At 57.5% G+C, this 50,542-nt stretch carries 35 protein-coding genes and 5 pseudogenes; 17 read left to right on the top strand and 23 right to left on the bottom strand.

The genetic code is table 11. The features are described from left to right. Positions 1 to 358 (top strand): transposase (locus tag CO670_RS26035; protein ID WP_141502397.1); only part of this gene is annotated, 358 nt, incomplete at its 5' end. Positions 359 to 448: 90 nt separating this feature from the next. Here the strand turns inward: CO670_RS26035 and CO670_RS26030 are convergent. Then, positions 449 to 1,558 (bottom strand): hypothetical protein, encoded by a 1,110-nt coding sequence (locus tag CO670_RS26030; RefSeq protein WP_018247131.1) that lies wholly within the window; start codon positions 1,556 to 1,558, stop codon positions 449 to 451. A 430-nt stretch (positions 1,559 to 1,988) separates the two neighbouring features. Here CO670_RS26030 and CO670_RS26025 point away from each other — a divergent pair, with 430 nt between their 5' ends. Then, on the top strand, positions 1,989 to 2,216 hold the full coding sequence (locus CO670_RS26025; protein ID WP_004680466.1) for an XRE family transcriptional regulator: 228 nt from the start codon (positions 1,989 to 1,991) through the stop codon (positions 2,214 to 2,216). A gap of 79 nt (positions 2,217 to 2,295) precedes the next feature. On the opposite strand, the gene CO670_RS26020 is transcribed toward CO670_RS26025, so the two are convergent. Genes CO670_RS26020 through CO670_RS26010 form a run of 3 tightly spaced genes read right to left on the bottom strand, consistent with a single transcriptional unit; the run spans position 2,296 to position 7,755 of the window. Next, positions 2,296 to 5,550 (bottom strand): error-prone DNA polymerase, encoded by a 3,255-nt coding sequence (locus CO670_RS26020; RefSeq protein WP_097592885.1) that lies wholly within the window; start codon positions 5,548 to 5,550, stop codon positions 2,296 to 2,298. Next, positions 5,547 to 7,058, bottom strand: coding sequence for a DNA polymerase Y family protein (locus CO670_RS26015; RefSeq protein ID WP_004680468.1), 1,512 nt, complete (start codon positions 7,056 to 7,058; stop codon positions 5,547 to 5,549). Before CO670_RS26015 ends, CO670_RS26020 begins: the two co-directional genes overlap by 4 nt. Beyond that, on the bottom strand, positions 6,979 to 7,755 hold the full coding sequence (locus CO670_RS26010) for an ImuA family protein (protein WP_004680469.1): 777 nt from the start codon (positions 7,753 to 7,755) through the stop codon (positions 6,979 to 6,981). The genes CO670_RS26015 and CO670_RS26010 overlap by 80 nt, the downstream gene beginning before the upstream one ends. A 282-nt stretch (positions 7,756 to 8,037) precedes the next feature. On the opposite strand from CO670_RS26010, the gene ligD reads away from it, so the two are divergent. Together ligD and CO670_RS26000 are read left to right on the top strand one after the other, a co-directional pair. After that, positions 8,038 to 9,105, top strand: coding sequence for a non-homologous end-joining DNA ligase (gene ligD / locus CO670_RS26005; protein WP_018247130.1), 1,068 nt, complete (start codon positions 8,038 to 8,040; stop codon positions 9,103 to 9,105). A 60-nt stretch (positions 9,106 to 9,165) separates the two neighbouring features. Further along, a complete protein-coding gene (locus CO670_RS26000) occupies positions 9,166 to 9,939 on the top strand; it encodes an SOS response-associated peptidase (protein ID WP_010031308.1) in 774 nt (257 codons plus the stop codon). A gap of 295 nt (positions 9,940 to 10,234) precedes the next feature. Here the strand turns inward: CO670_RS26000 and CO670_RS25995 are convergent, their stop codons facing one another. Further along, positions 10,235 to 10,558 carry a hypothetical protein gene (locus CO670_RS25995; RefSeq protein WP_097592884.1) on the bottom strand — a complete coding sequence of 108 codons (324 nt, stop codon included), beginning with the start codon at positions 10,556 to 10,558 and terminating at the stop codon, positions 10,235 to 10,237. A gap of 195 nt (positions 10,559 to 10,753) precedes the next feature. Here CO670_RS25995 and CO670_RS25985 point away from each other — a divergent pair, with 195 nt between their 5' ends. The 5 genes and pseudogenes from CO670_RS25985 to CO670_RS25960 all read left to right on the top strand — a co-directional run. Further along, positions 10,754 to 11,590, top strand: coding sequence for a plasmid pRiA4b ORF-3 family protein (locus tag CO670_RS25985; protein ID WP_245426011.1), 837 nt, complete (start codon positions 10,754 to 10,756; stop codon positions 11,588 to 11,590). 297 nt (positions 11,591 to 11,887) lie between these two features. Then, positions 11,888 to 14,428, top strand: coding sequence for a hypothetical protein (locus tag CO670_RS32705; RefSeq protein WP_141502394.1), 2,541 nt, complete (start codon positions 11,888 to 11,890; stop codon positions 14,426 to 14,428). 8 nt (positions 14,429 to 14,436) lie between these two features. Next, positions 14,437 to 15,453, top strand: coding sequence for an MBL fold metallo-hydrolase (locus CO670_RS25970; protein ID WP_176539026.1), 1,017 nt, complete (start codon positions 14,437 to 14,439; stop codon positions 15,451 to 15,453). Positions 15,454 to 15,753: 300 nt separating this feature from the next. After that, on the top strand, positions 15,754 to 16,269 hold the full coding sequence (locus tag CO670_RS25965) for an HAD hydrolase-like protein (protein ID WP_097592879.1): 516 nt from the start codon (positions 15,754 to 15,756) through the stop codon (positions 16,267 to 16,269). A 57-nt stretch (positions 16,270 to 16,326) separates the two neighbouring features. Further along, positions 16,327 to 17,196, top strand: a pseudogene (locus CO670_RS25960) (hypothetical protein); the annotation flags it as partial. A gap of 128 nt (positions 17,197 to 17,324) precedes the next feature. Here CO670_RS25960 and CO670_RS25955 read toward each other — a convergent pair. From CO670_RS25955 to CO670_RS25930, 6 genes are all read right to left on the bottom strand, one after another. Continuing rightward, positions 17,325 to 19,517 carry a hypothetical protein gene (locus tag CO670_RS25955; RefSeq protein ID WP_245426007.1) on the bottom strand — a complete coding sequence of 731 codons (2,193 nt, stop codon included), beginning with the start codon at positions 19,515 to 19,517 and terminating at the stop codon, positions 17,325 to 17,327. A 28-nt stretch (positions 19,518 to 19,545) separates the two neighbouring features. Beyond that, the gene (locus CO670_RS25950; RefSeq protein WP_097592876.1) at positions 19,546 to 23,880 is read right to left on the bottom strand and encodes a DEAD/DEAH box helicase family protein; all 4,335 of its coding nucleotides are present in this window, start codon (positions 23,878 to 23,880) and stop codon (positions 19,546 to 19,548) included. Then, a complete protein-coding gene (locus tag CO670_RS25945) occupies positions 23,877 to 26,633 on the bottom strand; it encodes a hypothetical protein (protein ID WP_097592875.1) in 2,757 nt (918 codons plus the stop codon). The genes CO670_RS25950 and CO670_RS25945 overlap by 4 nt, the downstream gene beginning before the upstream one ends. Further along, positions 26,633 to 28,207 carry an N-6 DNA methylase gene (locus CO670_RS25940; protein WP_176539025.1) on the bottom strand — a complete coding sequence of 525 codons (1,575 nt, stop codon included), beginning with the start codon at positions 28,205 to 28,207 and terminating at the stop codon, positions 26,633 to 26,635. The genes CO670_RS25945 and CO670_RS25940 overlap by 1 nt, the downstream gene beginning before the upstream one ends. Positions 28,208 to 28,590: 383 nt before the next feature. After that, complete coding sequence (locus CO670_RS25935) at positions 28,591 to 30,798, bottom strand: S8 family peptidase (RefSeq protein ID WP_245426004.1); 2,208 nt, start codon at positions 30,796 to 30,798, stop codon at positions 28,591 to 28,593. A 52-nt stretch (positions 30,799 to 30,850) separates the two neighbouring features. After that, positions 30,851 to 31,975, bottom strand: a complete 1,125-nt coding sequence (locus tag CO670_RS25930) for an ATP-binding protein (RefSeq protein ID WP_097592888.1) — start codon at positions 31,973 to 31,975, stop codon at positions 30,851 to 30,853. Positions 31,976 to 32,091: 116 nt separating this feature from the next. Here CO670_RS25930 and CO670_RS25925 point away from each other — a divergent pair, with 116 nt between their 5' ends. From CO670_RS25925 to CO670_RS25915, 3 genes are read left to right on the top strand one after another with little or no spacing between them, the layout of a single operon-like run. Further along, the gene (locus CO670_RS25925; RefSeq protein ID WP_020918827.1) at positions 32,092 to 32,316 is read left to right on the top strand and encodes a DUF2188 domain-containing protein; all 225 of its coding nucleotides are present in this window, start codon (positions 32,092 to 32,094) and stop codon (positions 32,314 to 32,316) included. 51 nt (positions 32,317 to 32,367) lie between these two features. Then, positions 32,368 to 32,628: a hypothetical protein gene (locus CO670_RS25920; protein WP_020918826.1), complete on the top strand. Its 261-nt coding sequence runs from the start codon at positions 32,368 to 32,370 to the stop codon at positions 32,626 to 32,628. A 17-nt stretch (positions 32,629 to 32,645) separates the two neighbouring features. Further along, the gene (locus tag CO670_RS25915; protein ID WP_097592874.1) at positions 32,646 to 32,903 is read left to right on the top strand and encodes a hypothetical protein; all 258 of its coding nucleotides are present in this window, start codon (positions 32,646 to 32,648) and stop codon (positions 32,901 to 32,903) included. Between the two features lie 96 nt (positions 32,904 to 32,999). Here the strand turns inward: CO670_RS25915 and CO670_RS25910 are convergent, their stop codons facing one another. Continuing rightward, entirely contained in the window at positions 33,000 to 34,148 is a 1,149-nt protein-coding gene (locus CO670_RS25910) for an RHE_PE00001 family protein (protein ID WP_176539024.1), read from the bottom strand. Positions 34,149 to 34,665: 517 nt separating this feature from the next. Here CO670_RS25910 and CO670_RS25905 point away from each other — a divergent pair. Continuing rightward, on the top strand, positions 34,666 to 35,583 hold the full coding sequence (locus CO670_RS25905) for a recombinase family protein (protein WP_065092722.1): 918 nt from the start codon (positions 34,666 to 34,668) through the stop codon (positions 35,581 to 35,583). An 856-nt stretch (positions 35,584 to 36,439) separates the two neighbouring features. Here the strand turns inward: CO670_RS25905 and CO670_RS25900 are convergent. After that, a pseudogene (locus tag CO670_RS25900) lies at positions 36,440 to 37,209 on the bottom strand (integrase core domain-containing protein); the annotation flags it as partial. Between the two features lie 319 nt (positions 37,210 to 37,528). Here CO670_RS25900 and CO670_RS33475 point away from each other — a divergent pair. Both CO670_RS33475 and CO670_RS25890 read left to right on the top strand, forming a co-directional pair. Then, positions 37,529 to 37,657: pseudogene (locus CO670_RS33475) on the top strand (transposase); the annotation flags it as partial. A 503-nt stretch (positions 37,658 to 38,160) separates the two neighbouring features. After that, a pseudogene (locus tag CO670_RS25890) lies at positions 38,161 to 38,364 on the top strand (DDE-type integrase/transposase/recombinase); the annotation flags it as partial. Positions 38,365 to 38,833: 469 nt separating this feature from the next. Here CO670_RS25890 and repC read toward each other — a convergent pair. The 3 genes from repC to repA all read right to left on the bottom strand — a co-directional run bounded on the left by repC (position 38,834) and on the right by repA (position 42,434). Then, positions 38,834 to 40,042: a plasmid replication protein RepC gene (repC, locus tag CO670_RS25880; RefSeq protein WP_064842837.1), complete on the bottom strand. Its 1,209-nt coding sequence runs from the start codon at positions 40,040 to 40,042 to the stop codon at positions 38,834 to 38,836. Positions 40,043 to 40,197: 155 nt separating this feature from the next. Then, positions 40,198 to 41,223, bottom strand: coding sequence for a plasmid partitioning protein RepB (gene repB, locus CO670_RS25875; protein WP_004672729.1), 1,026 nt, complete (start codon positions 41,221 to 41,223; stop codon positions 40,198 to 40,200). Continuing rightward, complete coding sequence (gene repA, locus CO670_RS25870) at positions 41,220 to 42,434, bottom strand: plasmid partitioning protein RepA (RefSeq protein WP_008534005.1); 1,215 nt, start codon at positions 42,432 to 42,434, stop codon at positions 41,220 to 41,222. Before repA ends, repB begins: the two co-directional genes overlap by 4 nt. 428 nt (positions 42,435 to 42,862) lie before the next feature. Between repA and CO670_RS25865 the strand changes: the two are divergent. Continuing rightward, positions 42,863 to 43,481, top strand: a pseudogene (locus CO670_RS25865) (acyl-homoserine-lactone synthase). Between the two features lie 353 nt (positions 43,482 to 43,834). Next, positions 43,835 to 44,926 carry a medium chain dehydrogenase/reductase family protein gene (locus CO670_RS33680; protein WP_335723781.1) on the top strand — a complete coding sequence of 364 codons (1,092 nt, stop codon included), beginning with the start codon at positions 43,835 to 43,837 and terminating at the stop codon, positions 44,924 to 44,926. Between the two features lie 6 nt (positions 44,927 to 44,932). Here the strand turns inward: CO670_RS33680 and prs are convergent, their stop codons facing one another. The 7 genes from prs to CO670_RS25825 form a co-directional block, all read right to left on the bottom strand. Beyond that, positions 44,933 to 45,874: a ribose-phosphate diphosphokinase gene (prs, locus tag CO670_RS25855; RefSeq protein WP_081278605.1), complete on the bottom strand. Its 942-nt coding sequence runs from the start codon at positions 45,872 to 45,874 to the stop codon at positions 44,933 to 44,935. 2 nt (positions 45,875 to 45,876) lie between these two features. After that, positions 45,877 to 46,992, bottom strand: a complete 1,116-nt coding sequence (locus tag CO670_RS25850) for a nucleotidyltransferase family protein (protein WP_064842832.1) — start codon at positions 46,990 to 46,992, stop codon at positions 45,877 to 45,879. Between the two features lie 29 nt (positions 46,993 to 47,021). Continuing rightward, the gene (locus CO670_RS25845; RefSeq protein ID WP_016737353.1) at positions 47,022 to 47,351 is read right to left on the bottom strand and encodes a hypothetical protein; all 330 of its coding nucleotides are present in this window, start codon (positions 47,349 to 47,351) and stop codon (positions 47,022 to 47,024) included. Positions 47,352 to 47,356: 5 nt separating this feature from the next. Further along, on the bottom strand, positions 47,357 to 47,851 hold the full coding sequence (locus CO670_RS25840; protein WP_004672713.1) for a hypothetical protein: 495 nt from the start codon (positions 47,849 to 47,851) through the stop codon (positions 47,357 to 47,359). A gap of 80 nt (positions 47,852 to 47,931) precedes the next feature. After that, positions 47,932 to 49,200, bottom strand: a complete 1,269-nt coding sequence (locus CO670_RS25835) for a radical SAM protein (RefSeq protein ID WP_097592873.1) — start codon at positions 49,198 to 49,200, stop codon at positions 47,932 to 47,934. A 31-nt stretch (positions 49,201 to 49,231) separates the two neighbouring features. After that, positions 49,232 to 49,786 (bottom strand): adenine phosphoribosyltransferase, encoded by a 555-nt coding sequence (locus CO670_RS25830; RefSeq protein WP_004672710.1) that lies wholly within the window; start codon positions 49,784 to 49,786, stop codon positions 49,232 to 49,234. A 286-nt stretch (positions 49,787 to 50,072) separates the two neighbouring features. After that, positions 50,073 to 50,542: phasin (locus CO670_RS25825; protein ID WP_245426001.1), on the bottom strand; the 470-nt coding region annotated here is incomplete at its 5' end.

Here is a 50,542-nt window from a genome sequence, read left to right as displayed (position 1 = left end):
ACTCCGATGTTTACGCGGCTTTCACCGGAGGGATACGGACCGCGACGGAGCGGGCCCGGTGCTGCAAGCCTCGCGGCGGCCATTTCCATTTGTCGGCAAGGTCTTCGCCGATGCAGGCTACCAAGGCCCGCGCGTGGCCGAAGCCACGTCCATTGCAGTCGAAATTGTCAGGCGAAAGCCCGATCAGATCGGCTTCGCCGTGCAGCCGAGGCGATGGGTGGTCGAGCGCTTCTTCGCCTGGATCAGCCGTAACCGCAGGCTATGGAAGGACGCCGAGGCGACCATCGAATCCGCCACCGCTTTCCTCTACGCGGCAGCCGTCATGATCCTCGTCAGACGCATCGCACGCCAATCATGACCAGTTTCGGCACGGACTCTTAGTGGCACGGTTTTTTACCTGCTCAGTGCCGACCATAGCTCTGTCGAGGTTTTTAGACGCAAATGCTCGTCACCCTTGAGATCTCCATGATCTCTTTGAAAAGTACCCGATTGCCCTATCGTCCAAGAGGTCAGCTTCAATATTGAAAGCCGCCGCCACGATGTCGTCCATTTCCTTGGCTCGATCAACCGTTGCGTAACGCGCTTCGAGCCTTTGCTGTTGCAGGTCTATGGTGTCCTTCCAATAGCGGGTGCCTTTTATATCTGCGTGTGTGTCAACGAAGCGGGCAAGGGGTCCCCCGGCCCCCCAGCCAACGAAACCTGGACATGCGCGGCAGAACTCGTAGAGTTTTTCGTCACGAGTCGCGATCCACACATCGTGCTCGATCACTCCAAACATGAACTGCTCTCGTGAATTATTCACGATATCAGCGGCGGAGATCAGTTTTAGGTCATTAGCACCGTTCAGCGCGATACGGTGTAGCTCTTGGACCCGGGTCAAGCCTTTGGCGCCGCCCTTCTTCAGTTTCGTGAAATTGTTCACAGTGGCCGACTTCCGCGTCCTCACAACGTCAGTCATACCCTTTTCAGGAGCGAATACGTATCGCGCGATCGACAATTCCTTCAGGCTGATGAGGTTAAGGACTTCCTCGCAGTAGTCGATGTAGAGCGTGAATTTTTCAAACCCGTCCAACGCTTCCAGGCGATAAATAATGTTTAAGGCCAGCAGTGACGCATAAGAGCAGGCGATGGTCGTCTGACGCTCCGGTGATAGTGCACTGAAGGCCTCGGGCTCAAAACTTTCGCCGGCGAAAGGAACCTTCACTGAGTTAGGGTCATCCCGGAACTTGGGCAGGTAGTCTCTGCAAAACCTTTCGAACGCAGCCTCGACCGGAGCCCGTCGCCCCGGCGGAAGCTCCTGGTAGGCAGCAGCAGGCGATATGAAAACGCCGTATTTTGACGTCGTCTCGATCAACCTTGCCAGATCGACAATGCCTGCGTCTTTCAAGTCCTTATGCCGCTGCGATCCGTTATACGCGATTTCAATCGTCAGCAGGATGTTGGTGTCCACCATCACATTTGTCTGCCTTCGGTTCCGGTAATTCTCGCGGATTAAGCCTTTGTTGATCTTAATTATTTCGGGAGAGCTGGAAGAGGATTTGAAAGTGTGTACGGTCATATTCTCTGTTTCTGCATTGAGCGTCTATTCATTTGCCCGGTCGCCATACATTCGCCACCGCCAATACACCTAAGTAACAACCTTACGTTACTAATTCTCTAGGTTCTTGGCGACGAGACGAGCTTCGCTCGCAGGTCCGGACTAATCATCACAGTGCCTGAACACTGCGCGACGTTCTCAGCGAGAGCGTCGCATTGCGGGAGCCTAAATTCTCATTCCGTTCGCCCTTAGCGTATGCTTCGCACGCCTCTTGTTCCCCCAATAAACGACGAGTTTGGTGAGTGGTACACGACGCTGATCGAGGCCGTTCAGGACGATATTGTAAGGGCAGTCGGGGCTTCTAGAAGCCAAACGGCAGCAACTTCCTTTCCCTCCCCTTCTCATCCGACACCTTGCACAACAGAATGGCCCAGAAGGCCGTGCCCGCAAGATGAAGCGACAAAGACAATTCTCGAAGACTTGGCGCTACACGAGCTGCGCGTGGCCCGAAAAAACTCAGCAGGATCTGGCACGCGCACTCTATGTGAAGCAGCCGGCTGTCGCAAAGCTGGAGCAGCGTGGCGATATCTATGTCAGCAGCCTGCGACGCTATATGGAGGCTTTGGGCGGCACGTTCGAGATCACCGCGAAATTCCCCGACGCCTCGGTCAACATCTAGATTTTCAGCGAAGTGGCCACTGAGAAGTAACATCGCTTTGAACCAATAGCGCCTCCGACCAGACATTTACCCAGATCGCTCAATGAAAATTCCGGCTCTTCACCTTCAGCGTATCGATATGAAGATCGGGTGTGAACATGTCCCGCGGAACGACCGGCTTTAGCCGATCACGTGAATCCGGCCCACCCCCATGGGCAAACTCGTCGCCTCTCCCGGTCGGCAGCCTGAACTCCGTATCTCGATCGGCAAGGCCAACCAGATCGGCTGAGAGATCGAAGAGTTGCTGGGCGACGAGATGGACCACCTCCCCTTCTCGCTGGATCCGCCCGTTGATCGCCATCATTGAGGATCCCAGTACGATACGCCGACGCTTCTCGAATAGCGACGGCCACACAACGACGTTGGCCGGACCCGTCTCGTCCTCGATGGTGATGAACATCACACCCTTGGCCGATCCCGGCTTCTGCCGCACCAGCACGAGTCCAGCGGTGTAAACCCATCGGCCATCCCGAGCATTCATCGCCTCGGCACAGGTGATGATATTGCGTACCGACAGGCCCTTGCGCAGAAAGGCGACCGGATGCTGGCGCAAAGTCAGCCCGATGTGGCTGTAGTCCTCGATCACGTTGTGGCCGTCGTTCATCTGCCGAAGTGCCACCTCCGGCTCCTGTTGCTCGGCAATTGCTGTTGCCTCACGTTCGGCGGCGGCGGCAAACAGGGGTAACGGCTCGTCGCGCAGCGCCTTGATCGCCCAAAGCGCATCGCGTCGTTCGAGTTTCAGCGATGGCAGAAAGGCGTCGGCCTCCGCGAGTTGAACAAGCGCTTCGGTCGGCACGCTAGACCGGCGCCACATGTCATCGACTGAGGCGAACGGGTTGTTCATGCGCGCTGCAACGATCCGTGCGGCGTCCGCGACAGCCAGCCCTTTCACCTGCCGAAACCCGAGGCGCACAGCATGACGATCGCTGCCTCCAATCCTTTCCAGCGTGCAGTCCCATCGCGAGCGGTTGGCGCAGACCGGCCGCACCTCGACGCCATGCTTGATCGCGTCCCCGACGATCTGGGCCGGAGCATAAAATCCCATTGGCTGGCTGTTGAGAAGGGCTGCACAAAAGACGTCGGGGCAATGGCACTTGATGTAGTTCGAAGCGTAGGCAATCAACGCAAAGGAGGCCGCATGACTTTCCGGAAAGCCGTATGAGCCAAAGCCCTCCAACTGCGAAAAGGTCTTTTCGGCGAACTCGGCCGAATATCCGTTCTTGACCATGCCTGACACCAGCTTGTCCTTGAAGCGCGAGACGCCGCCGGTGAACTTGAAGGTCGCCATGGATTTGCGCAGCTGGTCGGCCTCACCACCGGTAAAGCCGGCACAGACCATGGCGACGCGCATCGCTGACTCTTGAAACAGCGGCACGCCAAGTGTCTTGCCGAGCACCGCCTCCAACTCGGGTGTCGGATACTCGACGGGCTCCTTGCCTTCGCGACGACGGAGATAGGGATGCACCATGTCGCCCTGGATTGGGCCCGGCCGCACGATCGCCACCTGAACAACGAGATCGTAGAACGTGCGCGGTTTTAACCGCGGCAGCATCGCCATCTGCGCACGGCTTTCGATCTGGAAGGTGCCGAGCGTGTCAGCCTTGCGGATCATTGCATAGGTCGCCGCATCCTCTTGGCTGATTTTCGAGAGATCAAGATCCTGCCCTTTGTGCTCGCGGATGAGATCAAAAGCCTTGGCCATGCAGGTGAGCATCCCGAGCGCCAAGACATCCACCTTCATGAACTTCAGAGCCTCGACATCGTCCTTGTCCCATTCGATGATCTGCCGGTCTTTCATCGTCGCCGGCTCGATCGGTACAAGATCGTCCAGCCGGTCATGGGTGAGGACAAAGCCGCCGGGGTGCTGGCCGAGATGACGCGGCGCGCCCATCAGCTGCTGTGCCAGTTTCAGGGTGAGCGCTAAGCGCCGGTCGTCCGGGTTGAGATTGAGTTCCCTGATGTTTCGGTCGGGAATTTCTTCCGACCAGGACCACATGCCTGACGACAGCGCCTTGATGACATCTTCAGGCAGGCCAAGCGCCTTGCCGACATCGCGGATTGCGCCCTTGGCCCGGTATCGGGTGACGGTCGCACAAAGTGCCGCCTTCTCCTTGGTATAAGTCTTGTAGATCCACTGGATGACCTCCTCGCGCCGTTCGTGCTCGAAGTCGACATCGATATCCGGCGGCTCGTCGCGTTCCTGGCTGACGAAACGCTCGAAGAGGAGATCATTGGTCGAGGGGTCGATCGATGTGATGCCGAGAATATAGCAGACGGCGCTGTTGGCCGCCGATCCCCTGCCCTGACAGAGAATGCCCTGGCTTCTGGCAAAGCGCACGATCGAAAACACCGTCAGGAAGTACGGCGCGTATTTCATGGTGCGGATGAGATCGAGCTCGTGGCGTACGGTCTTCAACACGTCCGGCGGCAGACCTTCCGGGTACCGGTCCGGCGCACATTCCCAGACATAATGCTCGAGAGACGCCTGGGCGTCCTTGCCCGGAACGATGGCTTCCTCCGGGTACTGGTAGGTCAGCTCCTCAAGCGAGAACTTGCAGCGATGCACGATTTCCAGGGTTCGCGCGAGTGCTTGCGCGTAGCGCGGAAACAGGCGTGCCATTTCCTCCGGTGGCTTGAGGTAGCGGTCGGCGTGGCGTTCGCGCTCGAAACCGACATCGTCGATCGTGGTGTTGTGCCGGATACAGGTAACGATGTCCTGCAATTGCCGCCGGCCCGGCTCATGAAACAGCACATCATTGGTGACGACGGTTCTGACCTTGAACCGAGCCGCCATGTTGGAAATCTCATGCAGCCGCAACTGGTCGTTCGGTCGCCGACGCAGACAGAGAGAGACGTAAGCGCGATCACCAAACAGCTCAGCCATTTTTCGAAGCTGGATCGCGCAAAGATCATCCGGCAGATCCGGCACCAAAATGCCGATCATCCCCTCGGAGTAAGCGACGATATCGTCCCAGTGCAGGATGCAGTTGTTCTTGCCGCCGCGCGATTTGCCCAGCGTGATGAGGCGCGTCAGGCGCGAATAGGCGGATCGGTCCATCGGATAGACCAGCACAGACATCCCATCCGCGAGATCGAGCCGACAGCCGACGACCAGGCGCAGACCCGTGGCGCGAGATGCTTCCAGGGCGCGGACGATCCCGGCCAGCGAATTGCGATCGACGACGCCGAGTGCTTCGATGCCGAGCTGTTTCGCCGTCTCGAACAATTCCTGTGCAGAGGAGGCGCCGCGCAGAAAGGAAAAGTGGGTCGTGACCTGCAGCTCGGCGTAGCTCATGCGAAGATCCCGTGGCAGAACCAGCGATGGGACCCGGTCTCGGGATCCACTCCGTCGCCGGAGCGGAACACCCACAGGCGCTCGCCTGCCTCGTCCTCGATGAGAAAGTAGTCCCGCACCGCCTCCATCTCGGCGTCACGCTGCCACCACTCCCCGAAGATGCGTTCCGGGCCGTCGGCGCGTTTGACCTTACGGCGCTTGCCGCGCCAGACGATGGAAACAGGCGGCCGGTCCGGCATCAGCGCAATCGCCTCGATCAGTTCGGGTCGTGGCAAAAGCCGGACTGGACGGCGCCAATGGCTCACCCAGGCAACAGGGATCGGTTCAGCAACGGGACTGATCCGCCGGACGGAACGTTCCGGCACATCGGATGCAACCGGCGCGACGCGATAGACCCGCTGGCCCCGATTTCCATAGATATCGATGAGCGGTGTCACATCGGTGATGTCATCCTCGACCAGAGCAGAGACTTTCTGCGCCTCCTCCAATGGCTCTACCATGACGGCGACAAGGGTGAGCCTCTCGATCCCGAAACCCGGCTCGATCTTTTCCGTCCGGTCCCGAAACAGTTTCGTCAGCCAGGCAACGTCGCGGGCAGGTTTGGCAGTGCCTGCGCGAATGGCTTGTCTGGTGCCGTCGACCTTCTCGACGATCAGGTCGGCGCGGCGCACCCCAAGGCCGCGCTTCTGAAGCTCATCGACCAGTTGGACGACGAGGCGGCCGACATATTTGTTGATCGTTTCGGCAGCGCCAATTGGTTCAGCGAAGGCTTTCGAGACTTCGACCAGCTCAGGCGTCCGGATTGGCTTGATCGGCTCGGCGATGCGACAGAGCATCTGGTCGAGACGGCGCCCAACCTCCGGCCCAAAGCGCAACGTCAGCGGCGCGCGCGGGGTATTGGCAAGCTCCCCGATCGTCTGAAATCCGAGAATGCGGAGATCGCTGACAATCGTTGCCGGCAGGCGCAGGAGCGATATAGGCAGCTTTTCGACGGCCCGCACTGTCTCACCCGGCGGAATGACAATCGTCTCGCGCTTGATTGCGCGGGCGCAGGCATGGGCTGCACCCCAGCTGTCGGCGACCGCCACGCGGGCAGTCAGCTTCCTGCCCAGAAACTGGTTGGCGATCTTTGTCACCATTGGCAGCTCGCCGCCCTGCAGGTGGTCGGCGCCTTCGGTGTCCATCACGATGCCGTCGATCCCGTCAATCGCGACGATCGGCGAATAGATTGTTAGTGCCCACAGTGTGATGCGTTCGAGGGCTACCCGATCGGCTTCGATATCCGCGTCGACCATCATCAGGCCATGAAACAGCGACTGCGCCTTTGCCGCCGGCATGCCGACATGCACGCCTGCCACCCGGGCAGCCGGGTCGGCAGCCGAAACCCATCGCTTCGACCCGCTTCTTGCGATCACGGCAATTGGCTGTTCAGGCGAAATGGAGGGATCCGCCCGCCGAATACGATCCGTCGGCAGATCCGGAAGATAGATCGAGACGACCCTTGTCATCACACGCCCTCACGAGAAACTCAGCACACTCACCCGCTTTCACGCGCATCAATTCAAGAAACCATTGAGGCCTGCCCACCCCCGGTACCGGCAGCTCTTCCGATGGCATCACACTGACCCGCCATCTGGTTGTTGACGCCGTCGGCTGGCCAAAATCATTCGCCTCGGTCTGCCGTCGCCATCGCCGGACGGCAAGAGCCATCGTCCCGGTTCGCTCGGCGGCTAGCTGCAATCGGCGGGAACTGACCATCGGCAGGCGGACAAGTTCGCCGACGACCGCTCCGAGACCGCCGAACGACAGTCCCTCCTCCATATTGGCCAGAACATCCTCTTCCCTGTCGGACTCGACAAAAATCACCCGGTCGGGATGGAGGCCCACCTGGGCAAGCGCCGGAAAGAATAGATCCGGTCGGGTCAAACACCAAACGACGGGGCCTTTGGTTCGCGCGGCAATGCCGGCCACACAGAGTGCCGCCGCCGCGCCATCAACAGTACCGGAACCGCCGCCCGCGAACTCATGCAGCGCTCCATGGGCGAGACCACCGCCCGGCAGGACCGCATCGATCTCCGACAGACCGAAGGGCAGACAGCCGGCACGTCTGGCCTGCGCACCCTCCATTGATGCGATGCGCTCGCGCAGATTGGCGATCACATCGGAAACCTCCTCAGGGGCCCTCGTGGCACGGGCAGCATTCATCGTTCACGGCTCCCTTCAAGGTCGCGTTGGCGGGATCGACATCATGTCGGGCGGGCGATATGTTCACTATCTGTTCTTGTGCCAGCAAAGAGTCAAGACACATTGAGCGTAGGAATATTCGCCTAGCATTAGCGATCTTGAAGATTGCGAACGGAATCAATCGCGTAAGGCCGAAAAGAATTTTTGGCGCAGTTTCCGGGCGTTTGGGCCCTGCCGGTGGATAGCGGGGAAAGAAGTCAGTTCGTCGCAATGTTCTTAAGCTTTTTGTGCTGCACTTCAGCCATGACAAAGCCTCCCAGGTCAAACCCACCTAGAACAAAGCCGCTTCTTCGTGACGGCGAAGCTCCGATCCGCTCGAAGCCACGCAGGAAACGCAATCCGGCACAGCCACAGCTGCTTTTCGATCCCATGCCCGATCGGGTTGAGCCAGCGCTGGCTGAGCTGAAGGCACATCCGCCAAAAGGTGATCAGTGGAGCTGGGAGCTGAAATGGGACGGCTATCGCCTGGCGGTCCATATCGAGCCGCAAGGTGTGCGCATCCTTACACGTGGTGGCCATGATTGGACGCATCGCTTTCCTGATATAGCAGAGGCCGCTCGGGCGCTCGGGCCGGCGACGATGATCATCGATGGCGAGGCGGTGGTGCTTGACCAAGAAGGGCGACCGGATTTTGAGCTGCTGCAGCAATCGCTCGGCGCTTCTGGAAAGGCCGCTGGCAACCGCGCCTCGGACGCCATTCTCTACGCCTTCGATCTAATTTATCTCGACGGCCATGATCTGCGCGGGATCGAATACCGCTCGCGCCGGCATCTTCTTGAGGATACGCTCACCGAGAAAGATGGCGCCATCCGTCTTTCGGAGACGTTCGACGCGGATCCCGCTGTCCTGCTTGAGAACGTTTGCCGCCTTGGTCTCGAAGGCATCGTCGGCAAGAACCTCGATCAGCCCTATCGCTCCGGCCGCACCGGCGACTGGGTGAAGGTCAAATGCGTTGAGAGCGAAGCCTTCATGATCGTCGGCTATGAGCCATCCACGGCGTCGCTTGGCGGCTTCGGGTCTCTCGTGCTTGCCGCCTACCGCGACCATGATCTTGTTCATGTTGGGAGCGTCGGCACGGGCTTCAAGCAAGCCGAGATGGATAGGCTGCGCAAGACGCTCGACAATCTGCGCTGGAAGCAAAAGCAGCCACCTGTGTCCTTCGCCGGGAAAGCTGACATCGTCTGGGTCGCGCCGACCTTGATCGCCGAGATCGAGTTTCGGGCCTGGACCGGAGACGGCAAACTGCGGCATCCATCCTACAAGGGCTTGCGGGAACGTCAGGACAATGCCGACGTCTTCACGCTCGACTAGCGAAATCGGTATCGTCCGTTAGATTGTCTTCCACGACCTTGCGAACGTGGATGGCGTTGGATGTGCAATCTCTACCGGATGGAAGACAAGGACTGGGTCGCGAAGTGGGCCCAGGATGCCGAAAGCCTGATCAATCTGATGCCGGCCTATCAGATGAACCCCGACCAGATGGGGCCGGTCGTCCGCAACACGGCTGACGGAAGAAAGCAGCTCGTGCATGCGCGCTGGGGCCTGCCATCGCCGATTTTCGTGCAAAAGAAGGCTGCGGAAGCTCGGGCGGAGAAACTGAGAGCCAAGGGTCAGGCAGTCGAAATGGACGAGCTCATCCGCATGGAACCGGACCGGGGCGTGACCAATGTCCGCAAGCTTAACCTTCCCCACTGGACACGATGGTTTGGCATCGAGCATCGATGCCTGGTCCCGGTCACAAGCTTTGCCGAACCGGATCCGGCAAGCCAGGAAACCGGCGGCAAGGTACCCAATACCTGGTTTGCCCGCGATGAGGCGAAATCGCTGATGTTCTTTGCGGGCATTCATGTGCCGCAGTGGAAAAGCGTGCGGAAGGTCAGGGACGGCCTGACCACTGACGACCTCTATGGGTTTCTCACCACGGATCCCAACGATCTCGTCAAGCCCATCCACGAGAAGGCCATGCCGGTACTGTTGCTGACAAAGGAAGAAACCGACATCTGGATGCGGGCGCCTTGGGACGAGGCAAAGCACCTCGCTCGACCACTACAGAATGATGCGCTCATCATTTCTTCACGCGAACCATACGGATCTACGATCGTGTCGAAATCCGGAGAGCCGGTGGAACAGGGTAGTCTGCTTTGACGCCTGATCTCAGACCACGAATCTGTCGTAAAACGAAAAAGCCTGCAGCGGGAGGAGGTGCGGCAGGCTTTTCGAAAGAATTGAACAACGGCTGGGAGGAGGAGTGCCGCTGTTCCGTCAGACGTCCCTTGGGAGGAGGGGTGGGTCGCCTGAAACACGAAGCCCTGCGGGAGGAGGTGCATTGCTTCGATGCCCTGAGGATACCAGAGGCTTCTTTGATCGCCAGCATTCAGATCGCAATGCAGCCATGCGTATGCTGCATTGCAACATAAATCTTTTGCTTATTTTTCGGCCACTATGATGAAGGCACAGCTTTCTGCGTACTCGGCTCAAAGCCGAGAACGAACTCGATCACCTTGGTGGATGACATTTCGCACGGCTTCAGCAGCGAGCCTGATGCAGCCAATCGATAGAAGTTGAAGCTGATGATATCTGTTCCGCCAAGCTCCTCGCCATAGAGCCAAGTCCGCTTTCCGTCCTCCGACCGCTTGACGGTCACGCCCCATGCTCGACCACCGAAATTCCCGTGAATATAGCCGTCAGATAGTCTGGCAAGCGCGGCTTCAAATGAGGCAGAAACAGCAGACGCTTCTTTGCTGGAGGTCAGGGCGCCAGCCATTCGTCACAAATCCCACAGCCATCGTCATCCATGCTCGATGCCGGGCGCAACTTTCGACAGCAGGGACAGATTGCTGCGTCCGGAGTGCAGGTGTCTTCCCGTTCCGGCGGAAGAATTTCGATGCACACCTTCGACACCATATCGGCCGCGCTTTGATCCATGGCGATGCTCCAATTCAGGCCCATACCAGAGATAGTGAGCATCGACGCCTGCACAAGCCGGCAGGTTGCTGCCAGGAGCGTGCCGATCCCAGCCATATCGTCGAGCGACCTTCTTGACGATCTCCTTGCGACCTTGTTCATTCCTGTCATGTTCAAGCCCGCAAACGCCGTGCAGATCAAAGTTTCCATCGACGAGATCCAGCCGCAAGTCTGGCGTCGGTTAGTCCTGCCCATCGACTGGAATCTTCAGCACCTGCATCTCGGAATTCAGGCTGCCTTCAACTGGTGGAACTATCATCTCTACGAGTTTCGGATTGGTGGTCTACGCTATGGTGATATCGAGGTCCTCACAGAGGACGCGACCGACGACGATCCTCGCGTCTTCGATCAGACAGAGGTTCGCTTGCTGGACTTTGAAGAAGGTTCTGTCTTCAGCTATAACTATGATTTCGGGGATGGCTGGCGGCACACCGTTGCGGTCGAGGAATTCCTGACACTCGCGCCTTCGCCAAAACAGGGAAGCTGCATTGCTGGCGAAAGGGCGCGGCCACCCGAAGATGTTGGCGGCGTTTCCGGCTATGAGCGCTTCCTGGAGATCATCGCCGACAAGGAAGATCCGGAATATACTGAAACTATCCGGTGGTGCGGCGGCTACTTCGATCCGGAATGGCTCGATCTTGCGGTGGTGGACAAGGATCTCCGCAACGCTTTGCGCTCGTCAAACGGCGCCTGTACCAACCAAAACCCAAACCCATGTCCACGAAATGAATTGGATGAGGTTCAAGATAGACGCCTTGATGGGAATCGAACTGACGACCCGCAGCTTAAAATTGCTAAGCTATTGAAAACGTGGATGGTGAGCCAGTATTGAGAGGTGAAGGACTATCGCGTCACGGTGATCATCATGGCGTGGGAAAAGGGCTCAACACTTTCTCCGGTTGCTGTCGCGTTATTCCGTTCGCCAACCTAATTTAGCGGACGAGGAGACAACAAGAAGCGACTATGATTTTTCGTACTGAGAAGTCGATCAATTGCTGAAGTCAATGCTTTGATGGCTAACGCCGCTCATACCCAAAATTTCTTAACGTTCGAGCATGTCTACCCAACCAAATAAAGCGTGCATCTTAATCGGCGCGTTTGTATTCTGTGGTTGTGTTTGGGGGACTTTATGAAATTTGACGACATTGAATGGCTGGGCGGTCGATTTACAGAGTATGGATCTGCTGCCCGCGCAGCGGCTGGCATATTGCTCAAACAGAACGGTTGGGACTGGTACTACCTGAAGTCGAGGTCAGCCTTGGAGGAAGCGCTTCAACGCGCCATACCCGGCCACGAAACTGTCGCTTGGGGCGGAGACGAAGCGGTTCTTTCGATCTCCGAATGGCTTGACCCCGCAAAGGCGGTGATCCTTGGCCGATTGTTCAAGTCAACGGCCAGGTCGCGGCCAGGGCTACGAATTCGAATTGCCCGTGATGTCTGGGACTGGGATACGACAGAAAATGCACCAGAAGTAGTTCGAGCAGATTTGGCCCATGCTCTGCCGAATACGGCGATATTTTATGACTGGCCGGTGAACCGAAAGCCTCGCCGTATCAATGTCGATCGGCCCGATGGTAAGATCGTGGTTACCTCGCCAGATGCGTTACTGTCGCGATCCGTTGGCTTAGCTTTGGCTGAGGCAATTGGCGACGCGGTCTTCGAAAGCATCGGTGAAAAAGCCGATATCGTGGTAGCAACTTCCGCGACGGAGCTTCTCGCTTCGAAGATTGCGGCGAATGTCGTTATCATCCTCGAAGATAATTCGCGCGCGGTCATCGACAGGCTTGACGATATCCGCGTCGAGAAGGCAGCGCGATGCGTAGTTCGCGTTCCCCAACAAAATGCCCACGAATGGATGGGCAGCTTTGGTACCCATTGGCGGGCAAATTTCGTCAGCATTGACAGAGCCGTTCGATTTGCCAATCGCGCACAAGCCGTTGAAGCGGAACTCGTTGCAGCCAATCAAACTTTTCTCCATCAAAGTCGGCAATATCTTAGAGAACAATACCGCGAGGTTCTTCCTCGGGCTGACAGCTATATCGGGGGATTTCAGCCGCAGCTCCTGCCTGACCAACCGCTTTACGATACGGTCCCAGAAGCTGAGGAACTGCGTGCTCCACCGCCATCCAAGAGGATGCTCGAAGCCACCGTTTATCAAGGCAAGCGCCGAGTTCGGGACCTACCGCCCTCGGGTCAACTGCGCATCGAGCTGATAATAAAACCAAAGACGTTTTCATCGACTGGTGTACCCGACTTCCCGGATGACTTGATCAACTGGAGAGGTGACACACGGAAATTGCAGGTGCATATGGTCGAACTGGATCGAGATGTCCGCACAGCCCAGATAAGCCTCCCTCGTCGCGGTTCGTCTAACCTCATTGAGTTCGACTATGAGATCATCTCGCAGAAAGAACTCGATCTGCGTTTCATGGTTTGCGACGGCACGCAGATTTTGCAGACCGCAAGATTAAAGGCGAAGCCACGAGGCGGGATCAGGCTTTCTTTCGAGGCCGATTTTACGTCCCTTGAGAAAGAACGGAAATCTTTCGATCTGGCCTTGATGGTCAACGACTCGCTGGGTTCGCGCCCGAGCGCAACAGTCCTATCCCCCAACGGTGTCCAAATCACTGCCTTCGACAGTGGTGAAATCGGCACCTTGCGCGCGACGGCCAGCAACCTGCTTGAGACTGTCGTCACCAACCCTGAAATATCGCTTCGAGACGCGCTCATGCAGCTTGCGGACGTCGGGAGCAGCCTGCTCGAGGTCATACGGGAAGAAATCGGAGTCTGGCCCTCTGACCTTCAGCGCGTTCAGCTGACGACAAAGGACAACGCTTTTTTTCCTCTCGAATTTCTCTACGATGGCATTGTGCCGAAGGACCCGAGGGCTCCTCTGTGCCCTGACTTCCAGACGTGCCTGCGATCGAAAAAGCTCCGCGCTAGGTGTGGGACGCGCCAGGATGCTGAGGTACTATGCCCGATGGGCTTCTTGGGGCTTCGAACGGTCATCGAACGGAAGGTTTGGAGCGAGGGACCGCTAGGTCCGATTTGGCTGAAAGAGTCTCTTGAACTTGCAGCACGCCATCAAATCGGGCGGATCGGCCAAATAGCGTTTGCGGCAAGCGATATTGCCGATGAGTTCGGAGACGACGACACGCTTCCAAGCGGCCTTACTTTTGCGCGCATACAGTCGATTGTGGACGAGCTCGCACCTCGATTGGAAAACTGGGAAGAATGGGAGGAGGCCGTCGTGGATGAAGACTTCACGATGGGCATTCTAATCGCTCACATCGACGACACCAAGATTTTCATTGGCGCCGATCACCAACGAAACAGCTCACGGCTTGAGTTCGGGACTGTACCCGTCGCGATATTGCTAGGGTGTAAGAGCGCCGTCAGCGCGATACCTTCACTCAGCCTGCCGGCAAGAATCATGCGGAGAGGCAGCACGCGTGTCGTCGTAGCGGCGTTGACCGACATTCTCGGACGACATGCAAACACTGCAGCGCTCTATCTAGGAAAGCGCATTCGAGATGCTGCAAGGGGTTCCGTGGCCGTGACGTTGGGAGAGTTCATCGTGGAGCTGAGGCGGGAGCTTCTGGCAGACGAGGTAGCAACTGGGCTGGTCCTAGTCGCCCTCGGCGATGCCGATATTGTTTTAGGTGGATGAGGGGCACGATGTTTACGATTAAGGCAATTCAGGCAGACTACGGCGACAGCCTCTTCGTCGCCTACGGCCCAAATCAGCAGGACCTTCGGTACATGCTGATCGACGGGGGAACTGCTGACGCAGCCGGCAACCTCTTGGAGGTCTTGGCCCAGCACAAGGTCGAGGGCCGGCTTCGCCTCGAGGCCCTCGTCGTAACACATTATGATTTCGATCATATTGGCGGGATCATCGAGTTGCTAAAGGAACCGCCGTCATGGCTAGAGATCGCGGACGTATGGTTCAACGGTCGCAAGCATCTCATCAAGACAGATGTCCTTGGATCAGAGGACGGCGACATGCTTTCGAAACAACTCGAAGGGCGCCACCCATGGAATTCGGCCTTCGGTGGTAAGGCGATCAAGTCCGGCGCTGGTAAAATCACACTTGAAGGCGGATTGGACGTCTGGGTGGTTTCACCTGACCAGCCGCGATTGACAAAGCTTGCAGCGGCTTGGCCGAAGGTGACCGATCGTGTGGAAAAGCCCGCCGATGTGCTAGGCGCGACTGACGTCTGGCCGCCGGGCGCGTTTACGGCTGTTGCCTCCCGTCCCTTCAAAAAGGACACTTCCGTTGCAAATGGTAGTAGCATCGCGTTGATGCTTGGTTTCGGCGGGAAGCTTGCCCTGCTGACAGGAGACGCTCATCCAGACGTTGTTTTGAAAGGCATTACGATACATTGGCCGAGCGACAGACCTAAGGTCTCGCTACTTAAACTGTCGCATCACGGGAGCAAGGGCAACACAAGCGAGCAGCTATTGAAGGCCATTGAATGCGATCGTTACCTTATCAGCACGAATGGCGACCGGTTCAAACACCCGGACGTTACGTTGTTTGCTAGAATTCTTAAAGTTCGAAAAAACCCAATCTTCCTTTTCAACTACTGGGTCGACCGCACTGTCTGGTGGGAAAAAGTCCCCGAGGGATGGCCCAGTTTTTCAAGCAGCTATCCGGAAAGCAGCGCATTGTTCAAGGAGGTTGTAATTTGATGCTGCTTGGCTCGAGTGGATAAGGCTACAAATTCAGTGCAACAGTATTTACATCTGTCGTGCTTGCAATGCACGTTCTCACTGGCCACCAAGGGCGCTTTTCCACCCCCAGCTCGCGGCAAGGTCTTTCTCGCGAGCGTCTGTAGACCGGTGCATGGCGCAGCCTCTGGAGCGGCTTGCCCTATGATCGCAGGACAGACAACATTACTGTCGTAAGGTATTTGCGCTGGGACACAGCGTATTCACATTGCTCAGCTATGGCCGCGAACCGCGCCACCAAAAATTTTGAAAGGGCATCCTGTGCCGCGCAAAGTCGTCGATACCCTAATACTTGATCTTGACAACACTCTCTTTGATTGGTTCGCGGTATGGTACGCGTCGTTTGAGCCGATTTACCGCGAGATATTGAAACAGACTGGCCGCGCCGAAGCGGAAATTCAGGCTGAAATCCAAAATGTCCATCGGACACGCCGCACCTCGGAATACACTTTTCTCCTCGAGGAAATCGAGGCACTTGCCGACTCGCGCCAACGCGGGGACATACGGGCGAAGTTTCGAGACGCGATCGAATTGTCGCGGCAGGGTCGCGACCTCAATCTCAAACTCTATCCAAGCGTTTTTAGGTCCCTGTGGCGGATTAAAGACCAAGGCACTAAGATCGTTGCTTACACGGAATCGATGGCGTTTTATAGTGCATACCGCCTGAAGCGCTTTGGCTTGGACGGCGTAATCGACATAATGTTTAGTCCCGAGGACCACGATATGCCGAGCGGTGTGTCGGTCGATAGCATGCGAAGACTTCCAGAGGAGTTCTAGGAACTACAGGTTACGGAATCTCGTCACACCCCACCAGGTGAACTCAAACCAAATCCGCGCGTGCTGCTGGATATAATCAAGACGGTAGGCGCCACCATCGATCGCTGCGCCTACGTCGGAGACAGCCTTTTCAAAGATGTTGCAATGGCGCGGGATGTCGGTGTCTTCGACATACACGCGAAGTACGGCGAGAGTCAGCGCCGTCCCGAATACGATCTTCTGCGGCAAGTGTCCCATTGGACAGAAGCGGACGTTCAGCGTGAAAAATCCATTGTTGAGAAGGGCCACGACTTCGAACCAAGTGCGGTGCTGACAGATTCCTTTGCTGAAATCTTCATTCACTGCGACTTCGAATCCTTTGATCTTCCACCTGGCACGATCGTGGACGATAACACGACAACCCAGTACGCGCTTGAAACCTGGAAGAAAACCGTCGACGTCCAACAACATTTCAATGATCTGGAAATGCGCATAAGGAATTTCGCGATAACCGTGGTGGGTGCGTTGATCGCTTCAGTGGGCTTCACCTATCAACAGGGCCTTCAGGCGGATGTCTTTGGTGTCAGAATTTCAGCCGGCGTGGGGCTCGTACTCGCCGCTGGCTTCGCCTGGCTAGCGTTCTTTTTTATGGATCGATACTGGTATCACATCTTCCTTCGAGGAGCTGTTAAACACGCCAGCACAATCGAGAAAGAGTTTGCCGACCGAATTCCAGGAATAGGTCTCGGCACAACGATCTCGCAAATGAGCGGCAATGTGAAAATCCTCTGCTGGAGAACAAATTCTGAACGGCGGCTCACGATATTCTATGCTGCTGGCTTAGCTATGCTAGGGGTAGTACTTCTCACTCTGCTAATTGCGCAGCCACAACCACCAGGTGGCGCCCCGCGCGATGCGCGCGTCATTGAAGAGCCTAAGCGATCGTAGCATCAAGAAGCGGATACTTGCGGAGCAACTGACCGTCCTGGCACAGGCGAGTGCCAGGATGCCCTCGATCAAAAATTTGGGGGCACCAGCCAAGCCTTCCCTGCTCGGCGGGGCAAAGCGAGGTTTTGTCATCTATACGAGCCGTAGTCGAAGTAGCCGACGATGTCAGCAGAGCCAGGGGCCTCCCATTCAGGTGCCGGGCCGCCTTTCAGAACTGATCTGGAAAGCAACAGGTTCGACGCGCTGCATGAAATCTCGCTCACCATGATGCAGGCCGGGCAGGCGCCGCCGCGGCTGTCGCACAGACTGCCTGAGCCGCATCGCAGCATTCGTGGATCGATCGAGCGGCGCAAGAAGTTCATGGCGTGGTTTCGCCACATCGCCGAGATGTTAGCCAAATCCGGAGTCATTCCTTTCCGGTAGATCGTGAATGCGAGATCGGCGGGGAATATGTATTCGCCGATCCCATCGCGATCGAGGCCTGACGCATCAGCCAGCGAGTGGATGAGCTGGTGGGATAGGGAGTGAAGGAGCATGTAGACGAACGGCGCAAGCTCGCGCGATCTGCCCTGTCGTTCCTTGTTCTTGTACCTGTCGAGGAACTGGCCAAAATCCTCATAGGATTCGAGATACGCTCTTGGGAGGTCCGACGCCGAAGCCGGGAGACCTTCCACATTGTTTTTCTGGAGCCATTTCAGGACGCGCTGCTCATCAAGCTTGATGTAGAGCGCCTCGTTCTTCTGCTGCGTGACATAAATCGGCCTGTCACCATCCCGCATTGTATCGAACGCCACCAGGCGGACGGGCATTGGGACTTTGCGGTTGTTGGACTCTCGTTGGTACACAGGGGTCGACGATACGCGGGTGTAACCGAAACTGTACTCGCAGATCGGCAGGCTCCGGAGCAGATACATCTGGCTGATACCGGTCTTTCCGAAGAGGTCTCTGATATCGGTTTGATAGCGCTTCAGTTCTTCTGCGACGCCAGCCTTTTCCATGAGTGTGATATCGGGATTGACGACATCAACCGCCGTCTTCCGCACCCCGGTCTGGCCGTCCTGAATATGCTCCTCCACGAAGGCTGCGTGTTCGATCGTCAGTCTGATCGGGTCGAACTTCCGAGCCCAGTCCTTGCGGATTTTGACCGCGAGCTCGATCGCCTCGCTTTGCAGTCTCCCTCTCTCGAGCAGGCCTGCATCGAACCAACCTTCGCGGAGCTTACGCATCGCGTTGCCGAGATCGGCGCGATCGGGCGCTCCTTCGGCCCGCTTCTGGTACGTCTTTCTCAGAAACGTATACTCGTCCCAATCTTCCTGCTTGCCAGCTTTCTCCAGGATGGCCTCAATTTCCGCATCGGACGGCTCTTGGTAGGGTATGGAATGGATCGCGGCGAGCTTCTGCAGAAGCTCTTCCGCATGTGTCGTCCTCATCAGCTCGACGACCTTGGTCTCCCGCAGTTCGATAAAGCTAGCGCGTTGCGGATAGAAGGCGCTACTTGCTCGGTAGGATACCGGGAGCATGTCGATTTCGATCCACTCGAAGGACCTCCCGCCAGGCTGTAAACTGTCGGTCTTGAGCTTTTGAAGGACATGTCGTTCGGCCTTCTTGAGATCGCGCGGCGTCCCGCATCCTTCGCAGACGTACTTCCATTCTGAAAACACAGGAGCGCTGTTTTTCAGAGTGAAGTGCTGCCATCCGCAGGTGCAGTGCGTGATTTGCCGGGTCGTGCCCGTGCGGTCGTCGAAGGTGTAGTTGTAGGGGCTCAGCGGCTCGATGGTGCCGTACCAGTGGGCATATACGACGTCGACCTGCGTCCAGCGGGATTCGTGGTCCTTGCAGCGGGCAGGCAGCTTCTTATCAGCAAGTTCGGCGACGCTCTTGTATTCTCGGACGGTCCCACAATCTCCGCACTGAAACAACAACGGATACGGCACGTAACCCACGACGTTCGGCTGGTTCAGAACGAAATCGGTCTGGTTGACCCTGACTTCCTTGGTGGCGAGGTCGTAGAAGGCGTCGTCGAGAATGAATTCGTCGGGCGCATCCGGGCACCCTTCCCTTGCCCTTTCCTTCCAGCTTTCCGCGAATTCGCGGACACCCTCGAAGATGGTGTCGCTCACGTTTCTGGGCAGCCGCTGCGAGAACGGCATCTTGATCGGGACCGACTTACAGATTCCCCGCCCTCCTTCCCATGTCATCAGGACACCGGGAGCATAGGAAGTGGCGATTTGCGCTCGCGAGCGCTGCATGATTGGCGGCGCCGACTTCTTCGCCGCTTCGGTCTCTTCGGGAGATGGATGGCGCTTGCGGCCGCGTTCCATGTCTAGCGTCTTAGCTCCACCGCTCATGTCAACCCTCTAGTCTTTCGATCTCGCCGTCTGTTTCCGCGGCATCCCCGCGCTGCCTTCGGATTGCCCTCATGACGGCAGCGATGTCGGAGGCATCGATGATGCGTGTGTTTCCTGATGCGTTGCGGTCGAAGTCCGCGGCTACGATCAGGCCCGCCTCGTCCACGTCGCGAAGGGAGGTCATCGGCTTCTTGAGCGTCGAATCCTGCTCTTCCCAATATCGGCGCAGCTTGGCCTCGTAGTTCAAATCCTTCATCGCTCTGCTGAGGTTCTGGGAAGCGGCGTCGGTGCGGCTTCGATAGTAGTCCCCGGCAACGGGCTCGCCGAGCGCATCGGGGCCTTTTCCGGCGAACCCCATCGAGGCGAGCATGAAGGAGCCGATATCGTTGGCGAAGCCAAGTGTATCCCTGGCCGCAAGTCGGCTCAGGATCGTCGTCGAGTCACGGGTGACGAATTCCGCCTTCCGATTTTCCGGTAAGTTGAGAAAGTTGCTGGCGTCCCCGAGCATCGCCCACGTCTGGAAGTACGAGGCACGGACCCGATCGATCGCAGCGTCTGACCACCGTTCCACGGCGGGCGGGGCGATCATTCGCTCCAGGAAGCGATGGAAGATGTCGTGCGTCTCGATCACATACCGGTCACGGCGGCTCTGCGGGGTGGGAAGCAGCATCACGAACCCAACGTGGGTTCGGCCGACGCGGCTTGAGGCCTGGATGTATTCTGCGATATCAGAAGGCAGCCCGGCAAAGAACATGCTGTTGAATCTGTCCACATCGACGCCATGGCTGATAGCCGAGGTGGCGACGATGTTTCTGAGCGTTTCGCCGATCTCTGGATATCCGGTTTGAGCGAATGACGTCTCGGCGTCCTTCATGACGCTTTGGATAGCCTGCATGTCTATGCCGCCGGAGATCAGGCTGCTGCGGAATTTGGTATGAGGAATCCCTGCTACCGCGTGCTTCTGTGCCAAGGCAGAGTGCAGAGCGTCGATGATCTGGTCGCCGCCCTTCTTGTTGGTCACGTAGGCAAGCGCAATGCGATGGAGGTCCACGAGGGCCATGATCTCGTCTTCGCGTCCCTCGGTCGTAGCGCGCTCGATGGCGGCACGTCTCCAGGCGCCCAGATTTCCCTGCGATACCGATGCTGCGAGCTCGCCAATGGCGGCCTGAGTTCGGGAGGGATCGAGCAAATCTCTCCAGAGATGGGAGATGACGGTGTGGAACGAGCTGAGAACTCCGACTGTGGTCACAGTATGGGTGGCGTCATTGGTCATCAGGGAGACGTAGAGACGCATCCACGGTGCCGTCGCCTCAGGCGCAAGGTGGCTCGGCAGTTCCCTCGATAGAGCCACGCGTTCGCCATTTATTGGCGGGGCGCGATCCGGCTCTGCGAAGAAAGAGCGATAGATGTCAGGACCGGGGTACGGATATCGCAGCGGCTTTCGCTGGTACAGTGTCCTGAGCTGCCGATCAGGATCGCTGATGGTGGCGGTTGCCGCCACGATCTTCGGAAGACGCGGAACGAGCTTGTTCGAAGCATCCCTGTATCGGCTTACAGCCAACTTCTCCCCGGCCATCTGGTCGATCGTCGTAAAGGTGTTGTCGAGCAGGGTGTCAAAAAGACCGCTGAACGTGCCCAGGCTTTCTTCGAGAAGGTGAGCTTCGTCCTGGATGATGAGCGATGGGAACGGGTCGACGAATACGTTGCTACCGTGCTCGTACGCGGGAGCGACGCCACGAAGACCGACGGCCGCCGGGCCGTTCTGCAGTGTCTCCCTATCAGATGGGCTGGACAGATGCCCGTCTGGACCAATCCACCGGGCCAGTCCGAACATTCCAAGGATTTCCGTAATGGTCGACGTGCTCTGGCCGAGCATTGCAAGCTTGTCGACGGTGCCGAGCACAATCGCGGGAGCGCGCTGGTATATGGTGTCGTCGGTGAGAAGAAAGGGAAGCGGACATAAGCTTTGATGGGCCTTGTTCCACTCGCATTTCGCATTGAAGCAGATGATAGCGGCAAACTCGGCCTTTCCGCCGGGCGCCTTGAACTTCCGCAGCCCGGTCGGCTGATCGCAGCATGGGCACGTTGGAACCTTGTTGTAGGAAGCATGTACTTCCTGGTACCGCTTGGCCTCCCTGCTCCGGCCGTAGCCGATTTCATGGTCGTCTGGATAGTCGCCCAGATCCGGCAAGGCTGTCTTCATTTGGCTGAAGCGGTTTGGCGTGTTCGACGATCCGACCCAGAAGCCGATCTCCATCGGCCAGTTTCCAACGTTCTTTTCCTTGCGAACCAATTCGCTCCACACGATGAGGCGAAGGAGGCGTTGCGCCTGCTGGAGAGTAAGGAGTCGGAGGGGATATCGGATCATCGCGGTTATGCCGCGGTCCTTGCCCCGAAGTCTGTCGAGGAAGATGGCGAAAACCAGTGCGCCGTAGAACGCCTCGGATTTGCCGCCGCCGGTGGGGAAGTAAAGTAGGCTTGCGGCCAGTTCATCGCGTTCGACGTCGAAGGCGTCGGAATACTCCTCCATCCGGGACGCGAAGGTCGGAATGTGGGCCAGTATGAAGGCGAGCTGAAATAGGCGCCAACCTCTTTCGGGGTCCTTTCGATCGCGTCGCGCAAAGGACTCGTTCATCATCAGCCACGCTTGCCACGGCGCCGCTTTCCGCCGAAGCCTGTCCGCTTCCGCTCCCGTCGCTTGCCTAGCGGCGAGCGCAGCCTCGCGAGCGGAGATCAGTAGTCGTACGCCCTGCTCGATATGGTGTGCCTCCAGTCTTTGCCCGGCAAGGTCGGTTGCAAAGCGTTCCCGTTCTCGTGCTGCGTCCTCAGACGAAAGCCCTCGTGCGATTTTCGGTGTGATATCCCGTTCCTCTTCATCGATCCAATCGCGATACGCGTCGGCCAGAACGAGCAGATTGGAGACGTCATAACCGTCGGCCAGCGGTCGGAACCGGTATTCGACACGGTCAATCCGACGCGGAACTATGCGAGGCTGATTGAATCGCGGCGACCACGTGGTCGAGAGCTCGAGGCGTCCCCCCCCGATCTTCTGGCTCTCGACGCCGCAGTTCAAGCCTATTGCCGGATAGGTCATAAAATCGCGGAATCTGTACGATGGCTCTACGCGGTCGAGCCGAACTGGCCTGTGATCGCTTCTGACGATGTTCAGGGAGACGCTCGTCCCGAAGATGGCATTGCACTTGTACCGGGCCTCGACCTTGGATAGCTCGGAGCAGCCGTTGTCGAGTGTAACACGGATCGATGCGCGAGATGGATCCGCGAAGTCCCGCTGTCGCTCGGCTCGGAGCGCTACTGCCCTGAGGTCGGGGAGTATTTTCGGATCGGCGGGCGTCTTCAATAGCTCGTCAATGAAGTTGTTCCAATCGGCTTCGCTTGCGGCGTTGGCTGGCGAGACGGTCTGGTCCCGCCAGGCGGTTTGGGCACCCTCTCCACGGAGCCATTCCGCAAGCTGCGCCAGCACCTCGGTGATCATGGTGTTCGAGAACTGCTCGAACTGTTCCTTCAGGGCGCTTCCGGAAAGTGCCGCCGACCAGCTGAAACTAGGCAGCTTCAGATCGATCCGCTTCCATTTGGGCGGAATGGATGCGGGCGATAGCAGGGATGTCGGGATCTGCGCGCCGCCGGTCACGAGCCTGCCAATGGCCGGGGATGGAGCTGCATCCGGATCTTCGGTCCCATCTACGGGAACAGCTTCATCCGACTCTTCTGTCTGACTACCCTCTGAGCTTCCGAATCTGTCGAGGCTCGCCTTGTCCAGGATGATGCCGTGCTTACCGTATACGCTGTTGCGAAGGCTGTCGCGGATCTCGCGTCTTCGCGAGTGAAGTACTTCCCTCTCCTCCTGTGACAGCTCGTTCCAGTCGGAACGATCGAGTTTCTCCTGGGCATAGAGTTCCTGGCGGCGTTCGCGGATCTCGTGGTCGATCTCCTGCTTCTTGTCCTTTCTCAGCTTAAAATCGATTGAGATACCGAACCGCTCTGTGGAGATCTCCTCCCAGGTGGGAAGGACGCGGACATAGACGGAAAACCGTGGGGCTACAGTGAGCTCGGACGAAGTTTCCGCGTCGATATTGAAGTCCATGCCGATCGCGGCAATCTTGATGTCGGACGTTTCGTCCTCGTTTTCGCGCGACATCCTGGGCAGCAACTGACCAGAGAAGACGCTTCTGCGTGGGCTCTTGCCATAGACGATCCGACCCGCCTCGTCGGTGCCGCTTGCCCTTCGGGTGATCATGTTCACCAGCGCGTCGCAGACAGCTTCCTTTAGCTCGACATCGATGCCAGAGAGTTCGGCGGGCGTCTTGGCCTTCATCATGGCTTGAATCTCCGGGTGGCTCTAACTGGTGAGACGTATTCTTCCGCAAGGCGTATCAGCCGGGCGATTTCTGTGGCGCGCTTGGTATCCCTGGCGAACGCGAGTGACGCGTCTGGATCAGTCAGGATATTGAGGTATGCGTCGTGGAACTCCATTCCGGCCTTCATTCTGAAGCTGCGCTGGGCGCGAACGCCCCAGTGCCAGAAGCGGTTTGCGAGATTGGTGGGAATCCCTAGGGCGGCGGTGAACTTGGTGAAGGTCTCGGGCTGTCGTGGGGCCTGAGTGACCACATCCTCCAGTCGGGCCTGCAGCTGCTTCTCGAGGTGGACCCATCGACGAACCGTTGCGATTTGAAGATTGGGATCCCCCATCTTGTCGATGAGGGTTCGGATCTTGTCGCTCTCATGAAAGCCGCGGAGCTTTGCAAAGCGCTCCGCCACCTCTTCGTGATAGTCGCGGATGGCTTCGGATGCATTGGCTTGAATACTCAAAAGCAGGCGCGCGCGGTCGACGAAGCTGGAGCTGATGACGCATATGTTGTCCCGTTCGTGGGCATCTTTTGCGTCGATCCGTCTGAAGGTCTGGATCGACCGCGAGGTGTCGAGGCGGACGAGTGCCGAACCCGGGCGGGCTATAATCGTCTGACCTCCCTCCATCGTCAGTTCAATCAGTTCACCGTCGGATTTGCTGTACGCCCCGACGAGGTTGATGACCGACTCTGACGGAAAATGTACTTCCTCCGGCAGCTCGGGGATCTCGGACAGCTTGATCGGCGCCATGCCAAGACCAGCTACATCCTTCTCGGCTGCCTCGGCGAACAGTCGAAGTCTGGACGCTATCTCCGGCTCCCGGATCTGCTCTGCCAATCTGGACGCGTCGCGCGCCGAATACTTGAGGGTGTCTCCATCGGCGAGAATGATGACCTCGGCAGGCAGCCATGTCCTGGCGAAGAAACTGAGAACTCCGTCGCGAGGCGGAGATACGACGAAGATCCTCTTGAACCTGTTTCGAGCGGACGGAGCGAGGCCAGCGATGTCCGTGAGGCCTCCGGGGCCTGAGAAGACGATCATCTCGTTGTCGAGCTTGGCGCGCAAACCCGGGACAACCCGGCAAAGATAGTCCTCTGCAAACTCCGCAAGGGTCTGCTTTCGGAACATGAAAAGTGTCCTGGACGACGAGTTGATGACCCTGCTGACGGCGCGCTCTAGCATCGTCGACATCGGCGTTGCCCGATTGAACGCCGTCATCACCGTCGATGCCTCCTGCAACGAGGCGGTGAGCTCGGATCCACCGACGACAAATGCTCGCTGGGAAGGCTGCTGGAGCATCTGCACTTGCGGTCCAACGCGGTAGTTCTCAATTACGTCCGCCGCGGCCGCCAGGCCGTGCTCGTTGAAAAGATACTGGTTGAAGGCTGAAAAGGAGCCGGGAAGGCACGATGTCCGACGCAGCTTCGCGATGATTTCGTTGATCGCGGCGAGTCCTGCGGGATCTCCTCCCCGCTTCACGCGATGACGTATCGTCCGCAAGTCATCTATGATCCTCCGGCCGGGCCCGTTGAAGCCCTTGACTTGGACAGTCTCTACCCCGGACCAGGCGATCACTTCCTCGCGGGATTTGAAAACCAGCGAGGATAGTGCTGTGATCGTCTTTGATTTCGCAGGCTGGGGTCTGCGACCACGCAGCTCGATCATCTCACTGAAGATTTCGAACCGTGCCTTGTCGAAGGTCCAAGGATCCTCGGTAATGGCGACGAAACCTGCACCAGGAAATGCTTTTCGCATCAGCTTGTAGATGCGGGTGGCCCGATCGACCCAATCCTCGCCAAGCCTGCCTCTTCCAGTCCGAGTGAGGTCGAAGAGGATGAGGTTCAGGCCGCCGCGGACCTTTCGCATCGCGTGTTCCTCTCCTCGTTTGAGGCCATAGAGGAAGTACTCGGCTTGATTTCCGTCATTCGCGTGCTTGCTGACGGTATTGTGTTCCTTGAGATCGGTTCTCGACGCTGTCCGCCAGAGAAGGGAGCCGTTGGAGTGAGTGACCCCATCGCAGCCGCCGTGGGGCAGGATTTCGTCCAGGGTCGGGTGCTCGAACTCCGGGCGTATCGTGCCATCCCTGCCCTTTCCGGAAAGGGTCGAAACGCGGCTTAGTATCTGATGATAGTCCTTGAGGGATCGGGCATCGTCATTTGCGACACTGTGTCTGTGCAGATGGTCGAGATGAGTGCGCTGAAGGTATTTCCGGTCGACCTGGATATCGCGGGCCTGCTCGTGGGTGGTTCTCGCATACGGGTAGATCAAAGCCTTGAAGCCCTTGGGCCGTTCAAATGACTTCACCTTTACGCCGTACCTGTCGATCGTTGTTTCCGGAGACACGGCGACGTCCGCAAGGGTAAGCAGCGAAGCGATAGCCGATAGGCAGATGTCTCGCTCGGGCCAGGTCATCAGAACGGTTGGTTCGCCCTTCTCCGACGCCTCGATCGCGGCTCGGAGGATCTCGTGATAGACCTCGGAGAGTGGCTGAGGGTCTTCACCGATCGGCCGAAGCGGTACGTTGGCAAGCGCGGCAAGACGCGCATCGGCAATGGCGGCAATCCTGGAGCTTTCATTGGCCGGATTTTCGCCTTGGAAGCCTTTGGGCGCCTTCTCGGTTGAACGAGCGGCAAGCAGAGCGTTTCTATGTTTCGCGTTCTCTTCGCGCTGGCGCAGGCGGTCGGACAGCGATGTGTTAGGGGCTCCTCGGAAGCTGCCTCTCATCACGACGCCTCCGAAAATGACTGAACGCTGGCATTTCGGTAGGCAATGACTGCGGCCTCCTCTATGTCGCCGGTCTCCAGCAATGCCGTTCGCAAGGCTTGTGGAGATGGGAGATCGAGCTCCCGGAGGAGCGTCACTGAGACGGTGGCGGTGCCCGAAACTGCCCGATAGCGTTCATCGACCGCCTTGGTATTGAGAAGAGACACGAGAAGGTCGAGATCCGTGTCGTTGGACCCGGAAAGGACGATCGTGTGGTTTTCAGAGACAAAACCCTTCCACGGGGCGATCGCGTCGCGGTCGACCGTCGCGGCAACGATACGTCGTGGTTGGCTGCTGTTCGTGACGCGCTGCACGATGGCAGCAGGCCCGTCGATGATCGCCGTGCTCCCGCGAGGGACACGAACGAAGTCAACCCCGTCACCGTTGCGGTTCAAAGGACGGCAGAGGGTCTTCGCCCTGACGTTCTTCGCCCAGAACAAAGGGTACGCCTGCTCATCGGCGGGATCGCAAATTCTGTCCCATTCGCGGTTCCATACGAAGTACCCCGCCTTCGCCGAGACACGATAGTCTGACAGGGTCGCGCCGCCTCGGTCCTTCCGCGCGTCGGTTCCTGCCAACCAGGGCGATGATATGTCCTTGGGAAGCGGACCAGCCGGGACTGGATGTGAGACGCCCGCTCCTGTTATTGCAGGAAACTTCACCCGATGCTTGGTCCTGTGCGGAGCGCCCCTTCTAACCAGCAAGACGCTGACATCTTGAGCAACGTCGGCGAAAACATCGTCCCTGTTTGTTACCGTCCCCAGCGCCAGGATCTGGCCTTGGCTTGCAACATAAGACCTCATACGGTCATACAGCGGACCGCCTCGGAAGCTGGATGGAATGACGAGTGCGACGAGACCGCCTGTCTTCACCACGCGCAGGCAAAGCTCGGTGAAGACGGCGTACTTGTTGATGTGGTTGCCGTAGGCGACCTTACCCCAAGTCTCTTCCGCCAATTCGTCTGGGCTCATGCGACCGTATGGAGGGTTGGCAATCACGAGATCGTACGATCCGTCCGTCCTTGCGTGGATGCTGTCTCCAACCTTGACGATCGGGCGACTCCGGAAGCCTTCGAGCTGTTCGGCAATCAGAAATTCCGACATTCGCGCAAGGCGTTTGTCGATCTCGATGCCGTTCAAACGATTGACGATATCTTTCTTCGCAACGCCTGCACGGTGCATTCTGTCCGCAATCAGAGAGAGAAACGCTGCTCCTCCAGCCGCAGGATCCAGAACGTCGTGCTTTAGGATATCGAATCCATGGTCCGATGCCATGTCGATAACGGCGTTCGCCAGATACGGCGGCGTGAAATAGGCGGCCTGTGCCCGGCGGTCCGCAGGCGACATCATCAGCGTATAGAGCGTGCCGCGCCAATAGTTGCGGTCATGCGGCGACAATGCAGCGAGCCTATTCCTGAAGATCGCGACTTCCTTGTGCTCGAAAGGCTTCAAATCAATGCAAACGGAGTCGATGTCACAATGATCAGGTAGATTTTTTAGAAGTGCGCGCGCAGCTGCTTTCGCGACCGTGAGCATCGGCCACGCAGATTGTCCCCTCGCCGTCAAATCCCCAGCCTCGCACTTCCCGCATTCCAGCATTATCGCTGGCGCCGTCCCAAGCAACCGTGACGTCTCCTCGGAGCTGCACTAGTCGCACGAACCCCGCACCCCAAAGTAGTATTTGCATTTCTCTGAAGATGTCAAAGTCAAATCGATGTTTGCGGGATGCAATTGCGTTCGCTTCTGGAGACAGCTACTGGCTGTCGGTGTCGTTGTATGCATGCGCTTGACAGTATCTTCCTGGAAAGTGTGTGCCCTTGAAATTCAAAACCGTCGGAGACGGCAATCGCAAACTGATGAAGGCAATGAGACGCCCAAACTGGAGGACGTCGTGAGAAAGTCTTACCAATTTAGAGACTTTAAAGCTCATTCGAGACCTCGATGTCTTGATTCAAGACGGCGCTCTCGACGAAGTTTCCGAGCGCACGAGCAGTTGAGTCATAGATCGACTTTTCTCCGTCCGCGCTTGAAAGCGTAAGCACGAAAGCAACTTCTTGCGCCCCCGCCTGGCTGTGATGCGTCCACCCAAATTGGTAGAGATCACGCATGAACACGCGGGCATAAAGCCGCAGGTGTGGACCGGAAAATCCAAGCCCGCTCCCCTTGGAAAAGTCTCTGCAGTGCCGTCTGATAGGCTGCCATTTGCGAAGCTCATCGCGAGCGTTGTTTTCCGGAAGCGTCGACTCTTTCATTGAGCCAAGTAGCGACGGCCACTTATCCGCTCCCGACTGATACGCCAGAGATGTCTCCAAGCGGGAAGCGAAGTAGTTTGCGCCGCCAAACGGCGACACGAGAGGCCGCAAAACAGCGGTCAAGCTGGCGCGTCCGAACAATTTTCCGTCACGCACCAGCTCGGGAGGGATGGGAATATCGTTCCAGTAGTATGCGGTTCCCGGCTCTAGCTGTGCCCGCCACGCAAGCGTGACACTGCCGGGCGCGCAGGTCCAAGGAAGGTGCCCTTGATACGGGGTTCCCCAACCGAGGTTGGGATCGTGCTCACTTCGCTCGGCTGAATTGATGAGGAGAGCCTTAACCAGATCCGGCGTTGGTTCCCGTAAGCTATCGAAAGTGTGGGCTGCCAAAGACGATACCAATGGCGTTGCGTAGCTGCTTCCCGTATCGACGACCCCACCCAGCATCCTAAGATTCGAAAACCATGATAGGTCCGGTTTCATCATCCCATCGGGGCCGGGACCGGGGAGACAGGCAGGGCAACGGTCGCCTGGCGTTCCATCCGGGAGCGCCTGACGGCCACCTACCACAATCGCCGCTTCGCAATCAGCTGGCGGATTGGGCCGGGAATTGTTGTCCGGGCTGACATTTCCAACGGAGATCACTGGAAGAAATCCAGCAGATCTCGCCAGAAGACTGATTTCATGGCCGAGAACGCTTACCTCGGAGGGATCCAAACCGGCGCCGTCCTGATTGGCAGAGATGTTCCAGACGCGCGCTTCTGGATAAAGACGCGCAACCTCCGCCAGATAGTCCACCAACTCCCGCTCATCGAAGCGCCGATTGGCGTTCCGATGGGGGACGGCCTGAACAGTTCCGATACGGCAGTTTAGTTCAGGCAGCGAGCGATTTTTGTTCCAGGCGTGCCCATGGATAACGAGGGAGCTAACGCTATTTCCGTGCGGCTTGTCGGCTTGGGCGTTGGTGACGAAAGGTGTCGCCCTGAAAGCTTCAGCCGCAGTGTAGCTTCTTGCATGCAGACCGCCATCCACGACGGCAACGATTGGAGCATTCTCATCGATTACTGGTGCAGGAGGCTCCGCTCCTTCGCCAGGTGCTGCCACTCTGATCGGCCGCACAGGATCAATGCGATACGAGGCGCCTGACGCAATGAGCTGTCTCAACCCTTCTTTGTTCGGAATTCGAACTGTAGCGCGTCCGACGCCGGTGTTTCGATAATCTCGCATTGCCCGTGCAATGCTGGATTGTCGTGGTGTCGTGAGAGAACGCGGTTCTTCCGCTTCCTCAGATGTCCCGAGCGTGAGCCGCACGCTGGTAAATGTCGGCATGACCAGCCTCTCATTGGCAAAACCCTGGATACGCTCAAGGACTTCGGCCTTGGCATCTCGATCGCGAAACGGCGCAAGCCAAACAACGAACAAACGTCCGTCATCATCTTCCGGTGCGGAATTCCAGAGTTCATTGACCGATCGACCGCGCAAACGACTTTTGGCATCAAATTGTTCGAGCGACGAAACACGGGATATGTCGGCTTGGACCGCATAGCCGATTGGATGTTCGATTGCGTGAAGGAGGCGAGGCAATTCTTTGACTTCAGCCTCGATCAAATAGCCGCCAGGAAGAGGAGCAACGAGCCTGCATCCATGACGCTGCGAGAACAGGTCATCGGGGGTGTGCGTTGGAGCAAGGGAATCCTCACTGAACATCCGAACGACTAGGTGCGTTAATCCCGAGTATGTGGGCAACTCTGTCCGGTGTTCATAAATGTCGCGTGTTTCGCTCGCGAGCACGTCCTGCTGCCGGCCGAGCCGCTCCTTGACGATGCTGTCGATGCCTTTGCCACGCCCCGTCGGACTCCGCAGCGCCGGATCCATCTGAAGGCTCAGAACGGGATAGAGAAGGGGTTGGTCTCTAGGCTCCACCATACTACACCTCCCCTTCCTGTTGCTTCAGGTAAGCATAAATGGCTTGCCGTGACACTCCGAGAATGCGGGCGGTATCCGCGCCCCCAATGGCGTACTTCTCCTTGAGGGCAATTGCAACCTGGCGTTTCTGCTCCGCATCCAATGGCTGCCGCTGTACAGGGACAGTACGGCCTGAACGCGGCTCAAGCAGAGCCGCAACGATGGCTCCAAAATCAATGTCACGCGACTCATGAACGGCATGACGCCGCGCCGACAGACTCATCGTTTCGATATCGGCCCCCGACAACCCTTCGGACACGACGGCGAATAGCTCGGCGCGACTCTCCTCATCTTTGTCCTCAAAAAGAAAATGGCGCCAAAGGTCAGCGCGAACGCTTTCATCCGGAAGACCGAGTTCAATTTTATAAGGAAACCGCCTCCATATTGCAGGATCAAGAAGATGCGCATGATTGGTTGCAGCAACCACGATCGAGCTCGGGTCCAGCCCGTCCAACGCTTGAATGACGGTATTGACGACGCGTTTGAGCTCGCCCAACTCGTGCCGATCGTCACGCAGCTTTGCGACTGCATCCATCTCATCGAGAAAAAGAACGGCGTTTCGCGCCGGCACGAAATCAAACACCGAGCGGATATTTTTGGCGGTGTCCCCGAGCAAAGAGGAGATGACCGAGTCGAGCCGGACAACATATAGCGGACGAGACAATTGCGCAGCGATATGGCCGGCAAGGAGAGACTTGCCCGTTCCTGGCGGGCCCGAGAGCAGAAGCCCAAGACGTGACGCCAACCCTTTGGCGCTCAAGTCATCAATGCGCCGGGCATCCGCGATGAAATCGCTGAAAACATGCCACCCGCCTTCGTTGAGAAAAATGGGCGTATCGGGCCAGGTCTGCTCCTCGACAAGCGGCAAGCGGGATTTCGAGTCCACTGGTAGCGATTCCACGTAGCCAGACGCCTTCAAAGGCACCCCCCTCTTGCGCACCAGGGCCTTCAGTTCCTTGGCAATGGAAGTCTCACCATTCTTGTCGAGATCTCGCGCGAGCGCATTCGCAGCTCTGCGTACGCGCGTGTAGTCAGCGGAAAGTGCCGCATCGGCCAACTCCAGCACATTTTTCATCTCAATGGTCATGATCACTCCATGCGTAAAATTTCTGTCCCAATTCGTAAACCACAATAGCCGTATTGACAATTAAATTTTCATTAATGTAAACTGGTATGGCACTCAAGAAAAAGGAATCTGATGCAATGACAAAGAAAAATCAGCATGTGGTTCCCCATAACGGCGAATGGGCCGTGCGGGGCGCTGGAAATCAGCGAGTGACCTCCACGCATGGAACGCAGGCCGACGCGGCTGCTGCTGCTCGCAAGATTGCGATCAACCAGCAGAGCGAAGTGGTTATCCACCGTCCCAACGGACAAATCCGAGACAAGGATTCCTACGGTCGCGATCCGTTCCCGCCGCGTGGCTAAAACCTGAGGCCGCCTGGAGTGAGGCGGCCTCTTCATCAAAGGAGAGAAGAAATGCAGTTTGAAGGCGCATTAGTCCGCGAGCAAGGCGTCACATTCGCCATCGTCATAGTTAAGCCGCACGTTCTGAACAGCGGCCATCAAGCCGATGAGGTTGCGTATAGCTTCCAGCCGGCATTCCCGGGCGTGCCGATCGTTCTCATGGCGCAAAACAGCCGGGGCGTACCGACATATCGTGGCCGACGTGATCTCGTTAATTTTCTGTCGCGGGTGCCTATGCAGGCCATACCCTGGAAGCGCTACACCTTGAACTGACCGGGAAGACTGCGTAGATGCTCAAAACCGATACCCGTCAGGCTAATTGGCGACGAGCCAATCCCGCAAAGTATGAGGCTCACCTCGTCGTGCAGCGTGCAGTGAAGGCGGGCGAGCTGAGAAAGGACACGTGTGAGGTCTGCGGCAACGAAGCCGTCGATGCCCATCACGATCAATATGATCAGCCTTTGAAAGTCCGGTGGCTATGCCGTCGCCATCAGACGAGGCTTCACCATTTCGGTGAGGACCTGTTTCCCATCCGGTCTTCGTGTTAGCGCTCATCGCCGACGTGCGCAGAGGAAAATATGAGCCCAAGAAGGCATGGGCGACGGGAAAACGGCGGCGCAGACGGCGGCAACAGAACTTTCCGACTAGATAATCCCCCACGCCCGAAACCTCCCCCGCCCCGTCATCTCTCTGAGGCCGAGCTCCAAAACAATCCGCCGCGCAGCCTGCGGCGTCACCTCGAGGGTGTTCGCCACCATGCCGGCCGACACCAACGGTTTCGCCATGACGAGCTCGACCAGTTCCGGCAGTTTTGAAGACGTTCGTCTTCCCGCCAATTTGCGTTCCATGATCTGCCGGGCAAGCGCCAGCCTGTCATGTTCCTTCATGCCGATCTCGGCGGCCGCCAGCAATCCATTCGCAATGGCAAGCAGCCGGGTTTCGCGATCGCGATGCCGGCGCCGATCGACCGGAATGGTTTTCAGGCCGAGGTTGATAGCGGCCAGATGAGCACCTGACGTGATGCCCGCCTGGCGTAGGATCGATGCGGAAAACAGCCGACCAAGCCAAGGGGCGTGCTGCAGGACGGAAAGCTCGTTCCAGGCATCGAGGGCGATAATCGCCTGCAGCACGGCCGGCAGGTGTTCGGCCTGGCGCAGGACGCCGCGCCATTCCTCCAGGCGTTCGTCCTCGTCCCAGTCGAGATCATAGACGAGAGGGTCTCGTTCCCGGGCATCGGCCGAAGTCCGTCCGGGCTTTCTTGCTTGTTCGATCGCCGCCTCCGATCGGGCCAGCACCGCGTCGATCGCGGCGTAGTCGACACCCGGAAGGTTCTCGACGTCGTCGACATCGTCCCCCTCCCCTTCCGGATTTTTTGCAGCGGCCGCGGGCCGATTGACGCCGGCCGGCTCCATCGCCCCTGCGCTGCCCGGATTGATGTCCGACGTCTGTCGCAAAACTCGGATACCCTCTGCGGACAAGGCCCAGTCCGGCGACTGCCCAGCGACGCGCCGACGGGTTCGTAAAACATCGCGGGCGATGGTCAGTTCGTGGGTCGGGGTGCGGATGTCGCGGGTGGCGTCGTGCAGGACCAGGTCTTCGAGATGCACGAGTTCGCCGTCGACCCACAGCGAGGCGCAGGCGTCGGTGAAGTTTTGGCGTTCGAGGAAGCCCGCGCCGACTGGCGAGCGGGCGATGCGCTCGTCGAGACGGGTGAGTGCGATACCGGCATCGAAAGCCGGCCGCATGAGGGCTGTCATGCTGATTTTCGCGATATCGTAAACCATTGAAATCATGGTAAATGATTTGCTAAAGGAACTCTATATCAATATTGTAGTTCGCCACATGGTATGATCGTCGGTTGATGTGATAACCATCGATAAGTACCGCTTATCGGAAGTGATTGCTATAACGCCGCAAATTAGGGTGTCGGTCACCATGGATCGCAGGAAATGCGCGGTTTTCCAGGCTTTTCGGCCGATTTCGTCTGGGATGACCGGACTCCCCGAGACAGAATTCGGCCGCCGCAGTTGCCCCGCATAATCCCGACCCTTCTTCCGGCATAATGTGCCGGCGACCTCCCGAGGGCCCCTGCTCTCGCGGCATCTCCAAAACGGTTGTTTTTCCGGCCTTTCCGCCACAGGAGCCCGCTGGCGCGGGTTTGTCAGTGCGGACGCTCCGTTGCTTATCTCGGGCGGCGATTTGAGTCTGGCGGGCCGCTATTTGATGCCTAAAACACGCTTGCAACTGTTCGATTTCTAACGCATGCCTTATCTGTACAAAGTACTTCGAGACAGGGCCGTTACAAGCGCGATGGCAAAGCCACAAACATTTAACAACCAACAATCTCCCAAGCGGCTGATCGGTTATGCCCGGGTGTCGACGGATGAACAGGTCCACGATGCCCAGTTGGACGAGCTGCGTGCAGCCGGCTGCGATCGGATCCATCAGGAGCATGGTTCCGGAGCATCGCGGGCTCGACCGGTGCTGACGCGATTACTCGCTGAGCTTAGCGCCGGCGACGTCCTCATTGTCGTGCGCCTCGATCGACTGGCCCGATCCGTCAGTCATCTCTTGTCGGTGATCGAGGACCTCGAGGCGCGCGGCGTGCATTTCCGGTCGATCCGCGATCCAATCGATACGTCGACCCCGCAGGGCATGTTTTCCCTTCAGGTCCTCGGCGCCGTCGCGCAGCTCGAGCGGGCGCTAATCGCCGAGCGTACCAAAGCCGGCATTAAGGCGGCGAAGGCACGCGGCAAGCTTCCTGGAAATCCGGGTCTGCGAGAACGACGGCCGGAGGCGATCAAGGCAATCTCGCAGGCACGGGAGAAGCTCTATCTCGATGAACTCATTGCATCGGCGCAGACGTGGCTGCCGATGGTGCGTCAACTCCGGCCGCAGCACAGTTGGGACAATGTCGTGCGGGTTCTCAATCGCCGTGGCCACGACTGGACCGTCGAACGCCTTCGTCGCGCTGTTCATCGCATGGTACGCGAAAAGCTCGCGGAGAAGGAACTCCTTGCTCGATCCCCTCGTCGCGCTCCCGAAGACTATCTGATGAAGCTGGTGGCGGCAATTGCCATTGCCGATCCCAACCTGTCGCTGCGCGACATTGCCGCGCAACTGGACCAGATGGGAGAACGGCCCGTGCGCAGCGGCAGGAAGTGGCAACCGTCCTCGGTGCGGGTCCTGCTGGACGAAGCCCACAGATTTGGCCTCATTCGCCATTGAGGGCATGGTTCATCCGACGCCCGATGGCAGAGAGTCTTTTCTTGTCGCTATTCGACTGCATAATCGTCAGGTCCGGCCTTTGGGGATCTGTAGCGCCAGGACCGCTAGTCGCTATCGCTCCGCGGTTTCAGCTCAGCGCCTACACTCGCCCGCGGAGCCGGCTTCCTCCGCCTGCTCGCCCCCTCCCCCGGAACGTGCTGAAGGCTTCAGCCGCGGTGATTATGATCCGCAGAGGCGCGCGGGCCATGACCCTCGGTGGCGCGGGTAAAAGCAGAGGACAGCCCCTCCCCTCGCTACCAAAAAGCCGTCTCGGCTGCACGAAGAATTCGGGCGCGAGCCGCGACTCAGTCAGACAGTATTTGTTTCTTTTACAATCCGTCCGCGTTTCGGCGTTCTTTCAAGGATGCTCGACAATTTCATTGAGCCATTTGTCCGCGCCGCCAGCTATATTTCCTACAAGAATGATTACGGCCGAAAATCTGCAAACATTCGTTTTACGACCAGCAATTTCGACTGTCCTCGAAGCCTAGGAGGTCTTCGTCCTGAAGCATCCTGCGGAGACCGCCGTTAAGATTACAAAGCAATGTCTCCTTTCAGTCGTGACAAACACCGCCATTGTTCGTTCGAACACGAAGCCGCTCAATCGGGGACGGTACCTATCTCTACACAACCGATCTTGTGAGAGGTCGCGCGAGGAGCGGGTCATGCGACGTCCATAGTAGCGCCCGAAAATGTCGTTTCTTTTCAGAGTGTTGGAGCTGTGGTCAGCTGACCACCGGAAAAGCAGCTGTTGGCAGTGCGTCCACCCCAAAAAACTTGCTGGCCCACGACAGCAGAGTCTGGCGAAAAACCTCGATCAGTGGACCCGCTGACCTAGCACTCGATCCTCTCCAGCGGCGACTAGAGCCTGCGCGCTCCGAGTACGCCAAGTGGCGGAAACGCGAAGCTTTCATCTCGCGCAGCGTTGGAGCCGGTTGCGGCAATGGTATCTGCATCACTTGCCCAGGTCTGGTCCGAGCGATGAGTGCGGCCGGAAGTGGTTGTAATCGTCGGCCCAGCAATGGCGCTTCGGGCATAATCGCAGCCGAGGAACAGGCTTTGGTTGACCATCTCGTCCCGCATCCGGCCGTTGAAGCTCTCGACATTAGCGTTTTGCATCGGCTTCCCGGCGTGATGCCGTGCGACTCGACCCTATGATCCTTCGACCTGGCAAGGATGGCATTCGAGGTGAATTCCGTGCCGTTGTCGGAGACGATCATCCCCGGTTTGCCGCGCCGTTCGATGAGGACCGACAGTTCGCGAGCGACGCGACGACGCAAGATCGAGGTGTCCGGGATCGCCGCCAGGCATTCGCGGGTCACGTCTTCGACGAAGTTGAGCACGCGAAACCGCCTTCCGCAAGCGAACTGGTCGTGAACGAGATTCAGCGAGCATCGGGCATTGGCCTTCGCTTCGACCAGGATCGGGCCACGCGTGCCAACAGCGTGCCGCCCCGGCTTTTCTGCTTGCGAACGGAAAGTCCTTCTTCGCGATAGAGCCCGTAGATGCGGTCGACCCCAACGGCGCTCCCTCCCGCCGAAGCCGCCGGTCGCCGAAACGCCATCGCTCATTGGCGAGGTCGCGCAATAGGGCGACTTCTTTATGATGTGGGCGCGCCTGCCCGACCAACGCTTCGATCTTTTGTCGCGCGTCATGCATGACCATGCACTCATCGGCGGCTCTAAACTGCGTGATGTCGTAGAGACAGTTCGGTTCTGCGACACCCAAACGATCGAGCTGCGCGAGCGCGCCGACCGTCCGACGCGGCAGGCAACGTTGTGCCTAGAGCTTCGGCCAGGCGACGATCAGGCGGCCGCAAAACCTGCGCGAAGAAGGGCTGCCCGACGGGGTTAGGCTCAGTTGGGTCGAGGTCGTCGAACCGGACGCACCCGACGGTGTCGAGCCCTTGCATTGGCTGCTCTTGACCACCCATGCGCTCTCCACTGCGACTGACGCCTGGCAGATCGTCGCTTGGTACAAGCAGCGCTGGATGATCGAGCAGTTCTTCCGGGTGATGAAGACGCAGGGCTTCAAGATCGAGGACAGCCAATTGCAGTTAGCGGCGCGGCTGGAAAAGCTCGTCGCCATCGCCGCCAAGGCCGCGGCAATCGTCCTCCAACTCGTGCAGGACCGCAGTGGCGGCGATCCTCACCCGGCAAGCCTGGCAGTCAGTCCCCAGGAGATCAACACGCTCGCCGCCCTCGAAAGCCGCTTCAAGGGCAAGACCAAGCTGCAATCCAATCCCCATCCCAAAGCTTCGCTCGCTTGGGCCGCTTGGATTATCGCCAAACTCAGCGACTGGAACGGCTATGCCTCCTCCAAGCCGCCTGGACCATCACCTTCTTCAACGGACTCAAATACTGTGCCGATGGCTGGGCCTTGCGAGATAGGTATATGCCTCAGTCGTTCGGTGGAGAAATGTTCCACTGGATCATTTGCTTTTGGTCACGAACAAAATCCAGCGACCAGCGGGCAGAGCCTTCGCGTTGGCCAGGATCGGTGCGCGCGTGCCTGCAAGTTCGCTTACGGAAGGGGGTTCGCGTGCTCAACATCGTCCATGACGCGACGCGAGAATGCCTCGCGGCGATCCCCGGACACCTCGATCTCCGGTCGTCGCCTCGCTCGAGAGCTGACGACGCTGATCGAATGGCGCGGCAAACTCGCAATGATCTCTCCGACAACGGCACCAAACTCACCTCGAATGCCATTCTTGCCTGGTCAAAAGACCATAGGGTCGAGTGGCTCATTGCGTCACCTCGCCCAAGATAGCGGTTGATGAATTCTCCCAGTGTTGTGGAAGTGCCGCCGCGAAGCAGCCCCGTAGATTCCGGCGCTGCGGGTGGCAGCAGGTAGTTGTTCCTATTGCGTCCTATCCATGCGGCGCCATCGCCCATTCGCGATTAGCCGGCACAGCCGGCCGCCTTGCGATTTGCTGGCCGCGCCGGTGCCAATGAATTGATGAAAGGCGGCTGCCATTTTGTGCGAAGACTTCGCTCCTGGTCTAGTTCGTGCGCGACCTTGGGCGCGTTCGTATTGAGATCACGGTCTACTGTTCCCCTAAGAGGCGTCATTTGGCTCGGGAGCCAGACGGTAACCGGCACAATGCCTGCGACAAGCCGCCTTTGAAAGTTGGTGTTTTCCAAGGGGTTAGCTTGGTGGTCAGCTGACCACAACCGAAATCCTCAACGGCCGGAATAACGATCAGCCGCACTTACCCAGCCCTCAAACCACCTTGCCCGTTGGCCTTCAACAACGCCATTATCATCGGGCCAAGCGAGAATTCACCGCGCTCACTTCGGCGCGTTAGATCCCGCAGATAGCCTCCAGGAGAGTTGATGAAGTTAGCCCTTTCCAAGATGCACGCAATTGCCACCGCAGCATTCTCCGGTCCTAGCGCCTCGCAGGCATCCTGGTAGGCGGAAGGGCTTACCCCCAGCATAGATCGAACCACCACAGCGGCAGACATCAGATCTCGCCAGCTCCCCACGCCGCGCGGTGCATAGTCGCTGATCATCGGGCACGCCTTGAGCACCAATCTCAACGGGAACGCCCTTTGCGATTCATTCTTCGGCTGATGGCTCAAGCTCGCCTTTGCCCCCTGCTCCTTTTCGGAGCGTGGTTCAGATTCATTATCGGATTCGGGTTTTGAATTCTGTATGTGCTGCTCGATATGAGCAGCATTGGTGCTAATTTTTTCAGCATTCTCGAGGTTTTCCAAACGATTAAGCACTTCCTCACGGAGCATCTCCATTTCATTGAGAACGCTAATGACCCCTTCAAGGGTCGGAACGCGCGGAATTCTGCTCGCGAGCGCAATGTAGATGTCCTCGGTCGTCTTCCAATCGCCGTCGGCGCCCTCGACCATTGCAGCAGTAATAAGTTTGCGAACATCCCGCCGGCAAATTGTAAGGCTCTCTTTGGCTTTCCTGAGCGAGGCTCTCTCGGCCGCCACTCTTTGCGCCAACATCGCCAACTCTTCCGATCGCGCCAGGAGGGGCGACAGGTCGAAGCCAAAAGCATTCTCGATCTGGCCATCGTCGCCCTTGCGGGCGAACCGCTTGCCATTGGCGCTATCCTTACGGACGATCAACCCCGACTCCACCAGAATGGCAATATGCCGCCGCAACGTTGCGCCCGCCATTGCATGCGCCCGAAGCGCCAGTTGGGCATTCGAGGGGAAGACAATCAATTGTGCATCCTGACGCAACTCATTGTCAGGATAAAAGCTCAAAAGTGCGTCAAGAACAGCCAGACTGTTCGACTGGATCCCGAGCAGTTCCATCGCGGCGGAAGCGTCTCTCAACACTTTCCACTTATCGGCAGCTTTTCCAGGCTTGATTTCCATTGCCGCCTGGCGCCGCACGAGCGCAAGCGTCATTGGCCGCCGCCCGAACGGCGTCGCTACATTCCCCGACTGCATTGTCTCTCACCTTTCAGCAGGCAAAGGAAATCCGCTCACCAAAACGGCGCCAAAGACTCTTGACGAGGATTCGAGGAAATGCGATTCTGTTCTTGCTACAGAGACAGAAGGGCTTCCACGACGGCGACGTTGAGGGAGCTCTTTTCTTTTGCGGGTTACACTCCCTGTTTCCGTTGATGCTTTGCGCGATGCTCCTGGTAAAGCGCCGGCAAATGCTCGAGTACGAAAGCCGCGAAATCCGGCGTGGCTTTCCTGTCAATGGTAATTTCGAGCTTGCTCTTGCTCTGCGTGACCTGCGCAAGCCTGTCGCCATCGGGGGTCGACAGGACGTCTGGCAACCCGCGCGCAGTCCGACGCGGTTTCAGATGGTCGATCACTGCCTTGAACCGTTCCGACGACGGCAGCGCCTGCACCTCCTCCGAGGCAGCATATTTCGCAGCGCCTGCCGGAGGCGATGCTTTCTCAACCAGCTCTGCCAATTGCTGCCAACTTGGGCGTCCAACGCCTGGAGCGGCGCCGATGGCATCGATCAATTCAGAGGGGAGGGCGTCAACAAGCAGGAGCATCTTCGACAAGTTGCTTTTATCGATTGACATAGCCGCGATGACGATTTCTCGTGGAAACTGCTTGTTTAGCTTGTGTGCGAAACGTGCCTTTTCGATGAAGGTGAGGTCTTCGCGCTCATTGTTTTCCTGACCCTGTGCGACAACCAACTGCTCGTCCGTCAAGTCTCGAACAACCGCCTTGACCGGCAGTCCTAGCTCCGAAACGGCGCGCAGCCGGCGGTGTCCAAAGGCAACTTGGTAGTGCGCGGGTTTAACGGGATGAGGTCTCACAAGGATTGGGACCTGCTGTCCTTGCTCGCGGATGGATGCAAGAAGTCCTTCGATATCACCTTGCATGCGATCCTGAACGAAGGACGGCTCGATTGACGACGCGTTCAGTTCAACCACGGCCTGACCTTCGGCGAGACGCCGCTCGATCTCCTCGGCACGACCAAGACGATCATTTTGCTCGCGCAACGCGTTACCGATGTTTGCAGTCAGCTTCGTCGCTGGATCTCGTTCTTTTCTGGTCACGCCGAGAAGCGGCATGGAGCGAGTCTTTGCCGCTCTGTGTTCAGCAGCTGATGAGCTGTCGGGCGCGTCCGTGGTGACGTCAAGGAGGTGCTTCCGACTCATGTGGTTCTACCCCATGCTTTTTTGATTAGAGTTTCGATCTCGTCGTTGACGGCGTTCATCGCCTCTAAGGCCCGATCATAGGTCGAGCGCGTGAACTGTCCGCGCTCAACCTCAAAGAGGGTTTGATTCGTCAGGCCAGCGTCCGAAACGGCGGTCGTCTTGAGCATCGGAAAATTGAGAACATTTTCGCCGAAGATCGAACGCAGATAGCCCACCATCTGGTTCTGCGGGCCATCGCTCGGTTCAAAACGAGTGACGAGGTAGCGCATCCAATTGAACTTGAACTGGGCGCCTGCGTTCTCGATTTCCCGAAGGAGATTCGAGGTCATCGCCAGAAACTGGTTCATCGACATTACATCCAACATCTGGGGATGGACGGTGACGAGGATCGAGGTTGCGGCGGTCAGAGCTGAAAGCGTGAGATAGCCAAGTTGGGGAGGGCAATCGATAACGACGACATCGTAGTTGTCCGCGATGTCTTCGATGACCTGACTGATCCGACCGTAAAAAAGCGTGTCACCTTCCTTCCGGTTCATAAGCGCGCGCGGGGTATCGTGCTCGAACTCCATCAGTTCAAGATTGCCAGGAATTAGATGAAGATCCGGGATGTACGTTCCTCGGACAACCTGCTCGATTGGGACCTGCTCGTCATCATACCGGATGGCGCCATAGAGTGTTTCGTTCGGACCAACGTCAGTTTCTGGCTGACTGCCGAAGAGTGCGGAAAGGCTTGCTTGGGGATCAAGATCAATCGCGAGAATCCGGTAGCCACGCATTGCCAGGTACTGTGCCAGATGCGCGGCTGTCGTCGTCTTGCCCGAGCCGCCTTTGAAATTCATCACCGAGACGACTTGAAGCTGCTCCCCCGTGCGACGATGGGGCAGGTAGCGCCGGTTCCCGCGGCCAATCAGGTCCAGGTGCTTACGGATTGAATGAATATCTTCGATCGTGAACGTGCGTCGACCGCCAGGGCTCATACTAACGTGCAGTTCAGGCATTTCCGAAGCAGTTTGTCTAAGATAAGACTCACCGATGCCAAGCAATTTTGAGGCTTCTGACGGTGCAAAGGATCGAATGCCCTTTTCGGACGTCGGCGGGAAGACCTTGAGATGATGTGCTTGAAGTTGGCTGGAGAGAGCGTCAGCATGACGCTCCATCAATGCGGTCAACCCTTCGACGACCGGCGCTGTTTTTGCTGCGGTTTTCGCCATCTCAAAATCCATTTCCTGCAAGTGGCGGAACTTTTCGCGAAACCGCTAAAGTTCCGCCACTAGCTATTAGAGCCGATTCTGCATTTTGAGCAAGGGGTTTTAGGTTAACGAAAGGCTAACGTGGATAAACCCGGAACGTAGAGTAAATGGATTTTTCCGTTTATATCCTGCAGCTTAGCAAGACCGCGGCACCGATTGGTCATGGTGTGTTTTATTGTGAATCCTACAAATGTGCCCCAGCGATTTAGACGAAAAGCAGAAGACCTCGGCAAAGTCGGTGATCCCCTTGCCGCCTCGCACAAAACCGTAAGCATTCGACAACGGACGCCCGATTCCAATTCGTGCAGAGTTCCCGGCGCCTAACGGCGGCGGAGAAATTCATGCAGGTATTCGCGATCTCGACACCAAAAATTTACTACGAAGCGTAGCTGTTTCAGGACGATCATAGGCTACGTGCGAGGATCTTTTCCACTCGCATTTGGGATGTAGAAGTAGTCGACGAGTGCGAGGCAGATGGGGTTGACGCTCTCGCCCCGACTGCCATCCTGGATGTCACCGCGGCTGGACCACTTGCAGGATGTGCACGCGATTTGTCTGCGATGGGACCGACCATGCTGGTAGACGTATTTCCGTCTCTGCTCCCGAAGGGCCGCCTGAACGCCAATCCCCTGATGGTCTAGAGTTCTCGCTTTTGCGTCGACACCTCGAAGAGGGGAGGGGAGGGGAGATGGTTCCGTTCACGAGGCAACGCTGACCTTGTTCGCCGGCATCGTAGAATGGTGCCTGGGAGGTGGTCTCAGCGAAGTCGTTGCGGTAACGGATATCAGGTTCGAGCGAACTCTTGCTAGCGTCGAATGGCCTCTCCCGCGCTTGGGGCAGCCAGAGAAGATCGTTGCCACCACCGCCATCGCAGGCACGCGTCCAGCAAACGCTGAGACCTTTCTGATGTTGCGGCCGCCCAATTACCGATCTAGTTGCCGTCATCCTTCTCGGTGCGACTCGGATTGTTGGTCTGTTCGGTTCGAACCGGTGCGCCACGAAGGATGAAGCTTTGGACGATGTGGCGATAGGCTCTCAGGAGGGTTCGCGCGGGCAGATGAGGGAAGGCGACATGGCATCTTCGCAGAGATGAGGATGCATCGAAGAACGGGCTGGTAAACCGCGGCTCGTGTTTGAGGCTGGTGGCATTGACGCGGCCCAAGCGCTCCACTCTACCTTCAATAGTTTCGTCGCTCCTTGCGCAAGGGAACACTTCTGCCGCTTGAAACGTCCTTTGCCGTTTGCGCCGACGATATCTCCGAGAAGCTTGTCAAGACCCAGGACATAAGCAAGCCCGCCAGCAAGGCACGTGATTTCATCAGCTTTCTGACTGCCGCCTGTGGTTGTTGGCTAGATTCTGGATGCAAGTAAGTGTACATATTAGGACAGTCGGTGTGTCGGGGAGCGAGAGGTCTCGTATGGAGGTTCGTGGACTCGTAATTACTTGCCCCCGCAAGGTTGAAGAATGGACATTGTCGGTTCCACTCGCCGTATCGTCCGAAGTCGGTGTGCGGATAGAGTTGTGTGGACTCTGCACACCGGAGCAACGCGTTTATCGGGGCGCCAAGCCGACTTACCCCTATTGGGGCGGGCACGAGTTGTCAGGCACGATCGTGTCTCTGCCGGACGATGTACCGGATGGCCTGCGCGTAGGAGACCGCGTTGCGGTGCTTTTAATGCGCAGATGCGGCCAATGTCGTGCCTGCCGCCTCGGACTGGACAACCACTGTGCATATTTAAATCCTAAAGCGAGAGGAGGGGTGCCGCAGGGGCCGGGGGGATTGGCCAATTTTGTGGGCGTACCCGCCTATCAGGTTTTTTCCGTACCTTCCTTTTTGGCTCCCGAGCGTGCCGCGTTAGTTGAACCTGTCGCCTGCGTGGCACGCGGCATAAATAGGGCGCGTGCAAAGGCTGGAGACACTGTGGCCGTCATCGGCGGAGGCACGATGGGCCTTCTCCATTCGATACTTCTGACAACCAAAGGATGCGACGTTTACCTTTTCGATGACGACGTGGCAACGCATGGGCCTGTGATGTCGACCGGCGCCCATGCAACGGGGTCAGTTCATTCTCTGTCTGATCCGAAACTCGTCGAGAAATTAACGGATGGCTGGGGCTTCGACTGCATCTTTTGCACGCGCTTCGGTGTCAGAGGCATTCAGGGGGCCATAGCTGCGGCGTCACGCGGTGCCAGGATTGTACTCTACCAATCGATTCCGACGTCCGATTTGTTATCGGTAGGCGCTAACTTTCTGCATTACCGGGAAATTGAACTGATCGGCACCATAGCCCAAAGCGCGGACGACGTGAGAAATGCCATCCGAACCATCGTTGAACACGCCGCACGCTTCGACGTGCTGCAGGTCAATCTTTGGCCCTCGTCAAACGCCCAAGAGGCATTCGAGCAGGCGCTCGATCCACGTGTTAATCGCGTGATGCTAGATTTCAGGTAATGCTTCTCAGCGTGCCTGCAGCGCGCCTGCAATTTCGTTGCCGATCGAGACTACTTCGACACTGTCGGGGAAATTGTCGGTACGTCCGACGCTGTCGGTCACAACGATGCGGTCGATCTGAGACCGTCCCCAGTTTTCGTTCAGCGACGGCGTGAATATGGCATGGGCTGCGGCAAGGGTTATCTTGCGAGCGCCTGCCGCTTTGAGATGTGCGGCGGCTGAAAAAGCCGTCTGACCACTGTTGATTTCGTCGTCAATCAGGATGATCGTCCGGCCAGCAACGTCCCCCAGAATCTCGACGCTCTCCCGAAAGTCATCATCGTCTCTGCGGTGCTTGCGCATGACAGCGAATGGGCAGCCGAGCAGGGCCGCCAAGTGCTCAGCTCGCTTCGCTCCGCCGAAGTCCGGTGAAACGACCATGTCGCCATCGACGGCCGCAGAACCGAGATGGCGAACTAGGGCGGGAGCGAACTGAAGATTGACGACAGGACAGGCAAATGCGGCGCACAGCTGAGGAACATGGAGTTCGAAAGTTATCAGCCGATCTATACCGAGCGTTTCGATAATCCCCGCAAGGATTCGCACCGGTACAGGTCCGCCGTCGAAGGCAGGGCGATCCGAACGCGAATATGGGAGGTAGGGAAGAACAGCGGTAATCGTGCGGGGACCCCGCGCCCGCACGGCACCAAGCGCTAGGAACAACTCGAAAAGACGATCATGAACGCTGTCAGGAAATGTTTGCACGACCACCACATCTCCGCCAAGCCCGCCGTCGCGCGGAGTGACAGCCATCTGGCCATTGCTGAACACCTGCGTGTTTAGGATCGTTATTCCTGACCGCGTGAGGGCCCGATGGACTGTTGACGCAAACTTTGCAGAGGTTTCGGTTGCTGCGATACGAAGGTCGTTCGCCGCAGGATCTGTACGATATGGTGACTCGGGCGCCATATTTACGCCAGCTCAAGATCGTTAACAGTGGGAATAGACAGCAGTTTGGGCAACACGTCGCCCCAATCATGTTGAAGTGGTACCTCGGTTTGATCAGGTCGAATGAGCTCTAGGAACTCGGACGGTATGTCTATCCCACAGATGCGCTTCATCTGCGTCAGGACGAAATATAACGCCGGCCTCATCTCGTATTTGTAACCTATCGCAGCGACCTCCGCCCAGCTAATATTCGCCATTTCTTTGTGTAGAACCGCATGAAGATCGCCGAACATCAATAGTCGAAGCGAATTATAAAGGAAGGCCTCGTGATAAAGCCTGGCCGAAAGGAACCAGACGGCGCCAGTCGCGGATTGGACCTGCAATATGCGGCCTAGACCGTTTGCAAGACGCACGCCTGACCATATGTCTTCGACATCGATGCCGACGGAGAGATTTACATGCATATCAATGAAGATGGGCATGTGCAGCTTCTTCGCGGAATCGATGTATCCCTTTACGTGGCGGTAGCGCAGCTGGCGTGGCACCGCGGGACCAGGGAACGGAGATTCAACGGATTCTATCCTTACAAACACCGGCAAGGAATAGCTTTCGCGGAAGGTTTCGTCATCGAGTTCCTTTCGTTCCGGATGCCAGTTGCCATTTGAAGGGTCGAAAATACCGTGCCGGTAGCCGAGATCGAACATGAGCCGCTGCACGCGCTGCGCGTCAGCGGGCTTGACCATGATGTCGAGATCGGTCATCGGCCGTAGGAGTGGATCGGGATAATGGAGAAGCGCGAGATCTGGTCCCTTCACCAGGAACCAGGCGATGCCGGCCCGATCCAGCGCATCCATGATTTCTGGCAGATTGCGAAATTCGAGTGCGGACCTGACCTTTGACATGACAGTCCAGCACTGAACGTAATGCGCCGCCTCAGTGGGCAATAGTGTCAACAAATCGAGGCGGCGCAAGTGCTTCTCAAGCAGCGGCACCGTCCGATTATGCTCGGCGCGCCATACCACATAGGGCCAGTTGACAGGCTCCTTGCAGAGACGGACCAAACGCTCTTCATCCTCGGGTCGTAGGTAGGCCCGGCAGGTGATCAGCAAAATAGAGTCTTCTGGTGACAACCGAAGCATCGCGGAGACTCCTGATACGGCTGCGTGATTTATTTCGAACTTTCCGAGCTGCTGAATTCGGCTAGTGTCTGCCTCAGGTCGGCGAACTGTTGTTCGAAGGAAGCGAAACTCTGGTCGACGTTTTGTCCAAGCAACTGTTCAAGGCTGAGCGTTTCTTCAGCGCGTTCCTCTTGTCCAGACATAAGCTTGTAAACCGAACTTACCGGCAGCAATCGCGACAAGAGTTCACCACCGCGGCCCGTCTGGGCGCTGTCCCGAATTTGCCGGATGCAACTTTCGGCAAGCAATCCGTCAATCACGATTACCAGCTTGCCATCCTCTTCGTCAACGGCGTAGCCAAACAGTCGGGAACTAGCCATTGCCGCTACCTCTGAACCTTCTTGAGGTCTTCCACTTCACTGCGTATCTGCAGCAATTGTGCCTGAGCCGAGAGAAGTTTGGCGAATGCGGCGGTAACCGCCTTTGCCGATTGTGTGTCGGAACCAGTCATCCTAACCGGTCCTCGCCCAATGCGGCGTCCTACAAGACCTGAATCGGCGGCGCGCGGCCAATTGGCTTTGCCAAATTTCTTCGAGGCGGTTATATCAACGTAGTAGTCTTGTAGTTCGCCGTTAGCAGCGAGTGAGCCGGATTTCGACCGTTGCGATCTGCGTGACACCTTTAGCGATTGCTCTAATTTTACAAGGCCAGCCGTCAATTGCTGAGCTTGGTCATCCAAACCCGCCTGCAGCCGGGCGAGTCCTTCCGCGAGACGAGAAATCACCTGGGCTTGCTGGGCGGCTGCTTTGTTGCCGGATCGTATCGCGTTGTTCGCAAGTGTGTGCGCCACACCCGCCGCACCTCGGAAAGCTCTGCTCATCCCCAATCCTCCACGTTATTTTTGTTGACCTGGTTAAATTACGTCGTCGACACAGCAATTATTACGTCGCGCCTCCTGCGTTAGTGAGTGTGTTGCGCAGCAGCCGCGATTTCCTCAGAGAAGTTAGAGACAGGAGCTTCGGCGGCGGGCCGACGCTCTTTCGCTATAACTCCGCGGCGGTAGGTGGAATCTTTCGTCGGGTCCACCAGGGCGTACTCCGGAAAACCTCCGTTATTGTAAAGTTCCTGGCACAGCGGATAGGGCGCGTCCTTTTCACCATAGTGCGACCAGCTACTCATCTTGCAGACGCCGCGACAGACTGGATAAAACACGCAGTTGCCGCAGACGCCCTTAACCTCGCCACTCACCACCTCGCGTAGCTCATGGAAGAACGGGCTGTTGCGCCAGATTTCCATCAAGGGCATTTCGAAGGCATTGCCGGCGATCATTTCCGGATCATCGTAGGAGGCACTGCACATCGAAACTTGTCCGTTCGACAGTATGCCCAGTACGTTGTCGCCCCAACCGCAAGTATGCACGCCGTTCAGATACTTGAGAGGCATCAGAGCCGGCGGCAGAGTCATGTATGCAGCGCCACTCTCAAAATGGGGAGATTTCAAAAGATCGCCTATCAGTAGCTCGCATTCCTCCAAGCTTATCGCATTGTCCTCATGGCTGCGCGCGTTGCCCATCGGATGTATGTTGAGCAGCGTCCGATGCTTCTTGATGCCCCAGCCGAGCACCAAATCTATAATCGAAATCACCTTGTCATAGTTGTTGCGATAGGCAGTCGTCGTTACCACTGTAGAGATGTCAGTTTTTCCAAGCCGCTGCAGGACAATCGCAGTCTTGGCGAACGCACCCGATTTTGCTCTGAAAGCGTCGTGCGCCTCTGGGTCGAAATGGTCGAGGCTGATGAAGACCGTCAAATTGGGGAGCCTACTTAGCTGCTCGATCGTGAACTCGTCAAAGAGGGTTCCATTCGTCTCGAAAACCAGCTCCTTCAGCCCACAGGATGCGAGATATTCCATGACTGCCATGAATTCCTTGTGAACCATCGGTTCACCCCCGGAAACCTTAACCTTGCGCAGCCCATTGGGTAGTGCTTGCTCGATCAGTCCTTGGATCGTCTCCAGGTTGAAATCAATGCCCTTGGCCTTGGACCCGACGCCTGCGATGTAACAGTGGTGGCATCCCAAATTGCACTTGCGTGTTAGAAACAGATAGATCGTTTTAATTTCGTTTTCCGAGACGACTCGTTTCGAAAGTTCACTTGTGACGAGGGCCTGTAGCGTCTGACTGGTTACATGCACGTCCTGCGGTGTCGAAAGCCAATCAGGGGTATTCATGCGCTTGCCTCCTCACGTCTATGCTGCTGCGCTAGCACGTCATCGCACTGATCACTGGTGCGTCGTCCAATTGACGCCTGCCTTTCAAAACTTCGATTTCGAGTATGAATGCGTATCCGGCGATCTCTCCGCCTTGGGACTTGACAAAATTCCCAGTCGCCCGAGCAGTGCCACCCGTCGCTAGAAGGTCATCAGCAATCAGGCATCGCAGGCCGTCACCGATGAGGCCGGCAGTTACCTCCAGGGTTCCGGAGCAGTATTCACAGCTGTATTCAAATGAGAGGACGTCCCCCGGCAGTTTACCGGGTTTCCTTACCATGATGAAACCGCAACCGAGCCTATCAGCCAATGAGGCGCCCAAGATGAAACCACGCGCATCAACCGCCAAAATGGCATCGATTTCTGTTCCCGACACTTGGCTTGCGACGGTAGAAACGACTTCGCCCAATGCACCTCTACCAGCCAGCATAGGCGCTATATCCTTGAACAAGATCCCGCCTATCGGAAAGTTAGGAAATTCTCGTAATGCTTCTACACCGGATTGGTTAATCCGTGACGCCCCGCTATTTGGAACAGCTACAATCATTTTACTATCCCCCACATGTAACCATCTAAGAGCCTCGTAAGGTGCGATGGCCTCGCGCACTTTGTGGCCAGCCACCAGATGAGGCCCTGGCAAGCTTATCAGCGGCGGCCGCCGCCGCGCCTACCACGTTCCTCCGGGCCGGCACGGGTCCGCTCTCTGACCAGATCACGCCGGAATTCGCCAGCGCCGCGAACAGATGAAACATCAGTCGGCCGCATAATGTTGTCTCCTCGAAAGCGGCTCCGATCATGATTCGTCCAGCCCTGATCTTAGTGCCGAGTCAACTTTACGTCGCTTTGGGGTTCGTCAGGACCTTGTCAAAAGCATCCTTGACCGGCTTTGAGATTTCCTCCACCGCCCTGCTTGAGAGCACCCGGACTTCCTTGGCGTGCTGCAAACTTGTCTCAACCCGCTTGCGGAAAAAGGTCGACTGCTGTTCGAGGATCTGCGACGGCGAATTCGCGCCCAGCAAAGCTTGCAAATGTGAGAAGCTGGCCTCGGCGTCGGCCTGCAGTGCAGCGATCGTCTTCCACCACAATTCGTTGCCGAATAGACTTGTCGTTTCGAGGATCGGAGGCAGCATTTTCTGTGTCGCTTCAGCGCCGGACGCAAATTTCAAAAGAGCCTCTGTCACCTGCTTGTTCCCCTTTTCAACGGATGCGCCGAACTGATCTGGCACCTTGAGCGGCGATGACCCCGGGTTTTCGATCGTTTCAAATGATCTTTCGGAAATCTTGGTCATTGCATTTTCCTTCT

Source organism: Rhizobium sp. J15, assembly GCF_002531825.1.
In the GTDB taxonomy this organism is placed as follows: domain Bacteria; phylum Pseudomonadota; class Alphaproteobacteria; order Rhizobiales; family Rhizobiaceae; genus Rhizobium.
This window is presented reverse-complemented; position numbering and strand designations above follow the sequence as displayed.

Excerpts from the sequence above, each read along its gene's own strand:
- CO670_RS26030 (WP_018247131.1), bottom strand. The coding sequence starts at position 1,558 with ATGACCGTACACACTTTCAAATCCTCTTCCAGCTCTCCCGAAATAATT.
- CO670_RS26025 (WP_004680466.1), top strand. The coding sequence starts at position 1,989 with ATGAAGCGACAAAGACAATTCTCGAAGACTTGGCGCTACACGAGCTGC.
- CO670_RS26020 (WP_097592885.1), bottom strand. The coding sequence starts at position 5,550 with ATGAGCTACGCCGAGCTGCAGGTCACGACCCACTTTTCCTTTCTGCGC.
- CO670_RS26015 (WP_004680468.1), bottom strand. The coding sequence starts at position 7,058 with ATGACAAGGGTCGTCTCGATCTATCTTCCGGATCTGCCGACGGATCGT.
- CO670_RS26010 (WP_004680469.1), bottom strand. The coding sequence starts at position 7,755 with ATGAATGCTGCCCGTGCCACGAGGGCCCCTGAGGAGGTTTCCGATGTG.
- ligD (WP_018247130.1), top strand. The coding sequence starts at position 8,038 with ATGACAAAGCCTCCCAGGTCAAACCCACCTAGAACAAAGCCGCTTCTT.
- CO670_RS26000 (WP_010031308.1), top strand. The coding sequence starts at position 9,166 with ATGTGCAATCTCTACCGGATGGAAGACAAGGACTGGGTCGCGAAGTGG.
- CO670_RS25995 (WP_097592884.1), bottom strand. The coding sequence starts at position 10,558 with ATGGCTGGCGCCCTGACCTCCAGCAAAGAAGCGTCTGCTGTTTCTGCC.
- CO670_RS32705 (WP_141502394.1), top strand. The coding sequence starts at position 11,888 with ATGAAATTTGACGACATTGAATGGCTGGGCGGTCGATTTACAGAGTAT.
- CO670_RS25970 (WP_176539026.1), top strand. The coding sequence starts at position 14,437 with ATGTTTACGATTAAGGCAATTCAGGCAGACTACGGCGACAGCCTCTTC.
- CO670_RS25955 (WP_245426007.1), bottom strand. The coding sequence starts at position 19,517 with ATGGAACGCGGCCGCAAGCGCCATCCATCTCCCGAAGAGACCGAAGCG.
- CO670_RS25950 (WP_097592876.1), bottom strand. The coding sequence starts at position 23,880 with ATGATGAAGGCCAAGACGCCCGCCGAACTCTCTGGCATCGATGTCGAG.
- CO670_RS25945 (WP_097592875.1), bottom strand. The coding sequence starts at position 26,633 with ATGAGAGGCAGCTTCCGAGGAGCCCCTAACACATCGCTGTCCGACCGC.
- CO670_RS25940 (WP_176539025.1), bottom strand. The coding sequence starts at position 28,207 with ATGCTCACGGTCGCGAAAGCAGCTGCGCGCGCACTTCTAAAAAATCTA.
- CO670_RS25935 (WP_245426004.1), bottom strand. The coding sequence starts at position 30,798 with ATGGATCCGGCGCTGCGGAGTCCGACGGGGCGTGGCAAAGGCATCGAC.
- CO670_RS25930 (WP_097592888.1), bottom strand. The coding sequence starts at position 31,975 with ATGACCATTGAGATGAAAAATGTGCTGGAGTTGGCCGATGCGGCACTT.
- CO670_RS25925 (WP_020918827.1), top strand. The coding sequence starts at position 32,092 with ATGACAAAGAAAAATCAGCATGTGGTTCCCCATAACGGCGAATGGGCC.
- CO670_RS25920 (WP_020918826.1), top strand. The coding sequence starts at position 32,368 with ATGCAGTTTGAAGGCGCATTAGTCCGCGAGCAAGGCGTCACATTCGCC.
- CO670_RS25915 (WP_097592874.1), top strand. The coding sequence starts at position 32,646 with ATGCTCAAAACCGATACCCGTCAGGCTAATTGGCGACGAGCCAATCCC.
- CO670_RS25910 (WP_176539024.1), bottom strand. The coding sequence starts at position 34,148 with ATGATTTCAATGGTTTACGATATCGCGAAAATCAGCATGACAGCCCTC.
- CO670_RS25905 (WP_065092722.1), top strand. The coding sequence starts at position 34,666 with ATGGCAAAGCCACAAACATTTAACAACCAACAATCTCCCAAGCGGCTG.
- repC (WP_064842837.1), bottom strand. The coding sequence starts at position 40,042 with ATGCAGTCGGGGAATGTAGCGACGCCGTTCGGGCGGCGGCCAATGACG.
- repB (WP_004672729.1), bottom strand. The coding sequence starts at position 41,223 with ATGAGTCGGAAGCACCTCCTTGACGTCACCACGGACGCGCCCGACAGC.
- repA (WP_008534005.1), bottom strand. The coding sequence starts at position 42,434 with ATGGCGAAAACCGCAGCAAAAACAGCGCCGGTCGTCGAAGGGTTGACC.
- CO670_RS33680 (WP_335723781.1), top strand. The coding sequence starts at position 43,835 with ATGCAAGTAAGTGTACATATTAGGACAGTCGGTGTGTCGGGGAGCGAG.
- prs (WP_081278605.1), bottom strand. The coding sequence starts at position 45,874 with ATGGCGCCCGAGTCACCATATCGTACAGATCCTGCGGCGAACGACCTT.
- CO670_RS25850 (WP_064842832.1), bottom strand. The coding sequence starts at position 46,992 with ATGCTTCGGTTGTCACCAGAAGACTCTATTTTGCTGATCACCTGCCGG.
- CO670_RS25845 (WP_016737353.1), bottom strand. The coding sequence starts at position 47,351 with ATGGCTAGTTCCCGACTGTTTGGCTACGCCGTTGACGAAGAGGATGGC.
- CO670_RS25840 (WP_004672713.1), bottom strand. The coding sequence starts at position 47,851 with ATGAGCAGAGCTTTCCGAGGTGCGGCGGGTGTGGCGCACACACTTGCG.
- CO670_RS25835 (WP_097592873.1), bottom strand. The coding sequence starts at position 49,200 with ATGAATACCCCTGATTGGCTTTCGACACCGCAGGACGTGCATGTAACC.
- CO670_RS25830 (WP_004672710.1), bottom strand. The coding sequence starts at position 49,786 with ATGATTGTAGCTGTTCCAAATAGCGGGGCGTCACGGATTAACCAATCC.